This window comes from Amycolatopsis sp. (assembly GCF_035276945.1).
Lineage (GTDB): Bacteria > Actinomycetota > Actinomycetes > Mycobacteriales > Pseudonocardiaceae > Amycolatopsis_E.
Genome location: NZ_DATELF010000045.1, coordinates 55,904 through 112,316, shown reverse-complemented (window position 1 = coordinate 112,316; position 56,413 = coordinate 55,904). Strand labels below are relative to the sequence as shown.

At 69.9% G+C, this 56,413-nt stretch carries 56 protein-coding genes and 1 riboswitch (2 of these 57 cut by a window edge); of the genes, 20 read left to right on the top strand and 36 right to left on the bottom strand.

The genetic code is table 11. The features are described 5' to 3' along the window. A protein-coding gene (locus VJT49_RS06465; protein WP_324163773.1) for a hypothetical protein crosses the window boundary here: on the top strand, positions 1 to 121 show its 3' portion. 1,865 nt of this gene lie to the left of the window's left edge; the window shows 121 of its 1,986 coding nt (coding positions 1,866-1,986); its start codon lies beyond the left edge, outside the window; it ends in the stop codon at positions 119 to 121. A gap of 190 nt (positions 122 to 311) precedes the next feature. On the opposite strand, the gene ahcY is transcribed toward VJT49_RS06465, so the two are convergent. Further along, positions 312 to 1,784 carry an adenosylhomocysteinase gene (gene ahcY / locus VJT49_RS06460; protein ID WP_324163771.1) on the bottom strand — a complete coding sequence of 491 codons (1,473 nt, stop codon included), beginning with the start codon at positions 1,782 to 1,784 and terminating at the stop codon, positions 312 to 314. 87 nt (positions 1,785 to 1,871) lie between these two features. Here ahcY and VJT49_RS06455 point away from each other — a divergent pair, with 87 nt between their 5' ends. Next, on the top strand, positions 1,872 to 4,154 hold the full coding sequence (locus VJT49_RS06455) for a hypothetical protein (protein WP_324163850.1): 2,283 nt from the start codon (positions 1,872 to 1,874) through the stop codon (positions 4,152 to 4,154). Here VJT49_RS06455 and VJT49_RS06450 read toward each other — a convergent pair. Further along, positions 4,144 to 5,655, bottom strand: coding sequence for an amino acid permease (locus VJT49_RS06450; RefSeq protein WP_324163770.1), 1,512 nt, complete (start codon positions 5,653 to 5,655; stop codon positions 4,144 to 4,146). The two genes, VJT49_RS06455 and VJT49_RS06450, sit on opposite strands and share 11 nt — an antisense overlap. A gap of 140 nt (positions 5,656 to 5,795) precedes the next feature. Then, entirely contained in the window at positions 5,796 to 6,713 is a 918-nt protein-coding gene (locus tag VJT49_RS06445; protein ID WP_324163769.1) for a cation diffusion facilitator family transporter, read from the bottom strand. 284 nt (positions 6,714 to 6,997) lie between these two features. Here VJT49_RS06445 and VJT49_RS06440 point away from each other — a divergent pair, with 284 nt between their 5' ends. Next, entirely contained in the window at positions 6,998 to 9,085 is a 2,088-nt protein-coding gene (locus tag VJT49_RS06440) for an AfsR/SARP family transcriptional regulator (RefSeq protein ID WP_324163768.1), read from the top strand. An 80-nt stretch (positions 9,086 to 9,165) separates the two neighbouring features. Here VJT49_RS06440 and VJT49_RS06435 read toward each other — a convergent pair whose 3' ends face one another. From VJT49_RS06435 to VJT49_RS06410, 6 genes are all read right to left on the bottom strand, one after another. After that, positions 9,166 to 9,696, bottom strand: coding sequence for a hypothetical protein (locus tag VJT49_RS06435; RefSeq protein WP_324163767.1), 531 nt, complete (start codon positions 9,694 to 9,696; stop codon positions 9,166 to 9,168). Positions 9,697 to 9,804: 108 nt separating this feature from the next. After that, positions 9,805 to 11,025 carry a mannose-6-phosphate isomerase, class I gene (manA, locus tag VJT49_RS06430; protein ID WP_324163766.1) on the bottom strand — a complete coding sequence of 407 codons (1,221 nt, stop codon included), beginning with the start codon at positions 11,023 to 11,025 and terminating at the stop codon, positions 9,805 to 9,807. Between the two features lie 57 nt (positions 11,026 to 11,082). Then, on the bottom strand, positions 11,083 to 12,186 hold the full coding sequence (locus VJT49_RS06425) for a hypothetical protein (protein ID WP_324163765.1): 1,104 nt from the start codon (positions 12,184 to 12,186) through the stop codon (positions 11,083 to 11,085). Further along, the gene (locus VJT49_RS06420) at positions 12,161 to 12,373 is read right to left on the bottom strand and encodes a Trm112 family protein (RefSeq protein WP_324163764.1); all 213 of its coding nucleotides are present in this window, start codon (positions 12,371 to 12,373) and stop codon (positions 12,161 to 12,163) included. Before VJT49_RS06420 ends, VJT49_RS06425 begins: the two co-directional genes overlap by 26 nt. Positions 12,374 to 12,402: 29 nt before the next feature. After that, a complete protein-coding gene (locus VJT49_RS06415; RefSeq protein ID WP_324163763.1) occupies positions 12,403 to 13,758 on the bottom strand; it encodes a phosphomannomutase/phosphoglucomutase in 1,356 nt (451 codons plus the stop codon). Positions 13,759 to 13,928: 170 nt separating this feature from the next. Further along, positions 13,929 to 14,288 (bottom strand): DUF3499 domain-containing protein, encoded by a 360-nt coding sequence (locus VJT49_RS06410; RefSeq protein ID WP_324163762.1) that lies wholly within the window; start codon positions 14,286 to 14,288, stop codon positions 13,929 to 13,931. 99 nt (positions 14,289 to 14,387) lie between these two features. Between VJT49_RS06410 and VJT49_RS06405 the strand changes: the two genes are divergently transcribed. Further along, the gene (locus VJT49_RS06405) at positions 14,388 to 14,852 is read left to right on the top strand and encodes a metallopeptidase family protein (RefSeq protein ID WP_324163761.1); all 465 of its coding nucleotides are present in this window, start codon (positions 14,388 to 14,390) and stop codon (positions 14,850 to 14,852) included. Here the strand turns inward: VJT49_RS06405 and VJT49_RS06400 are convergent. Together VJT49_RS06400 and VJT49_RS06395 are read right to left on the bottom strand one after the other, a co-directional pair. Continuing rightward, complete coding sequence (locus VJT49_RS06400) at positions 14,836 to 16,812, bottom strand: hypothetical protein (protein WP_324163760.1); 1,977 nt, start codon at positions 16,810 to 16,812, stop codon at positions 14,836 to 14,838. The genes VJT49_RS06405 and VJT49_RS06400 overlap by 17 nt on opposite strands. A 220-nt stretch (positions 16,813 to 17,032) precedes the next feature. Continuing rightward, positions 17,033 to 17,332 carry a WhiB family transcriptional regulator gene (locus VJT49_RS06395; RefSeq protein ID WP_324163849.1) on the bottom strand — a complete coding sequence of 100 codons (300 nt, stop codon included), beginning with the start codon at positions 17,330 to 17,332 and terminating at the stop codon, positions 17,033 to 17,035. Between the two features lie 300 nt (positions 17,333 to 17,632). Here VJT49_RS06395 and VJT49_RS06390 point away from each other — a divergent pair, with 300 nt between their 5' ends. Next, positions 17,633 to 18,400, top strand: coding sequence for a site-2 protease family protein (locus VJT49_RS06390; RefSeq protein ID WP_324163759.1), 768 nt, complete (start codon positions 17,633 to 17,635; stop codon positions 18,398 to 18,400). Between the two features lie 4 nt (positions 18,401 to 18,404). Here the strand turns inward: VJT49_RS06390 and VJT49_RS06385 are convergent, their stop codons facing one another. From VJT49_RS06385 to mshB, 3 genes are read right to left on the bottom strand one after another with little or no spacing between them, the layout of a single operon-like run. After that, a complete protein-coding gene (locus VJT49_RS06385; RefSeq protein WP_324163758.1) occupies positions 18,405 to 19,202 on the bottom strand; it encodes a hypothetical protein in 798 nt (265 codons plus the stop codon). Then, positions 19,199 to 19,627 (bottom strand): hypothetical protein, encoded by a 429-nt coding sequence (locus VJT49_RS06380; RefSeq protein ID WP_324163757.1) that lies wholly within the window; start codon positions 19,625 to 19,627, stop codon positions 19,199 to 19,201. The genes VJT49_RS06385 and VJT49_RS06380 overlap by 4 nt, the downstream gene beginning before the upstream one ends. Beyond that, entirely contained in the window at positions 19,627 to 20,373 is a 747-nt protein-coding gene (gene mshB / locus VJT49_RS06375; protein WP_324163756.1) for an N-acetyl-1-D-myo-inositol-2-amino-2-deoxy-alpha-D-glucopyranoside deacetylase, read from the bottom strand. The genes VJT49_RS06380 and mshB overlap by 1 nt, the downstream gene beginning before the upstream one ends. Before the next feature lie 382 nt (positions 20,374 to 20,755). Between mshB and VJT49_RS06370 the strand changes: the two genes are divergently transcribed. The 6 genes from VJT49_RS06370 (at position 20,756) to VJT49_RS06345 (ending at position 26,808) form a co-directional block, all read left to right on the top strand. Next, a complete protein-coding gene (locus VJT49_RS06370; protein WP_324163755.1) occupies positions 20,756 to 22,504 on the top strand; it encodes an ABC transporter family substrate-binding protein in 1,749 nt (582 codons plus the stop codon). Between the two features lie 148 nt (positions 22,505 to 22,652). Further along, positions 22,653 to 23,633: an ABC transporter permease gene (locus VJT49_RS06365; RefSeq protein ID WP_324163754.1), complete on the top strand. Its 981-nt coding sequence runs from the start codon at positions 22,653 to 22,655 to the stop codon at positions 23,631 to 23,633. Then, entirely contained in the window at positions 23,626 to 24,570 is a 945-nt protein-coding gene (locus VJT49_RS06360; RefSeq protein WP_324163753.1) for an ABC transporter permease, read from the top strand. The genes VJT49_RS06365 and VJT49_RS06360 overlap by 8 nt, the downstream gene beginning before the upstream one ends. Beyond that, positions 24,567 to 24,731: a hypothetical protein gene (locus VJT49_RS06355; protein ID WP_324163752.1), complete on the top strand. Its 165-nt coding sequence runs from the start codon at positions 24,567 to 24,569 to the stop codon at positions 24,729 to 24,731. The genes VJT49_RS06360 and VJT49_RS06355 overlap by 4 nt, the downstream gene beginning before the upstream one ends. Continuing rightward, on the top strand, positions 24,728 to 25,798 hold the full coding sequence (locus VJT49_RS06350) for an ABC transporter ATP-binding protein (RefSeq protein ID WP_324163751.1): 1,071 nt from the start codon (positions 24,728 to 24,730) through the stop codon (positions 25,796 to 25,798). Before VJT49_RS06355 ends, VJT49_RS06350 begins: the two co-directional genes overlap by 4 nt. Further along, positions 25,795 to 26,808, top strand: coding sequence for an oligopeptide/dipeptide ABC transporter ATP-binding protein (locus VJT49_RS06345; protein WP_324163750.1), 1,014 nt, complete (start codon positions 25,795 to 25,797; stop codon positions 26,806 to 26,808). The genes VJT49_RS06350 and VJT49_RS06345 overlap by 4 nt, the downstream gene beginning before the upstream one ends. 307 nt (positions 26,809 to 27,115) lie before the next feature. Here the strand turns inward: VJT49_RS06345 and VJT49_RS06340 are convergent, their stop codons facing one another. Together VJT49_RS06340 and typA are read right to left on the bottom strand one after the other, a co-directional pair. Beyond that, complete coding sequence (locus VJT49_RS06340; protein ID WP_324163749.1) at positions 27,116 to 28,879, bottom strand: ABC transporter family substrate-binding protein; 1,764 nt, start codon at positions 28,877 to 28,879, stop codon at positions 27,116 to 27,118. Positions 28,880 to 29,027: 148 nt separating this feature from the next. Next, positions 29,028 to 30,929 carry a translational GTPase TypA gene (gene typA / locus VJT49_RS06335; protein WP_324163748.1) on the bottom strand — a complete coding sequence of 634 codons (1,902 nt, stop codon included), beginning with the start codon at positions 30,927 to 30,929 and terminating at the stop codon, positions 29,028 to 29,030. Between the two features lie 140 nt (positions 30,930 to 31,069). Between typA and VJT49_RS06330 the strand changes: the two genes are divergently transcribed. Continuing rightward, positions 31,070 to 31,225, top strand: coding sequence for a hypothetical protein (locus VJT49_RS06330; RefSeq protein WP_324163747.1), 156 nt, complete (start codon positions 31,070 to 31,072; stop codon positions 31,223 to 31,225). A gap of 85 nt (positions 31,226 to 31,310) precedes the next feature. Here the strand turns inward: VJT49_RS06330 and VJT49_RS06325 are convergent, their stop codons facing one another. The 5 genes from VJT49_RS06325 to VJT49_RS06310 form a co-directional block, all read right to left on the bottom strand. Then, complete coding sequence (locus tag VJT49_RS06325; protein ID WP_324163746.1) at positions 31,311 to 31,574, bottom strand: NUDIX domain-containing protein; 264 nt, start codon at positions 31,572 to 31,574, stop codon at positions 31,311 to 31,313. 813 nt (positions 31,575 to 32,387) lie between these two features. Beyond that, positions 32,388 to 33,536 (bottom strand): protein-L-isoaspartate O-methyltransferase, encoded by a 1,149-nt coding sequence (locus tag VJT49_RS06320; protein WP_324163745.1) that lies wholly within the window; start codon positions 33,534 to 33,536, stop codon positions 32,388 to 32,390. Between the two features lie 20 nt (positions 33,537 to 33,556). Continuing rightward, the gene (locus tag VJT49_RS06315) at positions 33,557 to 33,976 is read right to left on the bottom strand and encodes a lasso peptide biosynthesis B2 protein (protein ID WP_324163744.1); all 420 of its coding nucleotides are present in this window, start codon (positions 33,974 to 33,976) and stop codon (positions 33,557 to 33,559) included. A 545-nt stretch (positions 33,977 to 34,521) separates the two neighbouring features. Next, positions 34,522 to 34,677, bottom strand: a complete 156-nt coding sequence (locus tag VJT49_RS35090; protein ID WP_414635844.1) for an NUDIX domain-containing protein — start codon at positions 34,675 to 34,677, stop codon at positions 34,522 to 34,524. A 119-nt stretch (positions 34,678 to 34,796) separates the two neighbouring features. Further along, a complete protein-coding gene (locus tag VJT49_RS06310; RefSeq protein ID WP_324163743.1) occupies positions 34,797 to 35,102 on the bottom strand; it encodes a YciI family protein in 306 nt (101 codons plus the stop codon). Between the two features lie 219 nt (positions 35,103 to 35,321). Here VJT49_RS06310 and trpS point away from each other — a divergent pair, with 219 nt between their 5' ends. Beyond that, entirely contained in the window at positions 35,322 to 36,284 is a 963-nt protein-coding gene (gene trpS / locus VJT49_RS06305; protein ID WP_324163742.1) for a tryptophan--tRNA ligase, read from the top strand. On the opposite strand, the gene VJT49_RS06300 is transcribed toward trpS, so the two are convergent. From VJT49_RS06300 to VJT49_RS06265, 8 genes are all read right to left on the bottom strand, one after another. Beyond that, positions 36,268 to 36,666 carry an NUDIX domain-containing protein gene (locus VJT49_RS06300; RefSeq protein ID WP_414635842.1) on the bottom strand — a complete coding sequence of 133 codons (399 nt, stop codon included), beginning with the start codon at positions 36,664 to 36,666 and terminating at the stop codon, positions 36,268 to 36,270. The two genes, trpS and VJT49_RS06300, sit on opposite strands and share 17 nt — an antisense overlap. Before the next feature lie 78 nt (positions 36,667 to 36,744). Further along, a complete protein-coding gene (locus VJT49_RS06295) occupies positions 36,745 to 38,055 on the bottom strand; it encodes a sensor histidine kinase (RefSeq protein WP_324163847.1) in 1,311 nt (436 codons plus the stop codon). A gap of 41 nt (positions 38,056 to 38,096) precedes the next feature. Continuing rightward, positions 38,097 to 38,816, bottom strand: coding sequence for a response regulator transcription factor (locus VJT49_RS06290; RefSeq protein WP_324163741.1), 720 nt, complete (start codon positions 38,814 to 38,816; stop codon positions 38,097 to 38,099). A gap of 16 nt (positions 38,817 to 38,832) precedes the next feature. Further along, on the bottom strand, positions 38,833 to 39,399 hold the full coding sequence (locus tag VJT49_RS06285; protein ID WP_324163740.1) for a hypothetical protein: 567 nt from the start codon (positions 39,397 to 39,399) through the stop codon (positions 38,833 to 38,835). Beyond that, positions 39,396 to 40,715: a hypothetical protein gene (locus tag VJT49_RS06280; RefSeq protein WP_324163739.1), complete on the bottom strand. Its 1,320-nt coding sequence runs from the start codon at positions 40,713 to 40,715 to the stop codon at positions 39,396 to 39,398. Before VJT49_RS06280 ends, VJT49_RS06285 begins: the two co-directional genes overlap by 4 nt. Next, positions 40,712 to 41,449 carry an ATP-binding cassette domain-containing protein gene (locus VJT49_RS06275; protein ID WP_324163738.1) on the bottom strand — a complete coding sequence of 246 codons (738 nt, stop codon included), beginning with the start codon at positions 41,447 to 41,449 and terminating at the stop codon, positions 40,712 to 40,714. The genes VJT49_RS06280 and VJT49_RS06275 overlap by 4 nt, the downstream gene beginning before the upstream one ends. Further along, entirely contained in the window at positions 41,446 to 41,763 is a 318-nt protein-coding gene (locus VJT49_RS06270) for a hypothetical protein (RefSeq protein WP_324163737.1), read from the bottom strand. The genes VJT49_RS06275 and VJT49_RS06270 overlap by 4 nt, the downstream gene beginning before the upstream one ends. Positions 41,764 to 42,126: 363 nt before the next feature. Further along, positions 42,127 to 42,633 carry a sigma-70 family RNA polymerase sigma factor gene (locus VJT49_RS06265; RefSeq protein ID WP_324163736.1) on the bottom strand — a complete coding sequence of 169 codons (507 nt, stop codon included), beginning with the start codon at positions 42,631 to 42,633 and terminating at the stop codon, positions 42,127 to 42,129. A 134-nt stretch (positions 42,634 to 42,767) separates the two neighbouring features. Between VJT49_RS06265 and VJT49_RS06260 the strand changes: the two genes are divergently transcribed. The 4 genes from VJT49_RS06260 (at position 42,768) to VJT49_RS06245 (ending at position 46,214) form a co-directional block, all read left to right on the top strand. Next, positions 42,768 to 43,820 (top strand): LolA family protein, encoded by a 1,053-nt coding sequence (locus VJT49_RS06260; RefSeq protein WP_324163735.1) that lies wholly within the window; start codon positions 42,768 to 42,770, stop codon positions 43,818 to 43,820. A 53-nt stretch (positions 43,821 to 43,873) separates the two neighbouring features. Further along, a complete protein-coding gene (locus VJT49_RS06255) occupies positions 43,874 to 44,860 on the top strand; it encodes an ABC transporter ATP-binding protein (protein WP_324163734.1) in 987 nt (328 codons plus the stop codon). Further along, positions 44,857 to 45,714 (top strand): ABC transporter permease, encoded by an 858-nt coding sequence (locus VJT49_RS06250; RefSeq protein ID WP_324163733.1) that lies wholly within the window; start codon positions 44,857 to 44,859, stop codon positions 45,712 to 45,714. Before VJT49_RS06255 ends, VJT49_RS06250 begins: the two co-directional genes overlap by 4 nt. A gap of 215 nt (positions 45,715 to 45,929) precedes the next feature. After that, positions 45,930 to 46,214, top strand: coding sequence for a PIN domain-containing protein (locus VJT49_RS06245; RefSeq protein WP_324163732.1), 285 nt, complete (start codon positions 45,930 to 45,932; stop codon positions 46,212 to 46,214). Positions 46,215 to 46,330: 116 nt separating this feature from the next. Here VJT49_RS06245 and VJT49_RS06240 read toward each other — a convergent pair whose 3' ends face one another. From VJT49_RS06240 to VJT49_RS06225, 4 genes are all read right to left on the bottom strand, one after another. Continuing rightward, positions 46,331 to 47,068 carry a dienelactone hydrolase family protein gene (locus VJT49_RS06240; RefSeq protein WP_324163731.1) on the bottom strand — a complete coding sequence of 246 codons (738 nt, stop codon included), beginning with the start codon at positions 47,066 to 47,068 and terminating at the stop codon, positions 46,331 to 46,333. Between the two features lie 76 nt (positions 47,069 to 47,144). Further along, a complete protein-coding gene (locus VJT49_RS06235; protein ID WP_324163730.1) occupies positions 47,145 to 48,146 on the bottom strand; it encodes an ABC transporter ATP-binding protein in 1,002 nt (333 codons plus the stop codon). Beyond that, positions 48,147 to 49,688 carry an iron ABC transporter permease gene (locus VJT49_RS06230; protein WP_324163846.1) on the bottom strand — a complete coding sequence of 514 codons (1,542 nt, stop codon included), beginning with the start codon at positions 49,686 to 49,688 and terminating at the stop codon, positions 48,147 to 48,149. A gap of 26 nt (positions 49,689 to 49,714) precedes the next feature. Then, positions 49,715 to 50,755: a thiamine ABC transporter substrate-binding protein gene (locus VJT49_RS06225; RefSeq protein WP_324163729.1), complete on the bottom strand. Its 1,041-nt coding sequence runs from the start codon at positions 50,753 to 50,755 to the stop codon at positions 49,715 to 49,717. 21 nt (positions 50,756 to 50,776) lie between these two features. Next, a riboswitch (TPP riboswitch) is annotated at positions 50,777 to 50,888 on the bottom strand. 33 nt (positions 50,889 to 50,921) lie between these two features. On the opposite strand from VJT49_RS06225, the gene VJT49_RS06220 reads away from it, so the two are divergent. Beyond that, the gene (locus tag VJT49_RS06220) at positions 50,922 to 51,212 is read left to right on the top strand and encodes a 4a-hydroxytetrahydrobiopterin dehydratase (RefSeq protein WP_324163728.1); all 291 of its coding nucleotides are present in this window, start codon (positions 50,922 to 50,924) and stop codon (positions 51,210 to 51,212) included. 138 nt (positions 51,213 to 51,350) lie between these two features. Continuing rightward, entirely contained in the window at positions 51,351 to 51,596 is a 246-nt protein-coding gene (locus VJT49_RS06215; RefSeq protein ID WP_324163727.1) for a hypothetical protein, read from the top strand. Positions 51,597 to 52,406: 810 nt separating this feature from the next. Here VJT49_RS06215 and VJT49_RS06210 read toward each other — a convergent pair. The 3 genes from VJT49_RS06210 to ychF form a co-directional block, all read right to left on the bottom strand. Then, positions 52,407 to 52,967 (bottom strand): hypothetical protein, encoded by a 561-nt coding sequence (locus VJT49_RS06210; protein WP_324163726.1) that lies wholly within the window; start codon positions 52,965 to 52,967, stop codon positions 52,407 to 52,409. A gap of 199 nt (positions 52,968 to 53,166) precedes the next feature. Further along, a complete protein-coding gene (locus tag VJT49_RS06205) occupies positions 53,167 to 53,622 on the bottom strand; it encodes a hypothetical protein (protein ID WP_324163725.1) in 456 nt (151 codons plus the stop codon). A 127-nt stretch (positions 53,623 to 53,749) separates the two neighbouring features. Next, positions 53,750 to 54,850 carry a redox-regulated ATPase YchF gene (gene ychF / locus VJT49_RS06200; protein ID WP_324163724.1) on the bottom strand — a complete coding sequence of 367 codons (1,101 nt, stop codon included), beginning with the start codon at positions 54,848 to 54,850 and terminating at the stop codon, positions 53,750 to 53,752. 102 nt (positions 54,851 to 54,952) lie between these two features. On the opposite strand from ychF, the gene VJT49_RS06195 reads away from it, so the two are divergent. Beyond that, positions 54,953 to 56,413, top strand: partial view of a DNA-3-methyladenine glycosylase 2 family protein gene (locus tag VJT49_RS06195; RefSeq protein ID WP_324163723.1) — the 5' portion only. It continues 12 nt past the right edge of the window; only the first 1,461 of its 1,473 coding nucleotides appear in the window; its start codon is at positions 54,953 to 54,955; its stop codon lies off the right edge, out of view.

Sequence of the window (56,413 nt, the reverse complement as noted above, 5' to 3'; positions counted from 1 at the left end):
CGAGGTGACATCCGACCTGCTCGCGAATGTGGACGAGTTGGAAATCCACAACTCGCGCGGCGACTATGTCTTCACGGACTTCTCGCAGTTCGTCCCGAAGAAGAAGCCCACCGGCTTCTGACTCCGCATGGCACGGGACTCGCCACCCGCCGTGGCGTGTCCCGTGCCGTGCCGTGCCGGAGCATCGCTGTTTCATGCGCGACCCTCCGCCGAGGTCATCCAGGTCACCAGCAGCCGCCGCACCCGTATCCGTGCCCGTCCCTGCTTCCGGAAAGCGCTGCCCCTGGCAGCGCTTTCCGGGCCAACCCGGGTCAGTAGCGGTAGTGGTCGGCTTTGAAGGGGCCTTCGGGGTCGACGTCGATGTATTCGGCCTGTTCCTTGGTGAGCTTGGTGAGTTCGCCGCCCAGCGCCTGCAGGTGGATGCGGGCGACCTTCTCGTCGAGTTTCTTGGGCAGCCGGTAGACCTCGCGGTCGTACTCCTCGTGCTTGGTGAACAGCTCGATCTGCGCGATCATCTGGTTGGAGAAGCTGTTCGACATCACAAAGCTGGGATGCCCGGTCGCGTTGCCCAGGTTGAGCAACCGCCCCTCCGACAGCACGATAATGCTGTGCCCGTCGGGGAAGGTCCACTCGTCCACCTGCGGCTTGATGTTCACCCTGCGGACACCGGGGTAGCGGGCCAGCCCGGCCATGTCGATCTCGTTGTCGAAATGCCCGATATTGCCCACGATCGTCTGGTGCTTCATCCGCGCCATGTGCTCCACCAACACCACGTCCTTGTTCCCCGTGGTGGTGATCACGATGTCCGCCTCACCCAGCGCCGACTCCAGCGTCTTGACCTGGAAGCCATCCATCGCCGCCTGCAACGCGCAAATCGGGTCGATCTCCGTGATGATCACCCGCGCGCCCTGCCCCGACAACGACTCCGCCGCACCCTTGCCCACATCCCCGTAGCCACACACCACGACGACCTTCCCGCCGATCAACACATCCGTGCCCCGGTTGATGCCATCGATCAGCGAATGCCGGATCCCATAGCGGTTGTCGAACTTCGACTTGGTCACCGCGTCGTTCACATTGATCGCCGGGAACAGCAACTTCCCCGCCGCCGCCAACTGATACAACCGCAACACGCCGGTGGTGGTCTCCTCCGTCACCCCGCGGACGCCCTCCCCGATCCGGGTCCACTTCCCCGCATCCGCCTCGAGGGACTCCCCCAACAACCCGAGGAAGACCTTCCACTCCTCCGGGTCGTCGTCCTCCGGCGAAGGCACCACCCCCGCCTTCTCGTACTGCCTACCCCGATGCACCAGCATCGTCGCGTCCCCGCCATCGTCGAGGATCATGTTCGGACCCTCACCGTCCCAGGTCAGCGCCCGTTCCGTGCACCACCAGTACTCCTGAAGCGACTCGCCCTTCCAGGCGAACACCGGCACCCCCTTCGGCTGCTCCACGCTGCCGTGCGGGCCCACCACGACGGCCGCGGCCGCGTGATCCTGGGTGGAGAAGATGTTGCACGACGCCCAGCGCACCTCCGCGCCCAACGCCACCAACGTCTCGATCAACACCGCCGTCTGCACCGTCATGTGCAACGACCCCGACACCCGCGCCCCCCGCAACGGGAACACCTCCGCATACTCCCGCCGCAACGCCATCAACCCCGGCATCTCATGCTCCGCCAGCCGGATCTCCTTACGACCGAAATCGGCCAACTCCAGATCCGCCACCGCGAACTCCACACCCCTACGGGTGTCGTGGCGCTTGGCAACGCTTTCGGGGGTCATCGGGCATTTCCTCCAAGGATCGGCGACACCTGAACAGTACCGTTGTTCGTTGCCAGCGTTACACCTGAGAAGGAGACGCCCGTGCCCATACCCGGCCCTGAGACCCGGATCGTCGAGCTCCGCGTGCCCGGTCTGAGCGGCGCCAGCGGTGAATCGCTGCTCGACGCCGTGAGCACGGTCGAGGTGGCCGGAGACGGGCTCGGCCAGGTGGTCCGCCCGTCCGACCGGCTGCGCCGCCCCGCGCCCGGACCGGTGCTGCACGCCCTCGGCCGCCCCGTCCCGCGTACCCTGGAGGGCTACCTGTGGGGCGGGATGACCTCGGGTGGCGCGGCGAAGGCGGCATGGGCGCTGCTGTTCCCGTTCTCGCTGGCCAACGTGGCGCACTGGATGCTGCCGCCGGTGCCCGAAGGCAGCCGGGCCGCCGCGGCGCTGGGCGGGATCTGCCGCGGGCTGCTGCGGGTCGCCGGGCTGTTGCTGACGATGCTGCTGGTCAGCCAGCTCGCGGTGATCGCGCTCGACCTGTTCGCCGTCCAGTGCCTGGCGCCCGCGAGCCGCTGCCTGACCGCGGTGCCCAGGACGCCGCGTGAAGTGCTGCCGTTGCGCATGATCGCCGGGCTGCTTCCGCTGGTCGCCGTGATCTTCATGCTGTACCGGCTGTCCGGGACCAACTGGCAGGCGACCGCGAAGGACGTGCCGCCACGTAAGGCGGGCCTGCCGGGCGACGCGCTACGCGGCACCGGTTCCTCGGCGCTGAGGTGCCTGCACGCCGTGGCGGCGCTGGCGTCGGTCGCCCTGCTGGCACTGGGCGGGCCGATCCGCCCGCCCGCTCGCCTGCCCGAACTCGTCGTGTGGATCTGCGCGCTGGCCCTCGTGGTCGCCGCGCTGCTGACCAGCGCCGTCGGCGTGGGCGAGCTGCCGAGGCCCTTGCGGCGCGGTGTACTCGTGTTCGCCGCGTTCCTGACGGCCGTGGTCGCGCTTTTCCCGCCGCGAGCCGGTTCGGACGTGATGGTGGAGACGGCAGGGGCCGCGTTGCTCGCGGTGTGCGTACTGTTCGCGCTGCTGCTCGTACCGGCGGCGCTGCTGGCCCGCCGGACCTGGCGCGGCCTGCCGAAACGGCTGCGGCCATGGGTGGGCGGCTGGGCGGCCGCGCCGGTGCTCGCGCTGGCCGTGCTGCTGGGGGGCGGGTTCGGCGCCGGACTGGCCATCGGCGCACGCCGGTCTTTCGGGGCGGGCGCCCTCCGCCTGCCCGCCAGCTACCAGCCGATCACCATGCTCTGGGGCGCCGGGCTGGTGCTGACCGGACTCGCCGCGTTACTCGGATTCGCGATCGCGGTGCCGATGCGGCGGCGGATCCGTGGCGTGCCGGAAGCCGTGCGGCTGCTGCAGGACAACCCCGCCGAGGCACGGCTCGCCGCCCGCGCCTGGGCCCGTTCGGCGTGGGAACGGCGGCATCTGCACCACCTGGCGCTGGCCGTGGTGCTGGGCATGTCCGCCTGCGCGGCCGCACTGCTGGTGGCCCGGTTCGGGTTCCACACACTGCCCGGTTGGCTGGACCCGCTCTCCGACATCGGGCTGTTCACCCTCGGCGCGATGGCCGTAGGGCTGCTGCGGGTGGTCTACACCGCGGCGAAGAAACCGGGACGGAACCGGCATCTCGGCGCGCTCGCCGACCTGGTCTGCTTCTGGCCGCGGGCCGCCCACCCCACGGTTCCGCCGTGCTACGCGCTCAAGGTCGTGCCAGAACTCGTGGCCAGGGCGAAGGAACACCTCGCCGAGCCGAACACCCGCGTCGTGCTGGCCGGGCAGCACCTGGGCAGCCTGCTCACGCTGGTGGCCGCCGCGCGGCTGACGCACAGCCCGGACGTCGACCGTGCGCGGGTGGGCCTGCTCACCGCCGGTTCCCCGGTGCAGTGGGGCTACCTGCGCGCTTTCCCGGCCGTGCTGCCGCACCAGTCACTGACCTCGCTGTTCGGGGCGCTGGAAGGCCGCTGGCGAGGGCTCGCGCGGGGCACCGACATCTTCGGCGGCGCGGTGACCACCTGGCGCCAGCAGGTGGTGGACGGCAAGCTGATCGGCGAAGGCTTCCGGGCCAACGGCACGGCGGGCCCGCTGCCCGCCGCCGGGCCGGGACCGACCGGCGCGCTGGTGCTCGGTGGCGACCACTGGCTGCCCGATCCGATCCGCGGCGCGGCCGGCATGCGACGGTGGGCGGCCGGTGTGCTCGGGCACGCCGACTACGAGGTCGACCCGGAATGGGATCGCGCGGTGGCGATGGCGGCCGGCCTGGAGTGGCCGGACAGCCCCGTCGGGGCGCCTACGGACCAGTTCCCGCTGTTCCCCGACATCCCGCGCTTCAACATCAACTTTTGACTTCGACGGTTTCGGCGGTTCGCCGGCCCAGCAGCGAGTGGCGGCGGCCGTAGGCGAAGTAGATCACCACGCCGACCACCATCCACGCGGCGAACCGTAGCCAGGTGAGCACCGTCAGGTTCAGCATCAGCCACAGGCACGCCAGGATCGCCAGCACCGGGACGACCGGCACACCGGGCACGCGGAACGCGCGTGGCAGTTCCGGATGGGTCCGCCGGAGCACCAGCACGCCTCCGGAGACCAGCACGAACGCGAACAGCGTGCCGACGTTGACCATCTCTTCCAGCTTGTCCGCCGGGAAGAAGGCCGCCGCGACGGCGACCAGCACGCCGACCAGCACGGTGGCCCTGGCCGGGGTGCCGTGGCCGCCGGTGCGGGCCAGCGGCCGGGGCAGCAGGCCGTCCCGGGACATCGCGAACAGCACTCGGACCTGGCCCAGCATCAACACCATCACCACGGTGGTGAGCCCGGCGAGCGCGCCGACCGAGATCACGTTCGCCGCCCAGTCGGCTCCGTTCACGGAGAACGCGGTGGCCAGGGTCTTGTGGCTGCCGTCGCCGGCCGAGGTGGCCAGGTCCGTGTACGGCACCATGCCGACGACCACCAGCGACACCGCCACGTACAGCACGGTCACGATCGCCAGCGAGCCGATGATGCCGCGCGGCACGGACTTCTTCGGTTCGCGGGTCTCCTCGGCCGTGGTCGCCACGATGTCGAACCCGATGAAGGCGAAGAACACGAGCGAAGCCCCGGCCAGCAGGCCGAACCCGCCGAACGTGCTGGTGGCGCCACCGGCGATCAACGAGAACAGGGACTGGTTGATGCCGCTTTCCCCGGAGCCCGAGCCCGCGGCCGGCGGGACGAACGGGTGGTAGTTGGCGGCCTTGACGTAGAACAGGCCGAGCACGATGACGAACAGCACGATCGCCACCTTGATCGCGGTGATCACCATGGACACCCGGGACGACAGCTTGGTGCCCACCGCCAGCACGGTGGCCAGCACGATCACCAGCAACAGCGATCCCCAGTCCACGGTCAGCCCGCCCAGCGAAAACGTGGTCTTGGCGCCTTCACCGAAGGCGTAGCCCAGCACCGTCTGCAGGTATACCGACCAGCCCTTGGCCACGGCGGCCGCGCCGACCGCCAGTTCCAGTACCAGGTCCCAGCCGATGATCCAGGCGGCAAGCTCGCCGAAAGTCGCGTAGGAGAACGTGTAAGCGCTTCCCGCGACCGGCACGGTGGACGCGAATTCGGCGTAGCAGAGCGCGGCGAGGCCACACGCCACCGCAGCGAGCACGAACGCCAGCGAGACCGAAGGCCCGGCATAGTCGCCCGCGGTGCGCGCGGTCAGGGTGAAGATCCCGGCCCCGATCACCACCGCCACCCCGAACACCGTCAGGTCCCAGGTGGACAGGTTGCGTCGCAACCTGGTCCCCGGCTCGTCGGTGTCCCTGATCGACTGTTCGACCGACTTCGTGCGCCACAAACCCGTGCCCGGCATGCTCTCCTCCCGATCCTCGCCACACGCTCGGTAGATCACCGTAACCCGCGCGGACCGGATCGGGCGAACCAAGCACTTGAAACCGTGTTCAAAACCGGCGGAGCCACCCGCACCGCGGCGCAAACCACTTCCGGAACGAACTAGGAGATCAGCTGCCGGTCGAGGTCCGGCTCGAGGTAGATGAGCTTCGCGGCCGGCACCTTGGCGCGGACGCGGGCCTCGGCCTCGTCGATCGCGCGGGCGACCTTTTCGACGCTCAGGTTCGGCTTGAGCGCGAGCTTGGCGGCCACCAGCAACTCGTCGGGGCCGAGGTACATGGTGCGGATGTGGATCACCCGGTCGACCTGGCCGTTGACGAGTTCGCCGACGATGCCGCGCAGTTCCGTCTCGGTCGCTCCCTCGCCGATGAGCAGACTCTTCATCTCCACGATCAGGATGATCGCGATGACACCGAGCAGGATGCCGATCGCGAGCGTGCCGATGCCGTCCCACACCGTGTCACCGGTGAGCACCGAAAGCCCGACCCCGGCCAGCGCGAACACGAGACCGCACAGCGCCCCGGTGTCCTCCAGCAACACCACCGGCAGCTCCGGGGTGCGCGACTGGCGGATGAATCCCCACCACGACGCCGACCCCTTGATCTTGCGGGACTCCTTGACCGCGGTCACGAAGCTGTAGGTCTCCAGCGCGATCGCGGCCACCAGGATGAGCACGGCGACCAGCGGCGAGGTCAGCGGCTCGGGGTGCTCGATCTTGTGGATGCCCTCGTACACCGCGAACGCCGAACCGAGTGTGAACAGCAACAGCGCCACGACGAACGAGTAGAAGTAGCGCTCCCGGCCGTACCCGAACGGATGCTCGGCGGTGGCCTTGCGCCGCGACTGTTTCTGGCCGAGCAACAGCAGGCCCTGGTTGGAGGTGTCCGCCACGGAGTGCACCGATTCGGCGAGCATCGACGACGAGCCGGTGAACAGGAATCCCACGAACTTGGCCAGCGCGATGCCGGCGTTGGCGCCGAGCGCCGCGAGAATCGCCTTGGTTCCGCCGCCTGCCGACACGCTGACCCCCTGGAGCCTTCCCGATTTGCCGGATTGAAGCCTAACCGCAGCGCGAAGCGCTTCCGTTGAGGGTGGCGGTGGGCCGGCGGGCGGGCCTAACCGCAGCACGAAGCGCATCCGTCGAGGGTGGCGGTGGGCCGGCGGGCGGGCCTAACCGCAGCACGAAGCGCTTCCGTTGAGGGCGGCGGCACAGGACACGCGTCCCACGGCAACCGATCCCGCCGGGATGGCGTCAAAGGGCCCATTACGCCAAACATCCAGCGTTGATCACTGTGGGGAACGAGATGACGAAGTTCGGGGTGCTGGGTCCGTTGACGGTGGAGAGCCGAGGGGAGTACCTCCGGCTCCGCGGCGATCGGCAGCGTTCGCTGCTGGCCATGCTGCTGTTCAAGGCCAACCAGCGCGTCCCCGTCCCGCAACTGGTCGACGCGCTGTGGACCGACCTGCCGCCGAAGTCCTACGCCTCCAACCTGCACACCTACGTCTCACGGCTGCGCGAGCGGCTGGACGGCGCCCGGATCGACCACGCCCAGGACGGCTACCGGCTCCAGATCGAGCCCGGGGACCTCGACCTGCTGGTGTTCCGTGCGGAAGCCGAGGCGGGCAGGCACGCCGCTCAAGCAGGCGAACACGCGCGCGCGGCGAAACATTTTCGGCGCGCGCTCGCCCAGTGGCGCGGCCAGCCGCTGACCGACCTGCACCTGCCCCAACTGGTCTCGGAAGCGAGCCTGCTGGAGGCCGAGCGGCTCCTCGTCCACGAGGAATGCGTCGACACCGAACTCGCCGGAGGGCGGCATGCCGAGCTCGTCGGGGAACTGCGCGCGATCCTCGTCGAGCATCCGCTCCAGGAGCACACGGCCGCACAGCTGATGACCGCGCTGCACAGGTGCGGGCGGCAAGCCGAAGCGCTGGAGGTCTACCGGCGGACCAGGACCGCGTTGATCGAGGAAGTCGGCGTGGAACCGGGCGCCGAACTTCGACGCGCGCACGCCGCCGTGCTCGGCGGGGAAGATCCCGCGCCGCGTGCCGCGGCGAGGTTGCCATGGCCGCTATGCCAGCTGCCGCCCCCACTCACGGATTTCTCGGGCAGGGCAGCGGAACTCACCGCGCTCACCAACGCCACGCCGGTGACGGTGATCAGCGGCGAGCCGGGCGCCGGCAAGACCGCCCTGGCCGTGCAGGTCGCGCACCGGATGTCCGTGGCCTTTCCCGACGGGCAGCTCTTCATCCCGCTGAACGGCACGGCAGCACCCCGGGATATCGGTGCGGTGCTCACCGACCTGCTACGCGCGCTCGGCGTCTCCGGCCCGATGGTTCCCGAGGACCCGTACGCCCGCGCGGCGGCCTACCGCGGCATGCTGACCGGACGCCGGGTGCTGGTCGTACTCGACGACGCCGCCGACGCGGCCCAGACACGGCCGCTGCTCCCCGGCACTCCGGGTTGCGCGGTCCTGGTCACCAGCCGCCGGAAACTCACTGGACTGGAGGGCGCTCGCCGGCTTCAGCTCGGTCCGCTGAGTGACCGCGACGCCCAGCAGTTGCTGGGCCGGATCGCCGGTGCCGAACGGGTCCGGGACCAGGCGCCCGCGGCGGAGCGAATCGCGGCGGCCTGCGGGAACCTGCCGCTCGCGCTCCGGATCGCCGGTACCCGGCTGGCGATCCGGCCGAACCTGGGACTGGCCGCACTGGCCGGCCGGCTGGAAGACAAGGTGCGCCGGCTGGACGAACTGACCACCAGCGACCTCCAGGTACGCGGCAGCATCGCGCTGAGCTACCAGGCGCTGAGCCCGCGCGCACAGGTCGCCCTCCGCGCGATCAGCCGATGCCGCAACGCCGGGCAGCCGGCGTGGGCGGTGACCGCGCTCATCAACCATCCGGCGGCGGACGGCCTCATCGAGGAACTGGTGGAGTCGAGCCTGCTGCAACCGATCGGAGTGGATCGCACGGGCGAGCCCCGCTTCCGGCTGCACGACATGGTTCGGCTCTACGCGGCGGAACTGGGTGCCACGATGGATTCCGGGGCCGACCGGATCGCGTCCGTACGAGGGCTGGTGGACGCCGCGATCGGTCTCGCCGACGCGGCCGCCCGCAAGCTGTCGCCCGGTGAACTCGCCCCCGCCGAGCTGCCGCCGCAGCCCCTGCCCGCCGGCCTGGTCGCGCGCCTGACCGCCAATCCCGAGGCATGGTTCGCCGCCGAGCGCGCGAACCTGATGACCGCGATCGGATCCGTCTGTGCACTCGGCTGGCACTCGGAGGCCGCCCTGTTGGTGGACCGGCTCGCCGTCTACCTGCGGCTGCACGAGCATCACGCCGACCTCCGTGCCTGCCACGACATCCTTGCCTCGCACGCACAGGCAACTCGGGCGTCATGAGCGAAGCCCGCACCGAGCGGGCAACTCGCGCGTCGCCGGCGAGTTGCCCGCTCGAGGGCGCGAGCTGTCTCTCAAGGGCCTCAGGCGCGCTTGACTGCCTTGGCGTAGCGGGCGTTGGCGGGCAGCCAGACGACCACGATCGTGCCCAGCGCGAGGACCGCGGCCAGCGCGCCGAGCCCCTGCATCAGGCCGGTGCCGATGTCGCTGAACAGCCGCAGGCCCATGACCAGCACCGCCGCGGCGGAAATCGTGGTCAGCACCCGCGCCCAGGTCGCGGCCTTCGCCGAAAGCAGACCGAACACCAGCAGCAGCACCGCGGCGACGATCGTCACGTAGGCACGCGTGTTGAGCGTGCTGACCACCTGGTTGACGGTCTCGTCGACCAACTCGTCCCCGCCGAGTTGTCGCAGGGAGTCCATGGTCGAGCCCGCGGCCTCCTGGAGACCGCTGACGGCGACATCGTGGGCGCCGGTGATGAACAGGATCCCGTCGACGATGGCGGCCAGCGCGGCACCGGCGGCCAGCACCAGCGCGGCGGTGAGGGCGCCGGGACGGTTCGCCGTCTGCGCGTCCTGCGGGTAACCGGCCTGGGCTTGCGGATAGGACGTCACGTCCGTGTTCTCCTTGTAGTGGTTTGGTTTCCTCGTTCGGGCGAGCGATTCGCCCGAATGGGGGAAGAATGCCCAAACCCACCACACGGAAAGAACACATTCCGAGTGTTAGACCCCCGAGGTCGCGCGGAAGAGCTGAGTGCGCGTTTCGCCGACCGGGCGGACCGTGACCGCCGGGTCCGACGCGGGCAGCCACATCGACTGGCCACGGGCCAGCTCCAGCGCGGTGCCATCGTCGCCGGACACCGCGACCGCACCCGCCGTACACAGCAGGATCTGCGGAAGGCCACCCTCGGCCCGGAGTTCGCCGCGTTCCCCGGCATCCCACTCGCAGCGGGACAGCTGGAACTCGGGTGCGTCCGTGGGGTACACCGCGCCGCAGCTGCCCGGTTCGCCGGACAGCACCGGCATGTCACAGCACGAGAAATCGACAACGCGCAGCAGCTCGGGCACGTCGACATGCTTCGGGGTGAGCCCGCAGCGCAGGATGTTGTCCGAGTTGGCCAGGATCTCCACCGCCGTACCGTGCAGGTACAGGTGCAGGTTCCCGGCAGGCAGGTAGATCGCCTCGCCCGCGCCGAGGGTGAGCCGGTTGAGCAGCAGCGCGGCCAGCACCCCGGCGTCCCGCGGATGCGCCTCGCCGAGCTCGAGGATGGTCCGGCACTCGGTGTCGAACTCGCCGTGGTCCTTGACGTGGCCCACGCACGCGTCCAGCACCTCGGGCAGCAGCTCGTCGAGCGTCGCCTGCGGCAGCGTGATCCAGGTGGTGAACAGGGCACGCATGCCGTTCGAGTCGGGCTGCGCGGCGAGCAGCTCGGTGTACTTGGCCAGGCCCGGCGTCTCGACCGCGCGCAGCAGCTTCACCGTCCGGTCCGGGTCACGGAAACCGGCCAGCGCGTGGAACTCGGTGAGCGCACAGACGAGTTCCGGCTTCGCCGTCGGGTCCGGGTAGTTCCGGTTGGGCGCGTCCCGCGGGATTCCCGCCGCCTCCTCACGGGCATACCCCTCGGCGGACTGCTCAGCCGACGGATGTGCCTGCATGGACAACGGTTCCTCGACCGCCAGGATCTTCAGCAGGAACGGCAGCCGGCCGTTCCACCGTCCCGCGCATGCCCCACCGAGCTGGCCTTCGGGATCCGCCTCGACCAGCTCCAGCAGGCTGCGCTCCACCCCGTCGGCGCCGACCACCCAGGACGGGTCGCCGGGATGTGCCCCCATCCACAGCTCCGCCTCCGGGTGCGGCGCCGGTACCGGCCGGCCCTGCAGCTCCGGGATCGTCGTTCTGGAACCCCAGGCGTAGGGCCGCACGGCATTGCGGAGCAGCTCCACTTGTTTCTCAACTCCTACTCATTGGCGACTCTGCGCGATCGCGTCGGAAAGCCGGTTTCACGCGGTAGCGGGCGTGAAGTGGCCGGCTCCCCCCATGCTCCCCGCCGCGAGCCCGAGATAAACCGCGGCGAGCTCGAACCGTAGCGCGAGCACACCGGCACGAACAGGGTCGTCACCGCCGATCTCGTCCGCCGGGGCGAGCACGCTCGCCCCGGGAAGGGTATGCGAAGCCTCGTACCGGGCCACGTCCGCGGTTGGGCCGGTATGCACGGCCAGCAGCAGCACGCGAGGCTTCGGCACACCGTCGTCGGCGTCCGGGTCCGCGAAGATGTCCTGCCCACCTGTGCTTGCCAGGGCGGCGCGCAGCAGCGCGGGGCGCGCCACTGCCTGCCGGTAGTCGGCGGCGTCGCATACCGTGCCCGCGAGGGCACCGAGCGCATAGGCGGCGTGTTCGGCGACCGCCACCGCGAGGGGATCGAGCCCCCACAGCAGCGGAACCCGCCCCGCAAGCCGCAGCGCGAGCGCCTTCGCCGGGTTGGCGAAGGAGTCGCGGCCGAGATGCCCGCGTTCGGCCTCGGCGTCGAGCTGGTCCGCCAGCGCCTGTACGTCGGCCACCAGGAGGCCGAGCGAGTTCGCGGCCAGCAGCCCGGCAGCCACGCCGCGGGCGAAGGTCAGCTCCGGTGGCACCGGGATCCGGGGTGCCAGCAGCACGCCCTTTCCGGCGATCGACGCGGCCACGGGCCCGTCCTGCGGGCCGGACACGACGACACTGGCGCCGTATCGGCAGGCCCGTTCGATGCCCGCGGCCAGTTCACGGTCGGCCGGGTCGTCGGTGTGCGCGAAGACCACGTCCAGGGCACCGATCCAGTTGGGGACGGCATCGGCGACCACGACGGGAACCGGGCAGGAGGGCGCGAGCAGCCCGGCGAGCAGCCTGGTCAGCGCGCGGCCGACACCGGGCCGCACCACCAGCACCAGCGCGCGCGGCCTGCCCAGGTCGAGCCGGTCGGCCAGCTCGAGTTCGGCCGCGAGCTCGGCGGTCGACCGGACCTGGGCACCGGCCATCGCCGCGGCTCGAAGCAGCCCGTGGGAGTCGGCCTCCGCCAGCCTCGCGGGGTCGTCGAGCAAGCTGTCGTCAAGCACCGTCGGCACTGGAGTCATCCGGGTTCGTGGCCTCGTCGAGCAGAAGCACCGGTATGCCGTCGCGCACCGGGAACACCCGCCCGCACTCGGTGCAGGTCAGCGCGTCCGCATCCGGGTCGCTCGGCGTGCCTGCCCGCAGCGGCGCGTGATCGGGCGATGGACACGCCAGAATCTCCAGCAGCTGAGCATCAAGCGTGACGGCCATGGTTCCTCCTTACCACGCTTTTCGCCTGGTCAACCACGAACCAGGGCAAGCACATCGGCGGCCAGCGCGTCGACGGACTCCTTGGTGGGGGCCTCGACGTTGAGCCGCAGCAACGGCTCGGTGTTGGACGGCCTGAGGTTGAACCAGGAGCGGTCGGGCAGCTCGATGGTGAGACCGTCCAGCTCGTCGATCTTGACGCCAGGCCGGTTCGCGAACGCGTCCTTCACCGCCAGCATGCGGGCAACCTGGTCGTCCACCGTGGAGTTGATCTCGCCGGAGGCCGCGTACCGCCGGTACTCGGCGGTCAGCTCCGACAGGGGGCGGTCCTGCTCGCCGAGCGCGGCCAGTACGTGCAACGCGGCCAGCATGCCGGTGTCGGCCCGCCAGAAGTCGCGGAAGTAGTAGTGCGCGGAGTGCTCGCCACCGAAAATCGCGCCGGATCGCGCCATCTCCGCCTTGATGAAGGAGTGCCCGACCCGGGTGCGCACCGGCTTCCCGCCGTGCTCGGCCACGATCTCGGGCACGGCCTTGGACGTGATCAGGTTGTGGATGATCAGGCTCGCGGGCTCCTTGGCCAGTTCGCGGACGGCCACCAGAGCGGTGATCGCGCTCGGGGAGACCGGCTCGCCGCGCTCGTCGACGACGAAGCAGCGGTCGGCGTCACCATCGAAGGCCAGGCCCGCGTCGGCGCCCACCTCGCGGACCTTCGCCTGCAGGTCGACCAGGTTCTTCGGGTCGAGCGGGTTGGCCTCGTGGTTGGGGAAGCTGCCGTCGAGCTCGAAGTACATCGGCACGACGTTGATCGGCAGTCCGTTGAAGACCGTCGGCACCGTGTGCCCGCCCATGCCGTTGCCCGCGTCCACCACGATGTTCAGCGACCGGATCGCCGACAGGTCGACGAGTTTGCGGAGGTAGGCGGCGTAGTCGGTGAGCACGTCCCGCTCGGTGACGGTGCCCGGCTGACCTTCGAACGCGGGCACGCCCTGCTCGACGGAGTCGCGGATCTCGGCCAGCCCGCTGTCCTGACCGACCGGGGCGGCACCGGCCCGGCACAGCTTGATGCCGTTGTACTTGGCCGGGTTGTGGCTCGCGGTGAACATCGCACCGGGCAGGTTCAGCGAGCCGGAGGCGAAGTAGAGCTGGTCCGTGCTGGCCAGGCCGATCGAGACCACGTCGAGCCCCTGGGCGTTGACGCCCTCGGCGAACGCGGCGGCCAGCGCCGGGGAGGACTCCCGCATGTCGTGGCCGATCACCACGGACGGCGACTCGGGCTTGATCAGCAGCGCGAACGCGGAGCCGAAATCGCGAACCAGTTCGGCGTTCAACTGTTCCCCGACCACGCCACGGATGTCATAGGCCTTCACGATGGCCGACAGGTCTGACACGCGTTCTCTCCGGCTCTCCTCGGGACGAATTGGATACCGGGAAGCCTACCGGGATCGGCCGCGCCGCTCCCATGAGCAAGGGGTCGCCGGCCGAAAAACACCGGGGTCAGGGCGCGCGTTATCGACAGCAAGGTGACGCGCCGACGTCACCTTCGCCTGCCGTCCCGTGATTACGAGATCGGGTCGGGCAGTACGCGCAGGTGGCCGCGCCGCCCCGAGGTGCTGTCCGGCTCGGGCGGTGGTGGAGCGGGACGGTCCTGGCGACCGGCCTCGCGAACCGCCTCCGCGAGCGCGGTCAACTCGTCGTCGGAACGGTCGGGGACGGCGAACTCGCCCTCGTGCCGGACGACCTCCCAGCCCTTCGGCACGGTCAGACGGAGCGCGTGCTGCTCGCACAGGTCGTAGGAATGCGGCTCGGACGCCGTCGCGAGGGGACCGACCACCGCGGTCGAATCGCTGTAGGCGTAGGTCAGCGTGGCGACCGCGGGACGGGGGCATCCCGTCCGCGAACACTTTCGTACGCTCGACACGCCCTGGACGATAGCGCGTCCCACCGGCAAGTCCGCGCAGGCGCACCGGCACGCCGGTCTCGAGACTTGGGCGTGACCTCGGCGAGTAACCTTCCTTTTGTGTCCACGGCTCGCAGTTCCCGACCACGGCGGCGTATCCGCCGCGACCGGCATGGCCGCGGGCTGCGCGGGCCCCTGTACCCGGCGTCCCTGCCCGCGGCGGTCAGCCGTGCGGAAAAGTTCGACCAGCTCGTACTCGACGCGCTGGAGCCGATCGAGGCCCGCTGGCGCGACCAGCTGACCAAGCTCGACGTCGCGGTGGACGACGTGCCCGAGGTCCGCGGCAACGGTGCGGCGCAGACCGACGGCGTGCTGCACGACGGCGCGGTACCACTGTCGCGCCTGGTCCCCGCCGGCGTGGACCGCACCGGGATGCCCACCAGAGCGCGGATCGTGCTCTACCGCCGCCCCCTGGAGGCTCGTGCCAAGGATCCCGGCGAGCTGGCCGAACTGGTGCACGACGTGCTGGTCGAACAGGTGGCCGGCTATCTCGGTGTGGAGCCCGACATCATCGAGGGGGAGTAACACCGGCCTCGGGCTCGGCCACCTTCGTCGTCTCCACGACCGTGGGCGGGGCCGGCCGGGGGCGGCTGGGGATCGCGGTCAACGCGGTGAACAGGACCGCGGCGAGCTCGATGAGCAGCAGGATGTCCCGCAGCATGGACGGATGCCCCACCACGACCGTCGACTGGCTCGGCGGCACGGCGACCGCGACCTGATGTCCCCAGGCGGGCACGATCGGCACCGGCCGGCCATCCACCGTCGCCTGCCAGCCCGCCTCCTGCTCCGCGGCGAGCACGAGCAGTCGCCCGGCGACGCCTTCGGACACCCGCACCCGCACGTCCGGCAGCGCGGCGTCCACCCGCGCGACCCCCAGCGTCGTGGCCGGTGACGAGGTGGTGACGGCCTGCCTGGCCACACCCGGTGGCACCAGCACGACCTGGCCGGACGGCGCCAGCAGCCGCAGCACCGGGCGGCCGTCCTTGGTCGGCTGGACCGACACCGCGAGGTCGGGCGCCAGCGCGACGATCGGGGCCGCCCCGGCGCCGTGCGGCAACACCACGAGCAACGCGCCGGACGTCGAAGCGGCCGACAGCGCGGCCCTCGTCGCGCCGGAAGAGGGCTCGGTCAGGGCCGCCTGCCAGCTCGCCAGCCGGTCCGGGGTACCACCGGTCAGCGGGAGCTGATCGTCGCCGTACCGCGGGAGCCTGCCGCCGGTCTGGCGTGGCGGCTCACCGCTCTCGCCGAGTACCAGCACGGACCGTCCGGTCCGGGAAAGCTCGTCCGCCTGCGCGGCCGCCAGCTGGTCACCACCCCCGGCGTGCGGCACACCACCCCGCCCCCAGAAGAGGGCGCCGGTGCCGAGGCCGGCAACGAGCAGGACCCACGCGGCCCCGGCCAGTTTCGGCAGCCGCGCGGGAGCACCGGTGAGCACGATCCACAGCAGGCCTGCCCCGATGACCAGCAGAGGCACGCCGGCGAAGCCCGGCGCGGCCGCGCCGCCCTGCAACGGCTTCACGACCGCGAGCCGCACCACGGCCAGCCCGCACACGCCGAGCACGGCCAGCCCAAGGCCCGGGCTGAGGAACGCGCGCGGCCGGATCGCGACGACCACCACCGCGGCCACGAGCACCGCCAGCCCGGCCGGTTCCGCGCCACCACCACCGGGGTCGAGGCCGACGAGTTCCGCGGAGGTGACGCCCGCGCCGGGACCGCTCAGGCCGTGCAGCAGCAGGGCGGGCTGGTTGACCAGCGCGGTCGACCATGGCAGCAGCAGGACCAGCGGCAGCAGGACCACGATCCCCACCGAGGCGACCCGCCGCAGGAGCCCCTCGCGGGCGGGGAGCACGACGAACCCGGCGACCAGGCCAAGCAGCGCGAGTCCCTGCGCCAGCGGGGAAAACGCGCCCAGCAGTGCCACGCCCAGGGCGCACCTCGAGGACGCGTGCAGCCATCGCGGCCCGGTCGGGGCGAGGACACCGGCGACCCCGGCGATCACGGAAGGCAACAGGATGTGCACGGCGATCACGTCGAGCCTGCCCTGTGCCACGGCGGCCGTGGCCGCGGGCAGCAAGGCGTATACGGCGGCCGCGGCGGCCCTCGCCCAGCGAGGGGCCGCGAGACGCCGAGTGGCGAGGTATGCGGTCAGCCCGGCCAGCGGCAGATCGCCGAGCAGCAGCACGGCCACGAGCGCGCTGGGACCGCCGAGCGGGGTGAAGATCGCGCCCAGCGCGCCGAGAACGGCGAGCGACGCGGGCGCGGAACCGGCCGTGCCGCCGCCGACCTGGTGCCAGCCGGCGAGATAGGCCGACCACAGTTCGCCGACACCACCGACCGGGAGCAGGGGTCCGCCCGCGAGATCGAGACCCAGCCGATGACCGTTGATCACCAGCCCGAGCGCGGTCAGCACGACCAGCAGGGTCAGCGGGGGCGTTACCTTGGCCGCCGGGGACGGCGTGTCACCCGCGTCCGCGTGCTTGGCCAACAACTCTCCAGCATCCATCCCGTCGACCAGCAGTCTGCCGTCCCGGGCCTGCCCCCGGACCGCTTTGCCGTCTGGAGGTGCGACCCCCAGACCCTGCCCTGGTGGTAAGCCCCCGGACCCCCTCTACAAAGTGCCGGATATGTCGGCGGCTCACCAAGGCACGCCGGCGACTTTCGCACCGAAAGCCGCCCACCGCCGGGCGACGCTTACCGGGATCTGGTCAGCCTGCCCGCTTCTTGAGCTTCCGACGCTCCCGTTCGGACAGTCCACCCCAGATTCCGAAACGTTCGTCATGAGCCAGCGCGTACTCGAGGCACTCGGCCTTCACTTCGCAGCCCTGACAGATCCGCTTGGCCTCGCGGGTCGAACCACCCTTTTCCGGAAAGAACGCCTCCGGATCGGTCTGCGCGCACAGCGCGCGATCCTGCCACTCCGGTGGCTCGGTGGGGTCGAAGAGGTCGGTGAGGTCGCCCAGCTCGCCCGGGCTCTCTCCCCAATCCACGACTTGCCCCCATTCCATACCATCTGCTTCCAACCGCACGTCCGCCTCCTCCGCTTCCACGCACTCCCCAGGCTGGCGGTGTTGAAGCCGCCCTCGTCGCCCCCTTGCAGCAACGAATGACAGCACTGTGATTACACCCGTGTAATGCGGTGAGGTCAAGCGGAGTAGCGAGTTTGGGGGACCCTCTCCCGGCCAGCGCAAGTGGACACGCCGAACAGTGACCGGACTGGAGCCCAGCCGGAATTGCCGACGAAGCGCACGAGGAGGACAAGTGGTCCCTTTACCGGCGACTTCGGGTGCGTACGACAGACTGGGGGCGTGCAGCGATCAGCGGTCCGTCCCAGCCCCCTGTTCTTCGGCCTTCTCGCACTCACCGTAGTGGGTGGGGTACTGGCCGCGCTCAGCCATCCCACCACGCCCAAGGACGCCATGCTCACCGCCGGCGTCTTCCTGCTGGTGATCGGCGGGTGGACGGTGTCACTGACGCTGCACGAGTTCGGGCATGCCGTGGTCGCCTACAAGGGCGGCGACCACAGCGTCGCCGCGAAGGGCTACCTGAACATGGACGTGCGGCACTACGCCGACCCCGTGCTGTCGCTGATCCTCCCGCTGGTCTTCCTGGCCATCGGCGGGATCCCGCTGCCCGGTGGCGCGGTGTGGATCAACCGCTGGGCGTTGCGCTCGCGGGCCGTCTCGTCCTGGGTGTCGCTGGCCGGCCCGCTGAGCAACCTCGCCGTCGGCATCCTGCTCACCGTCGCGGTCACCTACATCCCGATGCCCGTCGGGCTGGCCGTCGGGATGTCCTATCTGGCGCTGCTGCAGATCCTCACGTTCGTGCTGAACATCCTCCCAGTGCCCGGCCTCGACGGCTTCGGCGCGATCGAGCCGTACCTGTCACCGAGCGCGCGGGAGCTTGCCGCCAAGGTTCGCCCGTGGGCGCCGCTGGCGCTGTTCGCGCTGCTGTTCGCGGTCACGCCGCTGCAAGACGCCTTCTTTGAGCTGTCCCGCTTCGTGTTCCAAGCGGTCGGCGGAGACTATCGCCTGGCGATCACCGGCCAGTACGTGTTCATGTTCTGGCGGCACTAGGCGGTTACGCGCGGCGCGAGGCGAGCCACTTCGCGCTCATGCTGGCGACTCGCTTGAGCGCCGAGCGTTCGGCGAGGTAGTTGCCCACCATTCCGACGATCGGGAGCATCCCGATGCCGCGCTGGAAGAAGTAGCCGCGGGGGCGCTTCTCCAGCTCGCCGGGGATGGCCGTGAGCGACCGGGCCATCCGCCACAACGTGCGCGAACAGGCCAGGACCGTCATACGGCGCTTGGTGTTCCCGGCGAATTCCCCGGCCAGCTCCTCCGCCCGCGCCTTCTTGCTCGCCTGGCTGTCTTCTGGGGATACGATCCCCGGGCCCCGCCCGGAGGCACGCTCCCGGACCTCGTCGTCCTTGCCCACGGCGAGGGCCGGATCCAGGTCACGGTCGAAGAGCACCCAGGCGAGCAGGCGGACCCGCTCCCCGAGATCCCGCACTCCGTGCTCCTCCGCGATCGCGCACAACAGCAGTCCCTGCGCGGAGGCGCCGAGCGCGTCCTGGATGGGCAGCCGGTCCGCCAGCACACCGCCGAGCCCGGGGATCGCGGCGACCAACGCGGTCAGCCTGCCGACCCGGTTGATCCACCAGATGGTGCGGTCCTGCGGGGCCAGCGCCTGCCACGCCGCCGACCCGGGCACCTTCACCGACCCGAGGCCACCGAGACGCCCTGGCGCCCGCATCGCGCCGACCACGGGACCCGCGGCGCGCACGAACGGCCGCAGCACGGCCGCGAGCTGCCGGTCGGAAATCGGTTCCTTTCCCCGGTCGGGCGACCGCTTCACCGGGGCGCGCTCGGTGGTCACCTTGCCTGCCACCTCTCTGCCTTCTGCTTCCGCCGCGCGGGATCGACCGCGAGCGCTCCCCCGAGGGCCATCGCGGCGGGCAGCGCGCCACCCGCGAGCAGCAACAGGGCCCGCCAGTCCTGGATGAGCACCAGGTCCCCGCCTGGTCCGGACAAACCAAGGATCAGCACGGTCAGTACCCACACGACAAGCGGGGCAAACGCGGCGCGCGGGTGCACCAGCCGCCCCGCCTGCGCGACCAGCAGCGGGGTGGTGAAAACGGCGACGAGCACGGTCACCGGTACCGGGATCGCGGCCAGCTTCGGCAACACCGTGCCGTCCAGCCGCAGTGGCAGGAAGAACAGCTCCAGCGTCGCGAGCAGCATGGTGTCGACCACCAGCACCGCGAAAAGCACCCACCGCAGCGGCGCTTGACCCCCGCCCATCACAAGCCTCCGAAGAGATCCGTCTCGGCCCCGTCCGCGGGCCCGTGTACCAGCATGTACCGCTCGACCTCGGCGATCGGCTGGGGCACACCGTTGGACAGCGCGAACACGGGCGGGTTCACCGTGACCTGGGTCGCGTGCGCGCGGAGCGCGGCGATCTTCGCGTCGAGGTGCGCACTGATGTCGATCTCCGTGGTGGCCCCACCGTCCGCCACCGGAACCGCTCCGCCCCCGGACGCGATGTGGAAGATCCGGCGTACCGAAGGCACCTCCCGGACCGCCGCCATGGTGACCTCGTGCGCGCGGATGTGGTCCGGGTGGCCGTAGCCCCCGGAGGAGTTGTAGGTGATCACGACCTCGGGACGCCGCTCGTCGAGGATCTCGCGCAGCTGGGCCGCCTGCTCGCCCAGGGACCCGCCGGCGAACGCCCGGGGGTGCGTGGCGGCTGCGGTGCCCGCCATACCCGAGTCACGCCAGCGGCCGATGCCGCCGAGAAACCGGTGCTCAACGACCCCCAGTGAGCGAAGCGCGACCTTCAGTTCCCACGATCGGTAACCGCCGAGCTGGTCGGCGGCCCAGGACCCGAGCTGGCCCAAACCCTTGGGAATGATCTCGCCCTCCTCGCCGAGTGTGCAGGTCACCAGGGTCACTTCGGAGCCCGCGGCGGCGTAGGCGGCCATCGTGCCGCCAGTGGTGATGCTCTCGTCGTCGGGGTGCGCGTGGACGAGTAATAACCTTCGGGTCACGAGTTCAGGTTAATTCGCAGACGAACACGAGCAATTGTCACGTGTACGTGACTAGTCCTTTCGTGGGGTCCACAACCGGTGACGCGTGGGTTATTCTCCCCCGCAACTACCTACTGCCGTAGCTGGGGATATACGAGAAGGGGCGCTCGTGCTTCATGGACTTTGACTACGGTCCGTTACTGCACGAAACCTCTCGTTCATTCATTTGGGTGAACCACGGGAGGTTACTGTTGCATCACGATCTCACGCAGGGTATCTGCCCGATGGGGTTCCACTGCCTAGGTTGCACGACTACGGTGAGCAACCCGATCACCTTCGACGGTTCGCCGCCGCAGGACGAGAACGCCTCGAAACCCCAAGACGGCGTCGATCAAGGAGAATGATGTTAACGCTGATGAAGTCCCGGGCCGCCAGAATTGGCGCGCTCATGGCGAGTGCCGCACTCGTGTTGGCCGCCTGCGGCGGAAGCGGGGGTAACACGGCCACGCAGACGGGTCAGGCCTTCAAGGACTGCGACGCCAGCCCGAACACGTGCAACTCGGCCTCCACGGACCAACTGCAGGACGGTGGCCAGGTCGCCTACGTCATCGAAAAGAACGTCCCCAACTGGAACGTGACCTCGGCCAAGGGCAACGTGTTCGAGACCTCCGAGGTAGTCACCCGGCTGCTGCCCTACACGTTCTACGCGTCGCCCGACCTCAACCCGACGCTGAACACCGACTTCATCAGCTCGGCGGACGTGACCAGCACGAACCCGCAGACCATCGTCTACAAGATCAACCCGAAGGCGACGTGGTCGGACGGCACCCCGATCAACGTGGACGACTTCATCTACAACTGGAAGACCCAGAACAACAAGGACTGCCCGGACTGCTCCGTCCCCTCGACCGCGGGATACGACGACATCGCCACCGTCGTCGGTTCCGACAGCGGCAAGACCGTGACGGTCACCATGAAGCAGCCGTTCACCGACTGGAAGACGATGTGGAGCTCGTCCGGGGGCCTCTACCCGGCGCACCTCGCCGCCCAGCACGGTGACCTCAACACGCCGGCCGGCCTGAAGGCCGCCTTCGACTGGTTCGGCTCGACCGTGCCCACCTGGTCCGGTGGCCCCTGGAAGATCGACAACTTCCAGAACAACGTGTCGGTCACCGAGGTGCCCAACGACAAGTGGTGGGGTGACAAGCCGAAGCTGTCCCGGGTGATCTACCGGATCATCACCGACGCGACGCAGGAGCCGACCGCCCTGCAGAACAACGAGGTCCAGGCGATCTACCCGCAGCCGCAGGTGGACATGGTCAACCAGGTGAAGAAGATTCCGAACGTGTCCTCCTATGTCGGCCTCGGCCTGCAGTGGGAGCACTTCGACTTCAACCTGAAGACCCCCGCGCTGCAGAACCTCGCGCTGCGCAAGGCCCTGTTCACCGCGGTGGACCGGCAGGCGCTGATCAACAAGACCGTCGGCCAGTTCACCGACAAGGTCAAGCCGCTGAACAACCACAACTTCATGCCCAACCAGGCCGGCTACAAGGACGTCGTCACGCCCACCGGCCAGGGCACCGGCAACATCGACGCCGCCAAGAAGCTCCTGACCGACGCCGGCTACAAGATCGACAACGGCAAGCTGATCGACCCGTCCGGCGCCGCGGTGCCCGACCTGCGGATCCGCTACACCGTCGGCAACCAGATCCGGCAGAACGAATGCGAGTTGTTCGCGCAGGCCGCGCAGCAGCTCGGGGTGACCGTCAAGGTGGACCCCACCGACGACCTCGGTGACACCACCACCTCCGGCGACTACGACATCATCGTCTTCGCCTGGGTCGCCTCGCCGTTCGTCTACGCCGGCGCGATCCAGAACTGGCTGTCCACTTCGGACAGCAACTACGGGCACTGGGTCAACGCCCAGTCCGACGCCCTGATCCGCCAGTCCAACGCGGAGACGGACGTGAACAAGGCCGCCGACGAGCTCAACCAGGCGGACCAGATCATGTCCAACGACGCCTACGTGCTGCCGCTGTACCAGAAGCCGACGTTCCTGGCCGCCTACGACAACATCGCGAACATCCGGGCCAACTCGACCCTTGACGGGCCGGTCTACAACATGGAGAAGTGGGGTCTCCGCAAGGGCTGACAAGCCCCCGGTATAAATTTCCCTCTTCGAAGGTGGGGAGGTGGTCCACTGGCGGCCTCCCCACCGGACCACCCACTGACGCACGCCGCCGGGCATCGCCGCCACAAGCGGCGGCGCCGGCCGACTCATCCAGAGCAGGAACACCTCCATGCTTGCCTTCGCACTCCGCCGGCTGTTCGTGTCGATACCGATCCTTCTCGTCTCGACCTTCGTCGTGTTCGTGATGGCATCGCTGTCCGCCAACCCGCTGACCTACCTCACCGCGCGGAACCCGCCCCCGCCACCACAGGTGATCGAACTCGAACGGCAACGGCTCCACCTCGACCTGCCGATCCCGCAGCGGTACTGGAACTGGCTGACCGGGCTGTTCCGGGGCGATTTCGGACCGGCGATCGACACCACGACGAACATTCGGGCCGAGGTGCTGGACCGGTTCGGCATCACCCTCCGCCTCATTTTCCTGGCGATGCTGGTCGCGTTGATCCTGGCAGTGATCGTCGGCGTGGTGAGTGCCGTCCGCCAGTACTCGAAGTTCGACTACACGGCGACCTTTGTCGGGTTCCTGTTCCTGTCGATGCCCGCGTTCTGGTTCGCGATCCTGCTCAAACAGATCGGCATCTCCATCAACGACGCCGTGGGCGACCAGGTCCTGTACACGATCGGATCCAACTCGATCTATATCAACGGGGGATTCGGCGCGCATCTGGCGGACACGCTCGGCCATATGATCCTGCCGACGATCTCCCTCGCGCTGACCACCTACGCCGCCTGGAGCCGCTTCCAGCGCGGATCCATGCTCGAGGTGCTGAGTAGCGACTACGTCCGGCTCGCCCGCGCGAAAGGGCTTCCCCGCTGGACGGTGACCCGCCGGCACGCGCTGCGCAACGCGCTCATCCCGCTGACCACCATCACCGCGCTGGACATCGGCTCGATCCTGGGTGGCGCCGTGGTCACCGAGACCGTGTTCCAGTGGCAGGGGGCGGGCACCTTCCTGCTCGACGCCATTCACAAGAGCGACGTCTACGAGCTGGAGGCATGGCTGCTCATCGCGGCTACCGTCGTCATCGTGCTCAACCTGATCGCCGACGTGCTCTACGGCGTGCTCGACCCGAGGATCCGCCATGCCTGACGCATTTGACACCGAAACCGGCGCGACAGCACAGGTCGTCGTCCCCGAGCCGGCGGTGGAACCCCTCGACCGCGAATTCACCGTCGCCGAGCGCAGCCAGTTACAACTGGTCTTCCGCCGGTTCCTGCAGCACAAGCTGGCCATGACCAGCCTCGTCGTGCTCGCGGTGATCGTCCTGTTCGCCTACGTCGGCGGCGCGCTGTGGAAGTACGGCATCAACGACATCACGCCCGACAACTCGCAACCGCCGTCACTGGACCATCCGTTCGGCACGGACGCCGTCGGACACGACTCCATGGCGCTGGTGATGCGCGGAACCCAGATCTCGTTCCAGATCTCCGTGCTGGTCGCGCTGTTCGCCACGATCGTGGGCTCGGTCTGGGGTGCGGTGGCCGGGTACTACCGGGGCTGGGTCGACACCCTGCTGATGCGCATCGCGGATCTGGTGCTGACCCTGCCGCTGCTGGCCGTCGCGGCCGTGCTCGGGCACAACGCCGGCGGCTCCTGGTGGCTGATCGCGATCGTCATCGCCGGGCTGTACTGGGCCAACGTGTCCCGGATCGCCCGCGGCGTGGTGCTGTCCCTGCGGGAGAAGGAGTTCGTGGAGGCGTCGAAGGCGCTGGGCGCGAGCGACGCGCGGATCATCTTCCGGCACCTGATCCCCAACGCGCTCGGCTCGATCATCGTCTACGCCACCGTGCTGGTGGCCATCTCGATCCTGCTGGAGACCGCGCTGTCCTTCCTGGGCTTCGGGGTCACACCGCCGGACACCTCGCTCGGCCTGCTGGTGAGCAACAACCAGACCGCCGTCGACACCCGCCCGTGGCTGTTCTACTTCCCCGGCCTGTTCATCATCCTGATCGCGCTGACGATCAACTTCATCGGGGACGGGCTGCGTGACGCGTTCGACCCACAGCAGACGAAGGTGCGCGCATGACCACATTCTCGAACCGCGGCAACCAAGGTGACCACAGCGCGCGCCTTGCTCCGCTATCGGGGCGGCAGGGCGCCCTTCTCCCTGGAATGACCGTCGCTCGTGAGCAGCGCCCTGTCGAAACGATCGCGGTCGTGCGCAAAGCCGCGGAGGAACTGGCGTGACGTCCACCGAACCCGTTCTCAGTGTCTCCGACCTGAACGTCACGTTCCCCACCGACGACGGCCTCGTCCAGGCGGTGCGAGGGGTGAGCTACGAGTTGCACGGCCGCGAGGTGCTCGGCATCGTCGGCGAGTCCGGCTCGGGCAAGTCGGTGACCTCGCTGGCCGTGATGGGGCTGCTACCGAAGACCGCCCGGGTCTCCGGTTCGGTCGTCTTCGAGGGCAAGGACCTGCTGAAACTCTCCGAGAAGGAGATGAACAAGGTCCGCGGCCATGGCATCGCGATGGTCTTCCAGGACCCGATGACCTCGCTCAACCCGGTGTACACGGTGGGCGACCAGATCTCCGAGGCGATCACCGCGCATCACGACGTGCGCCGGGACGTGGCACGCAAGCAGGCCGTCGAACTGCTCGACCTGGTCCGGATCCCGAACCCGCAGCAGCGTGCCAAGGAGTATCCGCACCAGCTCTCCGGCGGTATGCGGCAGCGGGTGGTGATCGCGATCGCGATGGCCAACAACCCGAAGGTGATCATCGCCGACGAGCCCACCACCGCGCTCGACGTGACCGTGCAGGCCCAGATCCTGGAAGCGCTGCAGACCGCGCAGCAGGAGACCGGCGCGGCGATGGTGCTGATCACGCACGACCTGGGCGTGATCGCCGGGCAGGCCGACCGGGTGCAGGTGATGTACGCGGGTAAGGCCGTGGAGGCCGGCACCGTGGACGAGATCTTCTACACCCCGCGGATGCCCTACACCCTGGGTCTGCTCGGCAGCCTGCCGCGGCTGGACATCAAGTCCGAACGGCTCACCCCGATCGCGGGGTCACCGCCGTCGGTGATCAACATGCCGCCCGGTTGCCCGTTCAGCCCCCGCTGCCCGCTCTCACAGGACATCTGCGACCAGGAGGAGCCGATGCTGGAGGCGGGTACGAACGCGGGCCACTTCGCGGCCTGCCACTTCAGCGAGCAGGTCGCCGGCCGCGACCCGGCCGACCTGTTCCACCCCACGTCCATCGACATCGCCGAGCCGTTGCCGGCGGCGGTGAACCCTGGAGAGGAACCGTCATGACGGCGCCGGTGCTCTCGGCCCGCAACCTGGTCAAGCACTTCCCGATCCGCAGCGGTGGGTTGATCCGCCGCAAGATCGGCGAGGTGCAGGCGGTCTCGGGGGTGTCGTTCGACATCTACCCGCGCGAGACGCTGGCCCTGGTCGGCGAGTCCGGCTGCGGGAAGTCGACGACCGCGCGGATCGCGCTGAACCTGCAGCCGCTGACCTCCGGCGAGGTGTTCTACGACGGCACCGAACTGGGCAAGCTGTCCGGCAAGGAAATGCAGCGCCTGCGCCGGAGCATGCAGATCGTGTTCCAGGACCCGTACGCGTCGCTGGACCCGCGGCTGCCGGTCAGCGAGATCATCGCCGAGCCACTGCGGATCCACGGGCTCTACGCCGAGGGCGGCCGGGAGCGGGTTCGTGAACTGCTGCGCACGGTCGGCCTCCGCCCGGAACACGGAAACCGCTTCCCGCACGAGTTCTCCGGTGGCCAGCGGCAGCGCATCGGCATCGCCCGCGCGCTCGCACTCCGACCCCGGCTGCTGGTGCTCGACGAGCCGGTTTCGGCGCTGGACGTGTCGATCCAGGCGGGTGTGCTGAACCTGCTGGAGGACCTCCAGGAGGAGTTCGGGCTGTCGTATCTGTTCGTGTCGCACGACCTGTCCGTGGTGCGGCACGTGTCGGACCGGATCGCCGTGATGTACCTGGGCAAGATCGTGGAGCTCTCGCCGACGGAGGAGCTGTTCGAGAACCCGGCGCATCCCTACACCCAGGCGCTGATCTCCGCGATCCCGATCCCCGACCCGCGCAAGGAGCGGACCCGGGAGCGCATGGTGATCACCGGTGACGTGCCGAGCCCGGCGAACCCGCCCAGCGGCTGCCGCTTCCGCACGCGGTGCCCGAAGTTCGCCGACCAGCTCAGCGACAGCCAGCGGGAGCGTTGCGTCAACGAGGAACCGGCGCTGGTCGACCACGGCCAGGGCCACCCGGCGGCCTGCCACTACGCGGAGACCCGCCAGCTCATCTGAGGTCCCCCGAAAAGCCCCTGGTCAGCCGCTCTGGCCAGAAGCTTTTGTGTCGCCGGTTGCCGCGGATCAGGTCAGCAGCAGTGGTCGCCGCGCCACGCTTCGCGGCCTTCCCGGACCGCGACCGCGGCGATGACCCCGCCGCGACAGCACCACCCGGCGCCGCCGGCCGGTCGCCGGCGCCGTGAGTGAGGTGAGCCGCCGTCCGGCGTCTTCGTTCATCGAGTCCACTATGGCGCCGAATGAATGTGGAACTCACGCAGGCGAACGTGGGACACGTACGCGGCAAGTGGGGGACTCGCACGGGGGGTCAGTGGCTGGTGGCGGTCGTGGGGGTGGGTGAGGTCGACGAGGCGGGAGCGGCGCCGCGGGTCCAGTCCACGGGGGTGGAGCCGAACGGGCCCACCAGGGGCGGACCCGCGGTGACGCCCGAGATCGTCGAGCCCATGGCCAGCGTGTCGGCGAGCTGGAAGAGCGGGATGACCGTGTGCTGGGCCCACAGCTTCGGCTCCAGCTCCCCGAGGGCGTCGGAGAGAGGCTTGGTGCCGGTCAGGGCGGCGTCGATGGGCTCCTGGATGCTCGGGTCGCAGACCGCCGCCGGGTTGGCCGGGACGGTCGAGACGCTGGTGTCCTGCCCCGGACGGCAGCCGAAGGTGGAGGCGAGTACCGAGGCGTTGTCGCCGCCGACGGGCATCGGCACCACCGCGATGTCCACACCGACACTGCCGGACCCGTCGGCGGTGGTCGTCTGGTCGGATTTGCTCACCGGCATCGCCAGCAGGGTGGCGAACAGATCCCGCGGCTGGGGGTTGATGGTGCTGACACCGACTCCGGCGGCGGTCAGCTGGCGGGCCAGTTCCTTGGCGATGCTCGGGTAGGGCTCGATCTGTCCCGGTGAGGCGATCACGACCGAAAGCGGCCTGCCGTCCTTGCGCCAGCTGCCCGCCTGCTTGGTGTACCCGGCGCTGGTCAGCACCTGCTCCGCCTTGACCGGGTCGGGCACCCCGGTACCGGCCGGAACGGTGGGCGCATAGCCGGGCGCCGACGGTGGGATCACCTGCGCGTCGGCCCGCAGGCTCGCCGACGGGCCGCCCGAGGTGCCCGCGTCGATCAGCTTGGCGCGGTCGAGGAGCGCCGCGACTCCCGCACGCACCTGGTCGTTGATCAACACCCCGTTCGCGGGCCGGAGCAGCACGTCGGCGACGCGGGGGTTCGCGATGGTGTGCAGCTGCGCGGTGTTTCCCAGCTCCCGCAACAGGTTCAGCCCGGTGCCGTCGGTGCGGGAGAGCACGAACTGGTCGTTGCCGGACAGCAGCGCGGCCCGCATGCTCGCTTCGTCGGCGCGGCGAAGCACGATCTGGTCGATCGCCGCCGGCTTCTCCCAGTACCGCTCGTTGCGCTCCAGGATGATCTCGCCACGCGCGTTGTCCGCCTGCTTGATCGCGAACGGCCCGCCGTTGGCGGGGAAACTGGTCGCCAGCGCGCCCTGCCAGCCGCCGGGCGCGTCCTTGAGCAGGTGCGCGGGCAGCAAATCCGAGAAGAGGGTCTTCCAGCCGGGATACGGCTTGCTGAAGGTGACCGCCACGCCCTTGCCGCCGTCCCTCGGCTGGATGTCGGAGATCAGCCGGTAGCCCGCGGGCTCGACCACCCCGGACTGGTCCCGCATCGCGTCCCGCAGGTAGATGAAGTCCTCGACGGCGATCGGCGCGCCGTCCGACCAGGAGGCGTCCTGGCGGATCTGGTAGGTCACCGTGAACGGGTTCTGCGAGGTGACCTCGGCCGAACGCATCAGGGTCGTGTCGAGCTTGTAGTCGCCGTCGTCAATCTTCCGGAACACCGACGGCAGCAGGAGCTGGGACAGCGCGGTGGTGATCGTGGACTGGTCGGCGAGGTTGTGCGGGTTGTAGCCGCCCGCGATGTCGTCGACGCCGATCACGATCTGCGAAGTCGGGGCGGCGACCGAGGACTGCGCCGCCGAAGTGGTCACCACCGGTGCCGGAGGAGCTGAGGTGCACGCGGCAAGCGTGGCCGCGAGCACCAGACTCAGTGCTGCCGCTTTGCCGCTGTTCCGCACGCTGCCTCCCCTGGCGCCGACGAGCCCCGATGGTGTCACAGGGCCGAGTACCGCGGTACCGACATTGCCAGACTGGTCCGGCAAGCCGCTTGCCGGACCAGGTACCGCCTGAGGATGGACGCGCGGCGCCGGATCGTGGTTCCGGCGGTCAGGAGTTGTCGCGGGACTTCGCGCGCGAACGCTCCTTGGCGCGCTGGGAGACGTCCAGGGTGACCTTGCGGACGCGCACGACCTCGGGAGCGACTTCGACGCACTCGTCGACCGCGCAGAATTCCAACGCCTCCTCCAGGCCGAGCTTGCGCGGGCGCGCGAGGCGCTCGAGCTCGTCGCCGGTGGAGGACCGCATGTTGGTGAGCTTCTTCTCCTTCGTGATGTTGATGTCGAGGTCCTCGGCACGCGGGTTCTCGCCGACGATCATGCCCTCGTACACGTCGGCGCCCGGCTCGACGAAGAACGTGCCACGATCCGCGAGCTGGATCATCGCGTACGCGGTGACCGGGCCGGAGCGGTCGGCGACCAACGAGCCGCTGTGCCGGGTGCGGATCTCGCCCGCCCACGGGAAGTAGCCCTCGAACACGTGGTTGGCGATGCCGGTGCCCCGGGTTTCGGTGAGGAAGTCGGTGCGGAACCCGATCAGGCCACGCGCGGGCAGCACGTACTCCAGCCGGATCCGGCCGGTGCCGTTGCCGCCCATGTGCTCCATCCGGCCCTTCCGCGCGGCCAGCAGCTGGGTGATCGCGCCGAGGTGCTCCTCCGGCGAGTCGATGGTGAGCCGCTCGAACGGCTCGTGCAGCTTGCCGTCGATGGTCTTGGTGACCACCTGGGGCTTGCCGACGGTCAGCTCGAAGCCCTCCCGCCGCATCTGCTCCACCAGGATCGCCAGCGCCAGCTCACCCCGGCCCTGGACCTCCCAGGTGTCCGGCCGTTCGGTGGGCAGCACCCGGATACTGACGTTGCCGACCAGTTCGGCGTCCAGCCGCGACTTGACCAGCCGGGCGGTGAGCTTGTCGCCGCCGTTGCGGCCGGCCAGCGGCGAGGTGTTCACCCCGATGGTCATCGAGATGGCGGGCTCGTCCACGGTGATCCGCGGCAGCGGCTCGGGGTGCTCCGGGTCGGCCAGCGTGTCGCCGATGGTGATCTCCGGGATCCCCGCGATGGCCACCAGGTCACCCGCCGACGCCTCCTGCGCGGGCACCCGCTCCAGCGCCTCGGTCACCAGCAGTTCCGAAATGCGAACCGACTGCGTCGAGCCGTCCGCACGCAGCCAGGCCACGGTCTGGCCCTTGCGCAGCCGTCCGGAGTGGATGCGGACCAGCGCGATGCGGCCGAGGAAGTTCGACGCGTCGAGGTTGGTCACCAGCGCGCGCAGCGGGGCGTCGACGTCGGCGCTGGGCGGCGGCACATGGCGCAACAGGGTGTCGAAGAGTGGGTCGAGGTTGTCGCTGTCCGGAAGACCGCCGTCGGCCGGCCTCTCCAGGCTCGCCTTCCCTGCGCGGGCCGAGGCGTAGACGACGGGCAGGTCGAGCACCGCGTCCAGGTCGACGTCCTCGATGTCGCCGGCCAGGTCGAGCAGCAGGTCGTGGGTCTCCTCGACGACCTCGGCGATCCGGGCGTCCGGGCGGTCCACCTTGTTGACCACGAGCACCACGGGCAGGCCGGCTTCGAGGGTCTTGCGAAGCACGAACCGGGTCTGCGGCAGCGGGCCCTCGCTCGCGTCCACCAGCAGCACCACACCGTCGACCATGGACAGCCCACGCTCGACCTCGCCCCCGAAATCGGCGTGGCCGGGTGTGTCGATCACGTTGATCGTCACCGGGCCGTCCGGGGTCTGGCGGCGGATCGCGGTGTTCTTGGCGAGGATGGTGATGCCCTTTTCGCGCTCCAGCTCACCGGAGTCCATCACCCGGTCCACCAGCTCGGCGCGCTCGGCGAACGCGCCGGACTGCCGGAGCATGGCGTCGACCAGGGTGGTCTTGCCGTGATCGACATGTGCCACGATGGCGACGTTGCGGAGGTCCGTGCGGACCTTCTCGGCGGCTGCTACGGGCACGCGAGGGCTCCTGATACTCAGTACGGGCGGGAGACCGCTCGCCTGCTTCGGCCATACGCGGTCTGATCCAGGATACCCTTAGCCCTCATGTGACCAGTGCCACCCGGCAGAACTGGTTAGCTTCGCCTAACCTAAAAGGCGTGGGCAAGGCGAGCACGGACCCCAAGGCGCGCGTCCGGAAGCTGATGAAGGCCGGGAAGGTCAAGAAGAAGTGCTGCCGGTCGAAGCCCCGGTGCAAGCGGTGCCCGGTGCTCGCCCTGCAGAAGGCGAAGGCCGATCTGAGCAAGGCGGCCTGACCCTTGGACGGTTGACCGGCTGGCGGTCACGCCTGTGCCGAGGCGAAGCCGTACTCGCGGAGGATCGTTCCCTTGCTGGTGTCGATCAGGCGTCCGCGAGGAAGTCGATGGCGTCGCCGGGCAGGTTGTTCGGGTCGGCCCCGACCAGCTCTGTGCACTTGTGCGCCTCGCGGATCCCCGGCGTGCCGTCCCACGAGGTAGCGCTGAAGAAGATGTCGATGCGTGGCTCCCGGGACATGCGGAACCAGGTGGCACCCGGCAGCAAGTGCGCGGGGTCCAGCTGAATGCCGAACTCCTCGTCAAGTTCGCGAACCGCGCAGGCGGTCGGGAGTCTCCCCGAGATCGACATGCCCCGCCGGCAACCCGAGCAGACCGTCGGCGTCCATCTGGACCTGCGGGATGGGTGTCAGCGATCCGACACCTCCTCGACCGCGATCACAGCGACTGGTCAACCACCAACGGAGACGTAGGTGGTGGATGTTGTCAGTTGGCATTCGGTTGCAGCCCGCAGACGCCGAACCGACTGTCTGGCTCGAGTTCATGCCACGCTCGACGAGATCGAACAGGAGGGCGGCGACACGACCGTCAGCAGAGTCGCCGCCAGGGCCGGTGTGTCCAGAACCTTCCTCTACGACCCTCTTCAGGCAGCGTTGCTTGAACGCCTACAGGCCCATTCGGGCCCGGCAACCTCGGCCACAGCGCCGACCACTGCCGTCGGAGCAGCGCATGACAACACCGTCTCACGAGAAGGTTGTGAACGCCCTCCGGACTCGCAACCAGCGTCTGCAACGAGAGAACCAGCAGCTCCGCGACGAATTGGGCATCGCCTTGGGACAGCTCCGCGACCTCCGCGGGCGCTCGCCTCAGACCGTGAGTGGGCCATGAACGGCCGCACCGTCGGCGCGCGCCGACGGTGGTGTACCGACTGTTGCCGCACGCTCGGGGCTTGATCCGTTGGGGCGTTCGCGGCTTTCCGGTTGATCGGCACGAGGCCGTGAACTGCCCGCCCCGGACGAGCTCGCAGCTATGACGCCGAACTGCCTCACCCGGCAACCGTGACGCCCTCCGGGCAGCGGTCGTCGACGAGGTCCGACGACGCCTGAGGGTGTCTGCTGGTCTATGTCGCCGTCTCGGTGAGTTGCTGGGCTCAGTTCCGGCAAGGTCACGTCAGCCGCCAGTGGTGCGGTGTCAGCAGTGGCTCAGCGAGCTCGACGTGCGACTTGAACGCGATGGTCCACCGTTCGGCGGCCGGGCGGCCGGTGGTGATCCAGCGGTCGGTGAGCTCGCATAGCCGGGCCTGCAGCGGGCCGGTTTCCTTGTCGTCGCCGGCGACGACAAGGTCACCGGTGTGCTGGATCCACGCCGCGGCTCCGTCCTCGACCAGCGCGGTCATGCCACCGGCCGGGTCGAACGCGGGATGCTCGACGTAGGCGCGGGTGGTGCGGCCGTCGTGGGCGCCGAGGAAGCACGTCAGGTCGTTGTACCGGTCAGCACCGACGGCCGGGGCGGCCGCAGTGAGCCGGTAGGCGACCCTCGCGGTGATGTCGTGTTCCGGGTCGTGCCCGAACAGGGTGGCGGGGCGGAGGCCTGCGGCGGCGGGCATGAAGTCCGCCCACAGCGCGACATCCCCGGTTACTGCGCCGCCGTCGGTGCGGATGACGAGAATCGGGTGCACGCCGGCGTGGGCGATGGGCGCGACGATTAGCCCGCCGGGCGCGAGCTGGTCGAGCCAGCGTGGCGGGATCCCGGCGATGCCGCAGGTGACGATGATGCGGTCCCAGGTCCCGCCGTTGGGGTCGCCGAGGTAGCCGTCGCCGTGCACGACCCGCACCTGCCCGTCGAGGCCAAGGTCGGTCATCGACCCGGTGGCGTTGGCGGCCGCGACCCGCCCGGCCTCGATGCTGCACACCTGCGCGCCGGTGATCACGGCGATCAGCGCGGCGTTGTATCCGGTCCCGGCGCCGATCTCGAGCACCCGCATCCCCTGCCGCAGGTCGAGCGCTTCGAGCATCCTGGCCATCACGGTCGGGCCGGACGAGGAGGACATCGGGTCTCCGTCGCGACCCTCGTGAGTGACCAGCGAGTTGTTCGCGTAGATGATGTCGAGCAGTTCGGCGGGGGGCTGCTCGCCCGGGGCCAGGGTGAACTGGTCGGCGCGGAAGTGGAACCGGCGCAGGAACCGGTGGCGCGGCACGGTGGCGAAGGCGGCGTAGACCGCGTCGCTGCGGATCGCGCCGCGGGTTCGCAGGTCGTCGGCGTAGCGGGCCAGCCGGGTGGCGAGCTCGGGTGAGGTGGTCGTGCCGAGGGGCATGGTGGAGATCCTCCCAGGAGTCACACGGTCATGATGGGGCTGTACAGCAGCCGTGGGTCGAACGGCTCGCCGGCCGGCACACCGGCGGCTTCCACCCACGCGTGCGACGAAGGTGGTGGCGAGACCGTCCCGACCCGCCACACCACCGTGCGGCCGGCCAGCCGGCAGGCCACCACGATCGCGACCGAGCGCAGCAGACAGCCGTGATCGCTCGCGCAGCGCAGCGACACCGTGGTCACGCACCCTCGAGCTCGCACAGCGGCCGCGAGGTCGGCCGGGCTGGCGCCGGTGCGCAGGATCCGCAGGACCGCACGGATGCGGGCCGGGTGGCCGCGGGTCGCGGTGAGGATCACGCGGGCCGTCCCCACGGCCGCGAGTCCGCGCAGCCGCTCGCGCACTCCGAGCGGGACGGGGGCTTCCAGCACGATCGGGGCGCTCATACCCACCTCACCAGCTTCCGGTCGAGCAGTTCCACCAGCAACCTGCTGTTCGCCGGGCCCCGGCTGGTCGCCGATGGGCCTCTTCACGGTGAGTCCCAGAGCATGTGTTCCCTGTGACCGTAGCCAGTGGCGCCGACAAAGTGGATCGCTTTACCGGACATCCCCAGCTCGGACGGGACTCTGAACTCCCTCGGCGGGCAGTTCGTCTGGCTCGACAACCCCGAGAGCGCACACAGCTGGCCACGGCTGAGGCCCCAGCGGCCGGCGCTTGACCATCACTTACCGGTACGGAGGTGCCGAGGACTGCGCGGAAAAGGATCGGGTGGTCGCCGGCTCCGAGCCCCACCCGTACTCGTGAAATGCACGGCCTGACCGGGCGTTCTCCAGTGCCGGCACCACGTAGTCCAGTGCGTCGCTTGGGACCTGGTCGGGGTTGGCCCAAACAGGCTCGGTGCACTTGTGCGGTTCAGTAATACTCGGCGTGCCCTGCCAGCGGTTGAGAGTGAAGAAGAAGTGGACCCTCGGCTCCAGAGAACGACGGAACATCACGCCGGCAGGACGCAAATCGCTCGGATCAAGCACAATGCCAGCTCCTCAGCGGTCTCCCTCAGGGCGCACGCGGTAACAGTTTCCCCGGGGTCGACATGGCCAGCCGGGAACGCCAGCAGCTTTCGGCCATAGTCCGTCCCGTCGCGCCTCATCAGCAGTACCTGCCCTGCTCGGTCGGTCACAACGGCGTTAACCGCTACTGTCCGGGTGGCGGCCAGCGTGCTCCACTCCCCGTGGGTGACGGGTGTCCGGGCCGAGTTCGGAATCCTGACTAGCCCGTGGCCGAGGGCGCCTCGTTGAGCATGAACAGCTCGGGCGCGGTCCGCGTGGCGGCGAACTCCACCACCTCGTAGGTCGCGACGTGATTGATCTTGAACGGATCGGTGGCGAGAATCGTGTCCAGCTTGCCCCGCAGCATCGGCCGCGTGATGATCACGCCACCGACTCGCGGGTTCCGGCGGCCGGCCATCAGGAACTCGCCCGCGGCGAAGTGTTTCTCCAGCCACTCGACGTGGTCGGGGAGCAACAGATCGATTTCCTCGAGTGAGACCACGTAGTTCAGCAACACGACGTACATATTTCGAAGGTACGCCGGTCACGGCCGGATCGCGGCACAAAATTGTCCACTTTAGACGATTTGACGCGGTTTGCTAGAGTGTTCGCGTGTTTGGCTTCGTGGCACTGTGGTGGCCGCTCTCCGGCGGCCCGCGAAGCTGACGTCTCCACTCGCCAGGCCGCCCGCGCGGGCGGCCTTCGTTACAGCTTCCCGGCGGGCGCACGAACCCGAGGAAAGCACATGAGATTGTCCGGCATCACCCCGTCCGGCCACGCCCAGCTCGGCAACTATCTCGGCGCGATCCGCCGCTGGGCCGCGGACGGCGGCGAACGGGACCTGTATTTCATTTCCGACCTGCACGCGATGACCACCGCGCACAATCCCGCCCGGCTGCGCTCACTCGCCGAAGAGACGTTGGCCGCGCTCATCGCGTCGGGAATCCCGGCCGAGCGCGTGTTCGTGCAGTCCGATCTGACCGCCGAACTCGGCGCGCTCACCTGGGTCCTGGAGTGCACCTGCACCTACGGCGAGGCCGCCCGGATGATCCAGTTCAAGGAGAAGGCCGGTGGCCAGGCCGGGGTCCGGCTGAGCCTGCTGACCTACCCGGTGCTGATGGCCGCGGACATCCTGTTGCAGGGCGCGTCGGAGGTGCCGGTCGGCGAGGACCAGAACCAGCACGTCGAGCTGGCGCGGGCGCTCGCCCGGCGGTTCAACTCGACCTACGGCGAGGTGTTCACCGTGCCGCGGGCGGTGCTGCCGCTCGCCGGTGCCCGTGTGCGGGACCTGGCGGATCCGGCGCGGAAGATGTCGAAGTCGACCAAGGACTCGGCCGGGGTCGTGTTCCTGCTCGACGAACCGGAGCTGATCCGGCGCAAGATCCGGCGCGCGGTGACCGACAGCCATTCAATACCCGGCTACCAGCCCGACGAGCGGCCGGGCATCGCCAACCTCCTGGAGATCCTGGCGGCCTGCACCGGAAGGGCTCCCGGGGACCTCGCCGGGGAGTACCCGACCTACGGTGCCCTGAAGGAGGCGACCGCGGAAGCGGTCGTCGAGACACTGCGGCCGGTCCGGGAGCGCACCACCGAACTGCTCACCGACCCGGCCGAACTGGCACGCATCCGCAAGGAAGGGGCAGCCCGTGCCGCCGAGCGCGGCGAGCACCGGCTGTCCTCCGCGCTCCGCCTCATCGGCGCGGGTTAGCCAGCAGCGTTCTCAGTGCCGGGAGCAGCTCGAGGTCGGCGGGCAGCCACGGGACCGTGTCCAGCGAGCAGGCGTGGATCCAGCGCAAGGCGTGGTGTTCCAGGGGCTTCGGGTCGGCGCCGGGCACGGCGAGCCGGGCGGCGTAGACGCGCAGCACGAGCCCGGCTCGCAACGGCACCTCGTCGCCGACCCGCTCCCCCACCACGACCTCGACCCCGAGCTCCTCACGGCATTCCCGGCCCAGAGCGTCCACTTCGGACTCTCCGCGCTCGACGCGGCCGCCGGGCAGTTCCCACAGCCCGGCCACCTCCACCGGATAGGCCCGCTGCTGGGCGAGCAGGGCTCCGCCTCGCACGATCGCTGCCCCGACAATCACCTTCACAATGACGAGACGTTACCGGCGATGCGTCTGCCCACGCGGACGTGCGCGCCGCGTGTTACGTCACCCGGAATGTCGATCTCACGTGCTGCACGCGGTTTCGGCCGCCCGCCAGGTGATGAGGAAGCGGGCTCCGCCCTCCGGCGATTCGCTCACCGCGACCCGGCCGCCTCGCCGCCGCACCGCCTCCGCGACCATCGCCAGGCCGAGCCCGGTTCCCCCGGAGGAGCGGGCCCGGTCGTCGGAAACCCGGTAGAACCGGTCGAACACGCGCTGCCGGTGCTCGGGCGGGACGCCCGGCCCGTCGTCGTCCACGACCACGCGCACCGTCGAGCGCCCGGCCAGCACGGACACCACGATCTGCGACCGCGCGTACCGGCAGGCGTTGCGCAGCAGGTTGTTCAGCACCAGTTCGACCTCGGCGTCCGCGGCATGCGCCCACGCCTGGCCGACGAGGCCGGACACCCGCGCGGGTGGCGAGCCGGGAGGCAGCCTGCGCACGGCTTCCCGCGCCTCGGTGACCAACTCAACGGGTTCGGCGGGCGGCAGTTCGCCCGCGTCCGACCTGGCCAGCGCGAGCAGCCCGTCCAGCAACGCGGAAAGCCGCTCCGCCTCGGCCAGGATGTCGGCCAGCGTTTCCTGGGCCAGTTCGGGATCCGGGTTGGCGACCGCGACTTCGGCCTGCACCCGGATCGAGGCCACCGGCGAACGCAGCTCGTGCGCCGCGTCCCCGGTGAACCGGCGCAACCGGCGCGCGATGTCCTCCTGCCTGGTCAGGAGCGCGTTGAAGTCCGACGCCAGCGCCCGCAGCTCGTCGTCGGCTACGGGCAGCGGGAGGCGCTCGCCGGGTGGCAGGGCACGCACCGACCTCCGCATCCTGGCCACCGGCCGCAGGGCGAGCCGCACCACCAGCCAGGTCGCCGCCGCCGCGAACACGGCGCCGATGGAAGCCGCCCAGAGCAGCCAGTGGGCCGCCGTGCGGACGGTGGTCGCCAGCCCCACCAGGCCGGTTCCGACGACCACGAGCCGCTGGGTGCCGTCCGGCGCGCTGACCACCGACCCGAGCCAGCGCATGCGCGGCTGGTCGGCTCCGGTGTTCAGCGGCTCGCCGGCCTTCAGCGCCCGGACGTCACCGGGGCTGAGCGCACGTTCCGGCTCGCCGCCGTCGACCGGTGCGCCCGCGATGTCGAGCACGCGGATGGTGACCCCGTCCACGCGTTTGGGCTGCCTGCCCGCGGACACCGCGGCCACCGCCGGCGTGAGCGCCTGCCGCAGCTCGGCGTCCACCGATTCCGTCCGCAGCGGCCCGAGCCCACGGCCGGCGAGCACGGCAAGGCCGAGCAGGAAGGCCAGCGTGACGGCCGCCGCGGACACCGTGATCCGGAACCACATGGACCGGCGGCTCCAGAACGCCACGAGCGACCGCGCGGCGCTCACCCCGGCAGGGCCTCGTCGAGCTGCGCGTCCGAAGCCAGGTATCCGTGCCCACGGACGGTGCGGACGAGCGCCCCCGCGCCGACCGCGTCGAGTTTCCGCCGGACATAGCCCACATAGACCTCGACGACGTTGCGCGTGGCCGCCTGCTCGTCACCCCAGACCGCGCGCAGCAGCTCGTCCTTGGTGACCACGGTGCCCGCGCGCCCGACCAGCACCTCCAGCAGCCCGAACTCGCGCGGGCTCAGCGCGACCGGATCGTCGTGCCAGCGCACCTCGCGGGTCGCGCGGTCGACCACCAGCCCGCCGATCCGCAGTGGGCCGCGTCCCTGGCCCTCCTGCTGCGCCCGCCGCAGCACCGCGCGCACCTGCGCGACCAGCACCACGAACGAGAACGGTTTGACCACGTACCCGTCGGCGCCGAGGTCGAGCCCGTCGGCCTGGTCGATTTCGCCGTCCTTGGCCGACACCAGCAGCACGGGGGTCGAAACGCCCTCCGCCCGCAACTGCTGCAGCACCCGGTAGCCGGAGAGGCCGGGCAGCATGATGTCCAGCAGGAGCACGTCGAACGAACCGGTCTGGGCCAGGCGCAGCCCGCTGGGCCCGTCCCCGGCGGTGACCACGTCCATGCCCTCCGCGCGCAGCCCGCGCTGCAACGCCTTGCGCACGCCCGGCTCGTCGTCCACCACCAGCACTCGAGGCTTCACGGTGGTAAGCATGCCGGGTTTCCGGCCTTCACGCGTGCGCTCTCAGTGCTCTCTCAGGGTTCGCATAGCTGGTCGTGACAAGGCCCACGCCGAAAAGGACCAGTGCGATCGCCGCCGCACGCGGATCGTCGCCGGGGAGGGTGGGCCAGGTCCACAGGCTGGTCTCCCGCAGGTCCAGCTCGCCCCCGCAGACCAGCACATAGCCGAGCGGGAACGTCCAGGCGAACTTCGCGCCGATGATCACCGCCGTGAGCTGGGTGAGCCCGGTCAACCCGGCCAGGTCCCGGAGAACGGCCGGGCCGGCCGCCAGCGTGCAGGTGCCGGCGGCGGCGACGAACAGGCCGCCCACGTGGATCAGCCGCAGCGCCGGGAGCCGGTTGCCCTGCTCGGCCTCGCCGAACGGGGTCTGGGTACTGGCCGCGATCGCCGCGCCCGCGGCCAGGGTGAGCAGCAGCAGGAGCACCTGGGCGACCACGCCGGTGCCCGAGGTCCATGGCCGGCTGATGCGCAACGCCACCGCGATGGCGACCACGAGAACAAGCGCACGGGTGCTCTGGCGGCTGTCCAGGTAAAGGCGGACGAGGCGAGATTTCATGGGAGCTCCACGGGGATTCCGGCGCGCAGTTCGGCGTAATGGGCCGCGAACCAGGCATGGCGGGCATCGGGTGAGAGTGCCGCGAATCGGGCGGCCGCCGCGGTGGTCGCCGGGTTGTCGGGAATGAAGCCGGTGGCCGGGGTGTCCCCGGCCTGGCGGACCAGGTAGGACGCCACCACCTGCTGAGCGGCGTCGGGCTGGTGGCCGGCCGTCGAACCGACGAGGGCGAGCGCGATCCGGGTGCGCAGCGCCCGCGCGAAGTCCGGCGGCTCGATCGTGTCTCCGTGCACGATGAAGTTCGGGATGGTCAGCCGGACGTCCGTGACCTGCGTATCGGGCACTTGGTCGACCCGCGCCGGCACCCCGGGTGTGCCCGCCAGCGGCGCGGCGATCCGGTTCACGAAGGTGCCCAAAGTAGCCAGTTCGCCTGAATAGGCCGGATGCACGCAGACCTCGACCGGCGAGCCGCCGCACACCGGTGTGTACGGCACGGAGGCGTCGGTGACCGGGTTGCGCAGGAGTGGCACGACCACGCCCTGAGCGTCGCGTCTGCTGGACAGGGCCAGCCCCGTCGCGCCGCTGACCAGCACCAGACCCGCCGCCAGCAGGGCCACCCCCGGACGCCGGGCCTGCCCTCGGACCGCGAGGACACCGATGGCCAGCAGGGCGACTCCGAGATAGCAGGCGATCTGCGCCCAGGCCAGGTCCGGGCGGATGGCGTAGAACACCGACGCGCCCAGCCCGATGCTCGGGTAGATCGGGCTCAACCTGCCCAGCACGGAACCGTCGAGTGCCGCCTGCATAGCCGCCGCCATCAGGGCGAACAGACCGATCGCGACCAGCGGCGCGGTGAACCGGCCTGGTAGCACGACACCCGCGACGAACCCGACGACCGAGCAGGCCAGCAGCGAGGCGACCCCGGACAGTGACGGCCAGGGCACCGGCTGCCCCCAACTCGCCTGCCGCGCCGTCACGACGAAGATCACCGCGACCAGGACCGCGTAGTACAGCACCGCCCCGATGGCCACCGCGGACCAGGTTGCCAGCCAGCGCGACCAAGCGCGGCGCGGCGTCGAGCCGACGAGGTCTCCCAGGCCACGCCGATGCTCCCGATGCCCCATCCACGCCGCGACGCCGGCCACGAACGGCCCGATGGCCTGGACCGCGCCCTGCACGTCCGTACTGCGGTCGGGCCACAGCGCGACCGGTGCGAGATGCCGGGCGATCGGCGAAATCGCCAGCAGCAGAGCCGAAAACGGCAACACCGGCAACAGCGCGGTCCGGCGTGCCTCGATACGCAGCAGACCCCCGCTCATGTCCGTGCCTCCGCCAGCACGGCCGCGTACCCGCGCTCCAGCGGGGCGTCGCCGACGTCGTGCCCTCGCCCGCGGGCCGTCAACGCTTCCGGGGTGCCGTGGAAGACGATCCGGCCGTCGTGCATCAAGCCGACCTGGTCGCAGGCCGCGCCCACGTCCTCGACCAGGTGGGTACTCACCACGACGGTCGCCCGCTCGCCGATTTCCCGCAGCAGCGCGCGGAATTCCATCCGCTGTTCGGGGTCGAGCCCGGCGGTCGGCTCGTCCAGCAGGAGCAGCTTCGGCTCGTTGACGATCGCCTGGGCGATGCCCGCCCGGCGCAGCATGCCGCCGGAAAGCGTGCGCAGTTTCGCCCGGGCCCGGTCACCGAGGCCCACCCACTCGACCGCCCTCGCCACGGCCGGTCCCGGCGACCGGACCTCCTTCAGCAGCGCGAAATACTCGACGAACTCGAACACGGTGAAGTTCGGGTAGTAGCCCATGTTCTGCGGCAGGTAACCCAGCGACCGGCGGATTTCCCGGCGCCCGGCGGTGTCGCCCGGGTCCCGGCCGAGCAGGCGCAGGGTGCCTGAGGTGGGCGGGATCACGGTCGCCAGCGTCCGCAGCAGCGTCGTCTTGCCCGCGCCGTTGGGGCCGAGCAGGCCGAACACCCCCTCGCCGATGTTCAGGTCGACGGCCCGCACAGCCGCCCTGCGGCGGAAACGCCGGGTCAACCCCGTTATCTCGACATTCACGAAAGGCCTCCTTTGGGCACACGGACGGCGAACAGCGCGACGCCGGCGCAGATCGCGGCGACGAGCGGGTAGGCGAGTTGGAAAGCGGGCTCGGAAACGGCCGCGTCGACGTGCCCGCGGGCGGTCTGGGCGGCCAGCACCACCACGGCCCACGCGGCCAGCCCCACGGTCGTGCCGGTCGCGGCCGAGCCGGACACCGTCGCCGCGGCCAGGCACAGGCCGGCGACCGCGGTCATCGGCAGCAGCCAGGACAGGGTCACGCCGTTCGCGACCGGAGTGACCAGCGAGGCCGTGGCCCCGAGGACGGCGTTCACGGCGAACACCGCCAGCGCGCGGACCAGCAGTACCAGCCGGTCGCTGACCGCCGTCGTCCTGGTCAGCTCGTAGGCCGGATCCGTGCCGGGGCCGAAGGCGTAAGCGATCCCCGGCCAGCGCGGGAGCGAGCAGCGGCACCAGCGGGGTGGCCGCCTCGCGGGAGACCACCACCCCGATGCCCAGCACCACGACGGTCGCGAGAATCCAGGACGCCACCAGCGATGGCGTGGTCACCAGTGCCCTGGCCAGCGCCGGAGATCGCAGCACGCGTGCGGCGAGCCGTTCGGTCCGGCTCCGGCGCGGTGCCCAGATCCGGGCGGTCACCCCGGCCCAGACCCGCGCCAGATCCACGTCGTGCGACATCAGGCTTCTCCCTTCCCCCGCGCGGCCCGCAGCGCTCGCCGCATCCGGAAGGCACGGCTTTTCACGGTGCCGCGCGGAATCCCCAGCCGGTCGGCGACTTCGGCCTCCGGGCGGTCCTCGACGAACAGCAGCCGCCACAGCTCTCGCTCCGCGGGCTCGAGCGCGGCGACCGCCTCCGCCAGTTCGATCCGGTCCACGGCCCGGGTTTCCGGGTCTTCGACCCGCCCCGGCCACGCCTGACGAGGTCTGCCGTTCCGGCGCAGCCACAAGGCCGTCTGCCGGACGGCGATTCCCCACAACCACGCGCCCGGCTTGCCTTGCGGCCGGTACCGGCCGGCGCCCCGCCAGACCGCGACGAACGTCTCCCGCAGAACGTCCTCCACGGCATCCAGTGGGAGCAGCCTGCGTAGCCGCGCGGCCAGCCACGGCGCGTGGCGGGAGAACAGCTCCTTCAGCGCGCCGTCGTCGCCGCCCGCGAGCGCCGCGATCAGCTCCTCGTCGTCCATCACCCCGTCTATTGCGCCAGCCCCCAATTTGGTTCCCAGTGCGGTCTTCTCAGTGGGGTCTCAGAGTCGTTGGAGCATCGTCATCGGCGGGGAAGGAGCACACTGGAGGTGCTCCGCCGACACAGGGAGAACTCATGCAACCGAAGACCAAGGCAGTCACGGCGGCGGTCACGGGGTCCGCGCTGGGTATGGCGGGACTGGCCTGGCTCGCGATGCCGGCCAGCGCCGGTGAGGCGCCGCAGTTACCGTCGATCAGCGCCGAAGAGCTCGTGCAGTCGGTGCTGTCGACCAAGACGCCGGCGCTCGACGGCACCGTGGCGGTCACCAACAACCTGGGCCTGCCGGTGTCGAGCCTGCCGGGCGGCACCAACCTGAACATCGACTCGGCGCACGTCTACACCGACGGCACCGGCAACAGCAAGGTGTCCGTGCAGCAGGGGGCGTCCGAGACGACGGTCGTCCACAACGACACCACGGTCTGGACCTACACGTCCAAGGACAACACGGCGAAGAAGGTCACCGTGCCCGCCGGGCCGGCCGCGCCGCGGCCGGAAGCCGCCGACCCGGCGACCATGGCCACCCAGCTCGTCGCGAAGATCCGCGAAACCAGCGCGGTGAGCGTCGAGGGCACCGCGCGTGTCGCCGACAGGGCCGCCTATGAACTGGTGCTCACGCCGAAGCCGACCGAGCGCACGCTGCTACGTGAGATCCGGATCGCCGTGGACGCCGAGAAGCGCGTCCCGCTGCGGCTGGCCGTGATGTCCAACGGCAGTGCGGACCCGGCACTTCAGGTGGCGTTCAGCGACGTCGAATTCACCTCGCAGCCGGCGAGCGAATTCCAGTTCACCCCGCCGCAGGGCGCGAAGGTGACCGAAGAGCAGGCCGCGACGCCCGAGAAGCCCGGCAAGGACGAACTGGCGGGCACGAAGCTGGTCGGCGACGGCTGGGACACCGTGGTCACCGGAGCCTTCCCGGCCACCGCGCTCCAGCCGCAGCAGGACAGGCGCGGGCAGAATACCGACCCGAACGCGCTGCTGAAGCAGTTCGGCAAGCCGGTCAGCGGGGCGTTCGGTGCCGGCTACGTGATCAGCACGAAGGTCGGCACCGCGCTGGTCACCGATGACGGCCGGTTCGCCGCCGGTGCGGTGCCCGAGCAGGTGCTCGTCGAGGCGCTGGGGTCGAAGTGACGAGTGTTTCAGCGCCCAGTGGGCAGGGGGCAAGCCCCCAGACCCCCTCGGGAGTGGCCGCCTCGGGTGAGGCGGCCACCGCCGCTCCGGCACTGGCCGCGCGGACCAGGGGGTTGCGCAAGGTGTACCGGAGCACGGTGGCGGTGGAGCAGGTCGATCTGGCGGTGCCCGAAGGCGCGGTACTGGGCATGCTCGGACCCAACGGGTCGGGCAAGACCACCACCATCCGGATGCTGCTCGGCCTGGTCCGCCCCACCGAAGGCGAAGTGGAGCTGCTCGGGCAGCCGATGCCCGAGGGCGCGGGCCGCGCCCTGCCGGACGTCGGCGCACTGGTCGAGGGCCCCGGTTTCCATCCTTTCCTGTCCGGGCGGGAGAACCTGTACCGGATGGCCTCGGCCGAACCGCGGCTGTCCGCGTCGCAGGTGCCGGGGGCGGTGTCGGACGCGCTCGAACGGGTCGGCCTCGCGGGCGCCGCGCACCGGCGTTACCGCGGCTACTCGCTGGGCATGAAGCAGCGCCTGGGGCTGGCCGCCGCGCTGCTGGTGCCGCGGCGGATGGTGGTGCTGGACGAGCCGACCAACGGCCTCGACCCGGCGGGCACCCGGGAGATCCGCAAGATCATCGCCGAGCTGCACGCCGAGGGCGTCACCGTGCTGGTGTCCTCGCACCTGCTCGCCGAGGTGGAGGCGACCTGCACGCACGTGGCGGTGTTGCACGACGGCACGGTGGTGGCGCAGGGCGAACTGGACGAGCTGCTCGAGTCCGGCAGCCCCGGGCTTCTGGTGTCCACACCGCACGGTGACAGGGCGCTGGAGTCGTTGCGGGAGAACCGGATTCCGGGAAAGCTGACTCCGGACGGGGTGCGGGCCGACCTGACCGCGGCCACCGCACCCCAGGTGGTGGCGACCTTGGTGCACGCCGGGGTGGCGGTGCACGAGGTGCGCCGCGAGCGCACCGGGCTGGAAGACCTCTTCGCCCGGCTGACCCAGCACGAGACGACACCGGACGGTCTGTCCGAAGTGGACGAGGGGGGCAAATGACGGCGGTGGGCCTTGCCGCGCCGAAGGCGGCACACGTCGGGCTTTTCCGGCTCTACCGGGCGGAGCTGCGGTGGATCTTCCGCCGCCCGCGCAACCTGGTCGTGCTCGGGCTGCTCGGACTCATCCCGGTGGTGATCGGGATCGGGCTGGCGATCGGCCGGTCGACCGACAACGGCCCCGGCAACGGCGGCGACGCGCTGCTCACCGAAGCGGCGGGCAACGCGCTGATGCTGCCCATCGCCGCGCTCGCCGTGACGCTCAACCTGCTGCTGCCGCTGACCAGCGCGATGTCCGCGGCCGACGCGGTGGCGGGCGAACTGGCGCACGGCACGCTCCGGGGCTGGCTGCTCGCGCCGGTCAGCCGGGGCAGGCTGCTGGCGGTCAAGGCGATGGGCGTGGCGACGCTCACGCTGGCGTCGGCGGTCCTGATGGCCGTCGTCGGCGTGCTCACCGGCCTGGTGATGAACGGCGCCGGCGGGTTGTTCACCCTCTCCGGCGGCACCCTGTCCTTCGGCGGCGCCTTGGGCAGGATCGCGCTCGCCGCGGTCTGGGTGACGCTGCAGATGTGGGCGATCGCCGCGGTGGCGCTGGCGATCTCGGCCTGCACGGAGCATCCGATGCTGGTGGTGGTCTCGGTGCTGGCCGGCACGATCGTGTTCGGCGTGCTGCTCCTGCTGTCGGCGGTGGACTGGCTGCACCCGTTCCTGCTGCCGAAGTCGTGGGACGCCCTCATCGACGTGCTCCGCGATCCCATCCCCGCCTCGGGCCTGACCGAGGGCGCCGTCCGGGCGCTCTGCTACATCTTCGTCGGCCTCTCACTCGCCTACGCCCGCCTCACCACCCGCGACGGCTGACCCCGCGAGTTGCCCTCCCTGGACGCGAGTTGCTTGCGCCCGCTCACGACGGGAGGGTTCTCCCATGGTTCGCGGGAAGGAGAACTCACGCGCACGGAACGTGGGACTCGCGGCTCGCATCTTGATGCACTCGCACAGCACGAAAACGGGCTACCCCTCGTGAGTCCCGGCAAGGTCATCACGACTGACGAAGTCCGTTCGCTCGAGAATGATCAGTGACGACCCTGCTCGACGCGAACGTGCTGATCGCCCTTGTGGTCACCGACCACGTCCACCACGAAGTAGCCGAGGAATGGTTCGCCGGCTCCGATGACGGCTTCGCCACCTGCCCGATCGCAGAGGGAAGCCTGCTGCGATTGCTGACCCGCGAGGGACAGACCGCGGATGACGCCCAAGCCATCCTCAACGCGGTGCGGAACAGCGGACGCCACGAGTTCTGGCCCGACTCGGTCACCTACCGCGACCTACCCCTCAACGGAATTCTCGGCCACGGCAGGTAACCGCCTCCTACCCTGCACAACTCGCCCGAGCCCAAGACGGTCGGCTGGTCACCTTTGATCAGGAGCTCGCGAAACTTCACGTCGATGTCGTGCTGCCGACAATTCCGGCTCAGCCATCACGCTGAGGTCGTGGTCTTCGCTTTCCCCGTGAAGGCCAGGATCCGGGACCAGGCGTCGGCGCAGGCGGACTCCCATTCGCCGTAGGAACGGTCGAAGAACGAGTGCGGTGCGCCTTCGTAAACGTGCATCTCATACGTTGCCCCCGCCTCGTCGAGCCGGGCGGCGAACGCCTCGAACTCGGTCTGGGGAGTGGCCACGTCATCACCCGCGACCAGCAGCAACATCGGCTTGGTCGCCTGGTCCACGACATCCTCGACCAGGCTCGGTTTGCCGTAGAAGCCGATCACTCCGGCCAGGTCGGCGTCGGATGCGGCAAGGCGCCAGGACTGGCTGCCCCCGAAGCAGAAGCCGACCGTGAACACCGGCCCGCTCCCGAGGTGGGCCCTGGCAGCCCTGACGTCGGCCTCGACCTCATCGGGGCGGACCTGCGGCAGGTACTGCTGCCAGTCGAACGAGTCGTCGCGGTCGCCGAGTCCGGCGGTCCGGCCGTAGTAGTCGATGGCCACGGCCGAGAATCCGGCTTCCGCGAACCGCTGGGTCAGATCGGCGTAGTACGGGTGCAGCCCGCGGATGTCGGGCAGGATCACCAATCCCGCACCGCGCGGCTCGGCGGGGCGGGCGGAATAGGCCAGGAACTCCGTTCCGTCCGCGGAGGTCAGATTCACCGGTCCGTGCTCGGCCACCTCGCCCGGGTTGGGCGGTGCGGGCGGCCTCGAGTCGGTGCTGTGACACATGATCGAACTCCTTTCGTCCCCTTGAGCCTGCCGCACGTGATCGACCTTTCCCAGGCGCCACGCTGTGGGGTGGCCCTCACCTTCGGCCGACGACGGCGATCCCGCCGGGGTCGAGCGCCAGGTGAACGGAGTCGCCCGGGCCGACCTCGGCGTCCACCGGCGCGACGGCATCCACTGTGGACAATGAAGTCCGGGCCCGCAGGCGCAGGTGGTCCCGCCGGTGCACCCGGGACACGACCTCGCCGGGAACGCCATGGGCGGACAGGCGGAGCGCGGCGGGTCGCAGACCGAGTCGCACTCGCCCGTCGGGCACCTCGAGCGGCGCCTCGCCCAGGTCGCAGCGCACCACACCGCCAGAGGCCGTACCGTCCAGGAACGTCGTCACGCCGAAGAACGCGGCCACCGGCTCGTCCACCGGGTGGCGCCAGACCTCGCGTACCCCGCCGACCTGCCGGATCTCCCCGGCCAGCACCACCGCCACCCGGTCGGCCAGGGTGAACGCCTCCTCCTGGTCGTGCGTCACCAGTAGCGCGGTGATCTTCGCATTGCGCAACACCTCCGCGAGGTCCACGGCGAGCTGCTCACGCATTCCGGCGTCCAAATCGGACAGTGGCTCGTCCAGCAGCAGCAGTCGCGGTTCCGGCGCGAGTGCCCGCGCCAGCGCCACGCGCTGCGCTTCGCCGCCCGACAGCTCGGTGACCCGGCGTCCCTCGTAGCCGCTCAACCCGACCAGTTCCAGCAACCCGCGCACCCGTTCCGGCGCCTTGACCCCACGCATCCGCAGGCCGAAGGAGATGTTGCCGGCGACGTCGTGATGCGGGAACAGTTGGCCGTCCTGGAACATCAGCCCGAAGCCGCGCCGGTGCACCGGCACCCCGGCCAGGTCCGCGCCGTCCCAGCGCACGCTCCCGGCGGCAAGGCGCTCCAACCCGGCGATCGCCCTCAACAGCGTCGACTTGCCCGATCCCGACGGGCCGAGCAGTGCCAGCACCTCACCGTCGGCGATTTCCATACCGACTTCGCGCACCGCCGTGAACTGTCCATATCGGACGGTAACGCCGTGGACGGAAAGCGCCATCTAGAACTCTCCTATCCGGCCCGCGCCGAGCCGGTCGATCACGGCCACCGCCGCCACGGTCACCAGCATCAGCATCGCGCAGGCCGCGTAGGCCATCTGGTTGTTCAGCGCACCAGGCCGCGCGATCAGCGACGCGATGGCGACCGGCAACGTCGGCGCCTGCGGGCGCGCCAGGAAACTCGTCGCGCCGAACTCGCCCAGCGCCACCACGTATCCGAAGCCCGCCGCGGCCACGACCGAACGCAGCGAAAGCGGCAAGTCGACCTCACGCCAGACCCGCGGCGGGCTCGCCCCAAGGGTCGCCGCCGCCTGCCGGAGCCGCTCGTCGACCGACCGCAGCACCGGCAGCACCATCCGCACCACCATCGGAATGATCACCAGGGCCTGCGCCAGCGGCACCAGCAGCGGTGACGTGCGAAGGTCACCAGGCAACGCGTCCAGGGTGATCAGGTAGCCGAAGCCGATGGTGACCGCGGAGACGCCCAGCGGCAGCATCAGCGCACCGTCCATCGTCTCGGCGAGACCGTGCGAAACCCGTCCGGGCGCCCTTCGCAGGGTCGCCACCAGCACCGACGCCGAAATTCCGATGATCAGGGCGAGGAGGGTCGCGTCGGTCGCGGTGCGCAGGGAGTTCATCGCGGCCGCCCAGCCGGAGACCTGCAACGTGCCGTTGTTCCCCGTGCCCGACAAGGCCCGGAACCCGGCCGGGCTCGCGCGCAGCAACAGCGCCACGACCGGGGTGAACAGCAATCCCAGGACGGCGGCCGCCGCACCGACCACCCACCATTCGCCTCCGCTGGGACGGCGCGCGGTCTCGACCCGGGCACGCAGGCGCGACGCCGTCTCGCGCCGCCCGCGGGCCAGCGCGCCGACGGCCAGCGCGGCGAGGACCGCGGTGATCTGGACCAGCGAAAGCGCGGCCGCGCCGGTCAGGTCCAGCAGGTTCTCGGTGCGCAGGTAGATCTCGGTCTCCAGGGTCCGGTAGCGGGCGCCCCCGAGAATCAGCACGACCCCGAAACTGGTGGCACAGAACAGGAACACGACCGCGGCCGAGGATGTGATCGCGGGCAGCAGGGCAGGCAGCGTGACCGAACGGAACGCCCGCCACCACGACGCCCCGAGTGCTCGCGCGGCCTCCTCGGCACGGACGTCGAGGTGCGCCCACAACCCCGCGACCGTGCGCGCGACGACCGCGACGTTGAAGAAGGCGTTGGCGAGCACGATCGCGGCCAGGCCGCCGTCCGGCCACAACGCGCGAAACGCCAGCCCGACCACGACGGTCGGCAGCACGAACGGGACCAGCACCAACGTCCGTACCAGGCCGGCCCCTGGCAGTCGTACACGCGCGAGCACATAGGCGACCGGCATCCCGGCCAGCACCGCGAGCACGGTCGAGGCCGCCGCCTGCCCCACGGTGAACCCGGCCAGTCGCCAGGTCTCGTCGTCGGTCAAGCTGGTGAGCAGGCCGGCGCGGAAACCCCGGCGCAGGATCGCGACCACCGGCCAGGCGAAGAAGACGGCCAGGAAACCCACCGGGGCCAGGGCCAGCAGTCCCAGCCCGGCCCGGTTCAGCTGCCGAGCAGCGTGCGCCACTGCCGGATCCACTGCTCTCGCCCGGCCTGGACCCGATCACCCGGCAGCGTCGCCGGACTCTCCGGCAACGGCGCCACCTCGGCCCAGCCGGCGGGCAGGTTCACGCCCTGGCGGGCCGGGTAGACGTACATGTTTTCCGCCACCGTGGCCTGGAACTGCTGGGACAGCAGGAAGTCGATCAGCTTGTGCGCCTTGTCGGCCTGTTTGGTGCCCGCCAGCACGCCCGCGTACTCGACTTGGCGGTAGCACGTGTCCAGCAGCGCCTTGGTGCGCGGCTTGCCGTCCTGTCCGATTTCGGCCGCGGGCGAGGAGGCGTAGGAGACGACGATCGGTCGTGGCCCCTTGCCGGAGGAACCGGAGAAGTCCTGGCTGTAGGCCTCTTCCCAGCCGCTGGCCGCCTTGACGCCGTTGTCCCCGAGCTTCGCCCAGTAACCCTGCCAGCCCTGGTCTCCGTACTTGGCGATGGTGCCGAGCAGGAAGGCCAGCCCCGGTGACGAGGTCGCCGGGTTCTCCACGACGAGCAGGTCCTTGTACTTCGGGTCGGTGAGTTCGTCGTACGTCGTGGGCGCCGGGATGCCCTTTTCGGCGAACCAGCCGGTGTCGACGTTGAGGCAGACGTCACCCAGGTCGATCGCGGACAGCCGATGCTCGGCGTCGATCGCGTAACGCTGCGGCCCGCGGTCGGCCTCGGGACTGGTGTAGGACTCGAAGACGCCTTCGCCCAGGCCGCGGGAGGCGAAGGTCGAATCCACACCGTAGGCCACGTCGCCGATCGGGTTGGCCTTCGTCAGCACCAGCGAGTTGGTGAGCGAGCCGGCGTCGCCCTTCTTGACGACCTGGATCTTGATGCCGGTCTGCTGCTGGAAGGCGTCGAGCAGCTGCTGTGGGGCGGCCCACGAGTCGTGCGTCACCAGCGTGACGGTCGAAGATGTGCCGCTGTCCGACGAGGTCAGCGTGCAGCTCGTGGTCAACGCCGTCGCCAGGCCGAGTACGGCCGCGGCTCGTAACGTCTTCATGTTCCTCCTAGCCGTACCGGGCAGGAGGGATGGGAGCCTCCCTACGCCGGCATGATCCGGATCAGGTGCGAACGGTCGCGGAACGCGGGTCCCGCCTCTCAGCCCGGCTCGCCGGGCTCCCGCGGCAATCGTGCAGCGTACCCGTCCCGGTACCACCATGGAGCACATGGCAGAGCTACTTACCGATGAAGAGATTTCGGACGCTCTCAACAAGCTGCCGTACTGGCGGCGCGACGGTGACGCGCTGACGCGCACGGCCGAACTCGCCGGCTTCCCGCAGGCGATGGAAGCGGTGAACCGGGTCGCCGAACTCGCGGAGAGCGTCAACCACCATCCCGACATCGACATCCGGTGGCGGACCGTCACCTTCCGGTTGAGCACGCATTCGGCGGGCGGGATCACCGCGAAGGACGTCTCGTTGGCCGAGCAGATCGACGAGACGATCGACGCGCTGTGACGCTGGTCCGAAAATCTCGGTGACCGCCGAGGCAACGCGGAGGCGGGGTTGAGCGTTCCTTTTATGAGGAAACCTTTTGCGGCGGAGGGCAACGCGACCGCGTGCGCGCAAGTCGCGACAAGGACGAGGGGACGCACGATGTCGAAGATCATCTTTAGGGTGGCCGGCCTGCTGGGCGCGGCCATGGTGGTTGTCACGATGCTGTTCGCCGGCACCGCACAGGCCGCCGGAACAGCGAACGAAAGCACCCAGGGCAGCGCGAGGGTGCAGCCAACGGACGAAACCCGCGCGATCGTGGTGGGCACGATCTCGTTCGTCCTGTTCGTCGGGGTCGCGGGCGGGGTGCTCTGGCACACCGCCCGCGGTCGTCACTCGTCAGAGTGACCCGTCACTCGCCCCCGTTACCGGCCGCGGGGGCGAGCGGCTGTCGTCCCGACGATCAACTGCGCTCTCGTCCAGTCTGGTCAGATCACCGGGATCGCTGGTGACCTCCACATGCCCCGTTACCTGATGGGTGCAGAACGGTCCACGACCAGTCGGGTAGGCCTTCCCGTTACCTCTTCGGGAAGATGGGCACCACCCCGTGGCTGCTGGCCGCTGCCGCGTGTCGAGTCGGGTTAGGCCTTCTCGTCACCTTTTCGGGAAGATCGGCGCGAGTACCGCGAACCGGCATGGATACTCGACGGCGACCTCGGCCCTTACGACGTACTCGACGTGCGGCTCGCGGCCGCCGACACCGTCATCGTGCTCGACTTCCCGCTCTGGCGATGCGCCTGGCGCGCCCTACGCCGTTCACGCGAGAACACCGCGTTCTGGCGCTGGATGATCGGCTACCGACACAGCAGTCTGCCCCTGATCACCGCCGCCATCACAGAACACTCCAGCCACGCGGACATCCGCTTGCTCCGAAACCCCACGACGTCGAGAAGTTACTCGCCCAGGCCGAGCACTTCCGGGACCAGGCACGCTGACAAGGACCACAGGGACACCCCCGTTGCCGCGCACAACACCGAAGCGTCAACGACATCCGTCAGGGCTGGGATCCATAGCTGCGGAGCGCGTCAGCCACGTAAGCACCCACTGCGATTGCGGTGCCGGACGCTATCGCCCGGTTAGCCCTTTCAAGCAATTCCTCCGGCACACTGACCGTGACCTTCACGTTCATGCTCCTATCATGCCCAGCGCCGGCCTGGCTCAATGATGGTGCCTGCTCACCACGACGATCGTGACGAAGGCGGCCACGACCAGAAGCGCCGCGATGATCGCCAGCGCGATCTTGGCCGCACTGTACGGACGCTCCCCGTGAACCTCACCGGTCCGGCCGTTGACATACACCGGGAACCGTTTGCCGGCGTAGACGTAGAACGCGATCCACACCGGAAGCAGCATGAGCTTGAAGGTGACCGCCGCGTAGCTGGTATCGACCCGCTCGACCCGCTGCTCGTCACCACCGATGTCGCTGCGGCAGTCCTGCTGGATGACCGGCGCCATCCGGCGTCTGGCCTCGTCCAAACCCGTCTCGGGCTCGATGTCGTACCACAGGGCGTGGTAGCCGGCCAGATACTGGGGCTGGTACGGAACGGCTTCCGGCCACGGCGCCAGGTCGTCGAGCCGTTTGACGGGGACGTGCGTGGTTCCGGGCACCAGAACGTCGTCGAAGAACCGCTGGACCGTGCCGCTCGCGGGGTACCAGCGGGTCCTGCGTTCCTGCCGGGTCCGCCGGTTACCGTTACTGTCCGTGTAGGACACGGTCACGTAGGCAAGACACCCTCGCCTGGGTGGAGTGGGCGCAGACCTACGCCGACGAAATCGACCCAGTACATAATCGCGCCGGGATGCCCGTCCGAATCGGCGTGGTTAGCGAGTCCAACTAGGACTATCGCCAGGCTGGAGGCGTCTCGCCGGTCACGGGGGATCGGGGCAGCGTTGAGCGCCCAATGGATTGCTTCGACGCTCACCAGGCCACCGCCTGCGACAAGGCATACAACTCCTCAGTCTCAGCCTCCGCATCGGTCATCCCGATCGAGCCGGTTCGGCGGAGGTCGACCTGCCCAACGATCCAGACATGGAAACGGTCGCGGGCTTCGGTTTGGGTGATGCCAATCGCGGTCGCAACTTGCGCCCAACTGTCAACCGCACCGATTCGCAGCAGTTCGACGACTACGCACCACTGGCCGCAGGTCGCCTCCTGAGCGATGCGGGTGCCGTAAGCGAGTTCGGCGAACAGATCCTCGGCGTTGGGTTCGCTCGCGTCGGCGTGCCTGGCAAGCAGCGTGCGGATCCGGACCTCGGACCAGAACTCCACCAAGGCACTTATCGGCTGGTGAGGGATAGCGTAGGGACTCCACGTGCGAGTACGGCGGATCGGGCCGTCCAGTTCTCGCCCGGGGCTGGCAGACTGTTCGTTCACGGCGGGGCTCCTCCCGTCGGAGGCCCCGGTTCGGCGGGATCAGCACTGGCCGGGGCCGACCTGAAGTCGGGCCCGCACGGCCGTTTTCCGTGTCACGTAAGGGAAGCCGAGCGGGCTTGCGACACGGTCACGCCTTCGACTTTGATGGGTTTCCGTGTCGGAACTCGACCACGTCGCCGTCGGCCATCAGGTAGTCCTTGCCCTCCATGCGGACCTTGCCCGCCGACCGGGCGGCCGCGAGCGAGCCAGCCTCGACCAGGTCGTCGAAGGAGACCACCTCGGCCTTGATGAAACCGCGCTCGAAGTCGGTGTGGATCACCCCGGCCGCCTGTGGGGCGGTGGCACCCTTCGGGATGGTCCAGGCGCGGGACTCCTTCGGGCCCGCGGTGAGGTACGTCTGCAAGCCGAGGGTGTGGAAGCCGGCGCGGGCCAGCGCGTGCAGGCCCGGCTCGGGCTGGCCGACCGATTCCAGCAGCTCGCGGACGGACTCCTCGTCGTCCAGCTCGAGCAGTTCGGCCTCGATCTTCGCGTCCAGGAAAACCGCGTCGCCGGGGGCGACGAGCTTGGTCAGTTCCTCGCGGCGGGCCTCATCGGTGAGCACGCCTTCGTCGGCGTTGAACACATACAGGAACGGTTTGGTGGTGAGCAGGCTCAGCTCGCGCAGCAGGCCGGCGTCGGCCTCCGCCTGCGCGGCGAACAGCGTCTGGCCGGAGTCGAGGATTTCCTTGGCGCGCTGGGCGTTTTCGAACGCGGGGCGGCTGTCCTTCTTGGTACGAGCCTCCTTCTCCAACCGGGGCAACGCCTTGTCGAGCGTCTGGAGGTCGGCGAGGATCAGCTCGGTGTTGATCGTGTCGATGTCCGACGACGGGTCGATGCGGCCGTCGACGTGCACCACGTCCGGATCGTCGAAGACCCGGATGACCTGGCAAATCGCGTTGGCCTCGCGGATGTTGGCGAGGAACTTGTTGCCCAGCCCCGCTCCCTCCGACGCGCCCTTGACGATACCCGCGATGTCCACAAAGGACACCGTTGCCGGTACGATCTTCTCGGAGTGGAAGATCTCGGCGAGCTTGGTCAGGCGGTCGTCGGGCAACGGCACGACGCCGACGTTGGGCTCGATGGTGGCGAACGGGTAGTTCGCGGCGAGTACGTCGTTTCGCGTCAGCGCGTTGAACAGGGTGGACTTGCCGACGTTGGGCAGGCCGACGATGCCGAGGGTCAGACTCACGACGCCCGAGTCTAGTTGCCGGTCACGTCGCGGAACGCCCCGGGACGGTTACGTCGGATTTCCGCCAGTCCAACCCCTGACATGGGTGGCAGTATCGGTTTCATGAGTGCGGAGCAAGCCCTGTGGCGGGACACGGAACGTTGTTACCGTGCGGTCGCTTCCCGGGACGCACGGTTCGACGGGCAGTTCATCACGGCCGTGAAGACGACCGGGATCTACTGCCGGCCGTCCTGCCCGGCGGTGACCCCGAAGGCCGGGAACGTCCGGTTCTACCCCACCTCGGCCGCGGCCCAGGCCGCCGGCTTCCGGGCGTGCCGGCGCTGCCTGCCCGATGCCGTGCCGGGCTCCCCGGAGTGGAACCTGCGCGCCGATCTCGCCGCCAGGGCGATGCGGTTGATCTCCGACGGAGTCGTCGAGCGGGAGGGCGTGCCCGGGCTGGCGCGGCGGCTCGGCTACTCGGAACGCCAGCTCGGCCGGGTGCTGGGCGCCGAACTCGGCGCAGGCCCGCTCGCACTGGCACGAGCGCACCGTGCGCACTCCGCGCGGCTGCTGATCGAGCTGTCCGACCTGCCGCTGACCGATGTCGCGTTCGCCGCCGGCTTCTCCAGCGTCCGGCAGTTCAACGAGACCATCCGCGAGGTGTTCGCCCGCACTCCATCCCAAATGCGCGCCGCCGCGAACGGCCGTCGCGACCCGGCCGCGAAAACCGACAAGAGCACCGGCACCAGCCTCAGCCTGCGCCTGCCCTTCAGGCCGCCGCTCGACGCGAGCGGCATCATCGGGTTTCTCGCTGCCAGGGCCGTGCCGGGGGTGGAGGCCGCCGAGGACGGAAGCTACGGGCGGACGCTACGGCTGTCACACGGTCCGGCCACGATCTGGCTGACTCCGCAGGACGGGCACGTCCGCTGCGAGTTGCGGCTCGCCGACGTGCGGGACCTCAGCAGTGCCGTCACCAGGGCCCGCCGCCTGCTCGACCTCGACGCCGATCCGGAGGCCATGGCCCGCGTGCTCGGCGCCGATCCGCTGCTGGTGCCCGCGGTCGCGGCCGCTCCGGGCATCCGGGTACCGGGTGCGGTCGACGGCGCCGAACTGCTGCTGCGCGCCATGCTCGGGCAGCAGGTGTCGGTGGCCGCCGCCCGCACCGCCGCCGCACGCCTCACCGAAGCCCTCGGCGAACCGCTTGAATTCACCAAATCGGGCAGCGCGTTTCAATACCTCTTCCCCACGATGGAGGCGGTGGCGGAGCGGGGCCACGAAGTCCTGCGTGGGCCGCGACGGCGCATCGAGGCGATCCGGGCGGCAGCCGAAGCCGTGGCCTCCAATGCGGTCGAGGTGCACGTCGGCCGCGACCACCAGGAGCTTCGCACCGAGCTGCTCAGCCTGCGCGGTGTCGGGCCCTGGACCGCCGATTACGTGCTGATGCGGATGCTCGGCGCACCGGACGTGCTGCTCACCGACGATCTCGTCGTGCAGAAGGGCGCGGCCGCGCTGGGCATTCCCGACCTGCCCGAACGCGCGCAGTCGTGGCGGCCGTGGCGCTCCTATGCCGCCATGTACCTGTGG

Excerpts from the sequence above, each read along its gene's own strand:
- ahcY (WP_324163771.1), bottom strand. The coding sequence starts at position 1,784 with ATGACCCCCGAAAGCGTTGCCAAGCGCCACGACACCCGTAGGGGTGTG.
- VJT49_RS06450 (WP_324163770.1), bottom strand. The coding sequence starts at position 5,655 with ATGCCGGGCACGGGTTTGTGGCGCACGAAGTCGGTCGAACAGTCGATC.
- VJT49_RS06440 (WP_324163768.1), top strand. The coding sequence starts at position 6,998 with ATGACGAAGTTCGGGGTGCTGGGTCCGTTGACGGTGGAGAGCCGAGGG.
- VJT49_RS06425 (WP_324163765.1), bottom strand. The coding sequence starts at position 12,186 with ATGACTCCAGTGCCGACGGTGCTTGACGACAGCTTGCTCGACGACCCC.
- VJT49_RS06420 (WP_324163764.1), bottom strand. The coding sequence starts at position 12,373 with ATGGCCGTCACGCTTGATGCTCAGCTGCTGGAGATTCTGGCGTGTCCA.
- VJT49_RS06395 (WP_324163849.1), bottom strand. The coding sequence starts at position 17,332 with ATGGAATGGGGGCAAGTCGTGGATTGGGGAGAGAGCCCGGGCGAGCTG.
- VJT49_RS06380 (WP_324163757.1), bottom strand. The coding sequence starts at position 19,627 with ATGGGCGGGGGTCAAGCGCCGCTGCGGTGGGTGCTTTTCGCGGTGCTG.
- VJT49_RS06370 (WP_324163755.1), top strand. The coding sequence starts at position 20,756 with ATGTTAACGCTGATGAAGTCCCGGGCCGCCAGAATTGGCGCGCTCATG.
- VJT49_RS06365 (WP_324163754.1), top strand. The coding sequence starts at position 22,653 with ATGCTTGCCTTCGCACTCCGCCGGCTGTTCGTGTCGATACCGATCCTT.
- VJT49_RS06360 (WP_324163753.1), top strand. The coding sequence starts at position 23,626 with ATGCCTGACGCATTTGACACCGAAACCGGCGCGACAGCACAGGTCGTC.
- VJT49_RS06355 (WP_324163752.1), top strand. The coding sequence starts at position 24,567 with ATGACCACATTCTCGAACCGCGGCAACCAAGGTGACCACAGCGCGCGC.
- VJT49_RS06345 (WP_324163750.1), top strand. The coding sequence starts at position 25,795 with ATGACGGCGCCGGTGCTCTCGGCCCGCAACCTGGTCAAGCACTTCCCG.
- VJT49_RS06325 (WP_324163746.1), bottom strand. The coding sequence starts at position 31,574 with ATGTCGATCTCGGGGAGACTCCCGACCGCCTGCGCGGTTCGCGAACTT.
- VJT49_RS06320 (WP_324163745.1), bottom strand. The coding sequence starts at position 33,536 with ATGCCCCTCGGCACGACCACCTCACCCGAGCTCGCCACCCGGCTGGCC.
- VJT49_RS06315 (WP_324163744.1), bottom strand. The coding sequence starts at position 33,976 with ATGAGCGCCCCGATCGTGCTGGAAGCCCCCGTCCCGCTCGGAGTGCGC.
- VJT49_RS35090 (WP_414635844.1), bottom strand. The coding sequence starts at position 34,677 with ATGAGGCGCGACGGGACGGACTATGGCCGAAAGCTGCTGGCGTTCCCG.
- VJT49_RS06310 (WP_324163743.1), bottom strand. The coding sequence starts at position 35,102 with ATGTACGTCGTGTTGCTGAACTACGTGGTCTCACTCGAGGAAATCGAT.
- trpS (WP_324163742.1), top strand. The coding sequence starts at position 35,322 with ATGAGATTGTCCGGCATCACCCCGTCCGGCCACGCCCAGCTCGGCAAC.
- VJT49_RS06295 (WP_324163847.1), bottom strand. The coding sequence starts at position 38,055 with ATGTGGTTCCGGATCACGGTGTCCGCGGCGGCCGTCACGCTGGCCTTC.
- VJT49_RS06290 (WP_324163741.1), bottom strand. The coding sequence starts at position 38,816 with ATGCTTACCACCGTGAAGCCTCGAGTGCTGGTGGTGGACGACGAGCCG.
- VJT49_RS06285 (WP_324163740.1), bottom strand. The coding sequence starts at position 39,399 with ATGAAATCTCGCCTCGTCCGCCTTTACCTGGACAGCCGCCAGAGCACC.
- VJT49_RS06280 (WP_324163739.1), bottom strand. The coding sequence starts at position 40,715 with ATGAGCGGGGGTCTGCTGCGTATCGAGGCACGCCGGACCGCGCTGTTG.
- VJT49_RS06265 (WP_324163736.1), bottom strand. The coding sequence starts at position 42,633 with ATGGACGACGAGGAGCTGATCGCGGCGCTCGCGGGCGGCGACGACGGC.
- VJT49_RS06260 (WP_324163735.1), top strand. The coding sequence starts at position 42,768 with ATGCAACCGAAGACCAAGGCAGTCACGGCGGCGGTCACGGGGTCCGCG.
- VJT49_RS06250 (WP_324163733.1), top strand. The coding sequence starts at position 44,857 with ATGACGGCGGTGGGCCTTGCCGCGCCGAAGGCGGCACACGTCGGGCTT.
- VJT49_RS06240 (WP_324163731.1), bottom strand. The coding sequence starts at position 47,068 with ATGTGTCACAGCACCGACTCGAGGCCGCCCGCACCGCCCAACCCGGGC.
- VJT49_RS06235 (WP_324163730.1), bottom strand. The coding sequence starts at position 48,146 with ATGGCGCTTTCCGTCCACGGCGTTACCGTCCGATATGGACAGTTCACG.
- VJT49_RS06225 (WP_324163729.1), bottom strand. The coding sequence starts at position 50,755 with ATGAAGACGTTACGAGCCGCGGCCGTACTCGGCCTGGCGACGGCGTTG.
- VJT49_RS06220 (WP_324163728.1), top strand. The coding sequence starts at position 50,922 with ATGGCAGAGCTACTTACCGATGAAGAGATTTCGGACGCTCTCAACAAG.
- VJT49_RS06215 (WP_324163727.1), top strand. The coding sequence starts at position 51,351 with ATGTCGAAGATCATCTTTAGGGTGGCCGGCCTGCTGGGCGCGGCCATG.